Genomic DNA, 53,533 nt, shown 5'->3' with positions numbered 1-53,533 from the left:
AACCTGTCGCATCCGCGCGTGCTGCAGATGGTCATGGACAGCCTGCGCTACTGGGTGACGGAATACCGCATCGACGGCTTCCGCTTCGACCTCGGCAGCATCCTGGGGCGGGAGGGGCCGGGCTTCGATCCGGGCAGCGGCTTCTTCGACGCGGTGCGGCAGGACCCGGTGCTGAGCCGGGTGAAGCTGATCAGCGAGCCCTGGGACATCGGCCCGGGCGGCTACCAGCTCGGCAACCACCCGCCCGGCTTCGCCGAATGGAACGACCGCTTCCGCGACGGCATCCGCCGCTTCTGGCGCGGCGACGACGGGATGCGCAGCGACCTCGCGGCGCGGCTGACCGGCTCGGCCGAGCTCTTCGACCGCCGCCGCCGCCGGCCCTGGGCCAGCGTGAACTACGCCGCCTCGCATGACGGCTTCACCCTCCTCGACACCGTCTCCTACGAGCAGCGGCACAACGAGGCCAATGGCGAGGACAACCGCGACGGCCATGGCGACAACCACAGCCGCAACTGGGGCGTGGAGGGCGAGACGGCGGATCCCGAGATCATCGCCACCCGCCTGGCCGTGCTGCGTGCCATGCTGGTCACCGTCTTCGCCTCGGCCGGCACGCCCATGCTGCTGGCGGGCGACGAGATGCTGCGCAGCCAGGGCGGCAACAACAACGCCTACAACCAGGACAACCATACGAGCTGGGTGGATTGGGACCTCGCGGCGACGCCGCCCGCCCGCGCCCTGCAGCGCTTCGTCGCGCGGCTCATCGCCTTGCGCAAGCGCCTGCCGCCGCTTCGCCCGCCCATCTTCCTGCACGGCGTGACGGAACTCCGGCCCGGCCTGAACGACATTGCCTGGTTCGACCAGCATGGAAAAGCCATGACCCCCGAGGCCTGGAACGATCCCGCGGCCCGCACCCTGGCGCTGCGCCGCGCCACCGCGGCGGAGAATGGCGGCGTGGACGTCACGCTGCTGCTGCTGAATGCCGATGCGGCGGGGCATGCCTTCGCGCTGCCGAAGCCGCCGCTGGCCTGGACGCTGGTGCTGGACAGCGTGCATCCGGACGGGCCGGAGAGGCCCGTGCATGACGAGGCGGTGCCGGTCGGCCCGCATGGCGCGGTGCTGCTGGCGGCGAGGCTGTCATGAGCCGCTTCGCGCAGGAGACGCGCTGGGGCGCCACGCTGCTGGAGGCCGCCGGCGACATCCCCCGCACCCGCTTCCGCCTCTGGGCGCCGGATGAACCGCAGGTGATGCTGGAGGTGGAGCAGCACGCGCCGCAGGAGATGAACGCGCTGGGCGATGGCTGGCACGAGGTGGTGGCGCCGGTCGGCGCCGGCGCGCAGTACCGCTTCCGCGTCTCGCCGGATCTCGCCGTGCCCGACCCGGCCTCCCGCCTGCAGGCGGGCGATGTGCACGATCCCTCCGTCGTGGTCGATCCGCGCGCCTATCGCTGGCAGCAGGCGGGCTGGCAGGGCCGGCCCTGGCACGAGGTGGTGCTGTACGAACTCCATGCCGGCGCCATGGGCGGCTTCGCGGGCGTGCAGGCGGCGCTGCCGCGCCTGAAGGAACTCGGCGTCACCGCCATCGAGCTGATGCCGATCAACGATTTCCCCGGCCGGCGGAACTGGGGCTATGACGGCGTGCTGCCCTATGCGCCTGACACCGCCCTCGGCACGCCGGAGGCGCTGAAGGCGCTGGTCGATGCCGCGCACGGCCTCGGGCTGATGGTCTTCCTCGACGTGGTCTACAACCATTTCGGCCCGGACGGCGCCTATCTGCACGCCTATGCCAGGCCCTTCTTCGACGAGGGCATCCACACCCCCTGGGGCGCCGCCATCGACTTCAGGAAGGAGCCCGTGCGGAGCTTCTTCGAGGACAATGCCCTGTTCTGGCTGAACGAGTACCGCTTCGACGGCCTGCGCTTCGACGCCGTGCACGCGATCGCCGAGACCGACTGGCTGGACGTGCTGGCCGCCCGCATCCGCCACGAGATCCCCGATCGCCACGTCCACCTGGTGCTGGAGAACGAGCGCAACGGCGCGCATCACCTGGCGCCCTCCGGCCAGTTCGATGCCCAGTGGAACGACGACGGCCACAACATCCTGCACCCGCTGCTGACCGGCGAGCACGAGGGCTACTACGAGGATTTTTGCGAGTCCGGCGCCGAGAAGCTGGCGAAGGTTCTCTCGGAAGGCTTCCTCTTCCAGGGCCAGCGGTCCGAACACCTCGGCGCGCCGCGCGGCGAGCCCTCCGCCCATCTCCCGCCGACCGCCTTCGTGCTCTTCCTGCAGAACCACGACCAGGTCGGCAACCGCGCCTTCGGCGAGCGGCTGGCGGCACTCGCCGACCCGGCCTCGCTCGCGGCGGCGACCGCACTGCTGCTGCTCGCGCCGCAGATCCCCATGCTCTTCATGGGGGAGGAATGGGGCGCCTCCGCCCCCTTCCTCTTCTTCACCGACCACAATGCCGAACTCGCGCCGCTGGTCACCGCCGGCCGGCGCAAGGAGTTCCAGAAATTCGCCGCCTTCCAGGACCCGGCGAAGCGCGAGCGCATCCCGGACCCGAATGCCGAAGGCACCTTCCTGGACTCGGTGCCCGACCCGGCGGAGGCGCAGCGCCCGCCGCATGACGCGGTGCTCGCCCTGCACAAGCGGCTGATCGCGCTGCGGCTGCAGCACATCGTCCCGCGCCTGCCCGGCGCCAGCGCCATCGGCGCCGAACCGGTCGGGGAGAAGGCCGTGCTCGCCCGCTGGCGCCTCGGCGACGGCAGCCTGCTGACCATCGCCACCAATCTCGGCGAGGCTCCGGCCGCCTGCGCCGCGAAGGGCCAGCCGCTCTTCGAGGGCATGGCAGGGGCGGCCGCGGCGCTCGGCACCGGCACCCTGCCCCCGCGTTGCACGGTCGCCCTGCTCGACCCGCCGCGGCAGGATGGCGGGGCATGACCGGGGGATCCGCATGACCACCGATTCCGAACTGCGCGCCATGGCGGAGGCGGCCGGCATCGCCACCACCTGGCGCGACGTGCATGGCGAGGAGAAGACCGTCTCGCCGGAGACCCTGCGGGCCGTCCTCGCCGCCCAGGGCCTGCCGGAGGATGCGGCGGAGGCGCAGGCGACGCTGGCCGCCCTGGCCGAACGCCTGCCGCCGCTGATCACCATGACCGTCGGGCCGGACGGCGTGCAGATCCCCGGCGCCGCGGTCGGCCACCGCTTCCGGCTGGAGATCGAGGGCGGCGACCGGATCGAGGGCCATCTGGAGCGCGGCTGGGGCGGCGAGGCGCGGCTGCCCGCCATCTCCACCCCCGGCTACCACCGCCTGCACCTCGACGATGCGCATTGCATCGTCGCCGCCGCCCCGCCGCGCTGCGTGACGCTGGAGGATCTGGGCGCGGCCGCACATGGCGGCCGTCTGCCCTGGGCGCTGGCGGCGCAGATCTATTCGCTGCGCTCGCCACGCGACATGGGCATCGGCGATTTCGGCGGTGTCGCGGCGCTGGCCCATGCCGCCGGCCGCCGCGGCTGCGCCGCCATCGCGGTCAGCCCGGTGCATGCCATGTTCTCGGCCGATCTCGGGAAGTACGGGCCCTATTCGCCCTCTTCCCGCATCTTCCTCAATGTCCTGCATGCCGATCCGGCGGCCGCGCTCGGCGACCGGATCCCGGAGGATGCGGGCCCGGCCGACGAACTGATCGACTGGCCCGCCGCGGCGCGCCGCAAGCTCGCGCGCCTCAGGCGGCTCTACGAGCAGGCCGCCGACCACCCGGACTTCGTCGAGTATCGCAACGAGGCCGGCGCGGCGCTCGAGGCGCATGCGCGCTTCGAGGCGCTGCACGCGCATCTGCTCGCGCGCGACCCGGCGCTCTGGCACTGGCGCGACTGGCCGGCCGAGTGCCACGCGCCGGACAGTCCGGGCGTGATGCGCTTCGCCCGCGACAACCCGGCCGAGGTCGCCTTCCACGCCTTCTGCCAGTGGCTCGCCGATGCCTCCCGCGGCGCGGCGCAGCGGGCGGCGCGCGATGCGGGCATGCCCATCGGCCTCATCGCCGACCTCGCCGTCGGCACGGATGGCGGCGGCAGCCATGCCTGGTCGCACCAGCGCGCCATCCTGCCGGACGTCTCGGTCGGCGCGCCGCCCGACGTCTTCTCGCCGCTCGGGCAGGACTGGGGCCTGACCGCCTTCTCGCCGGTCGAGATGAAGGCCGGCGGCTTCGGCGCCTATCTCGAACTGGTGCGCGCCGCCTTCCGCCATGCCGGCGGCGTGCGCGTCGACCACGCCATGGGGCTGCAGCGCCTCTGGGTCGTGCCGCGTGGCGCCGGCCCGGCGGAGGGTGCCTATCTCCGCTACCCCATCGACGACTTGGTGCGGCTGCTTGCGCTCGAATCGCATCGCCACCGCGCCGTCGTCATCGGCGAGGACCTCGGCACCCTACCGGACGGCTTCCACCACCGCATGGAGCAGGCCGGCATCCTCGGCATGAAGGTGCTGTGGTTCGAGCAGGGGCAGGACGGGCGCTTCCACAGCCCGTCGCACTGGGCGCGCAACGCGACGGCGATGACCACCACCCACGACCTGCCGACGGTGGTCGGCTGGTGGCAGGGCCGCGACATCGCCTGGCGGGAGGAGCTCGGCCTCTTCCCCGATGCAGAGACGGTGACGCGTGAGACCGAGCGCCGCGCGCAGGACCGCGCGGCGCTCTGGACCGCCTTCCTCGAGAGCGGCGCGGCGACCGGCGACCGGCCGAAGACGGCGGAGGCGCCGGCGGTGGTGGATGCCGCCCTCGCCCATGTCGGCGGCGCCGATTGCGCGCTGGCCATCCTGCCGCTCGAGGATGCGCTGGCCCTGCCGGAACAGCCCAACCTGCCCGGCACGGTGGACCAGCATCCGAACTGGCGGCGGCGCCTCGCGGGCGAGGCCGGCGCGCTGCTGGACGACCCGGCGGTGTCGCGGCGGCTCGAGATCTTCGCGGGCGCGCGGCCGCGCGCCTGAGGCGCGCCGATGACCGGAGGGCCGAAGGGGTTGCCACGAAGCGGCGCTTCGTGGGGTGCCCCGGATGGCCCGGAGGTCTGAATCGGCTTGCCCAACATACAAGGCGGCGCATCGCGCGCTCTTCGCCGGGGGCGACGGCCAGCCCGTCGCGGCGGAAGGGCCGCTCACCGGGCATGTCCTCGCCTTCCTGCGCAAGCATCGCGGACGTTCTGTACTCGTCTTGGTGACACGGCTGCCCGCGACAAGCTTGCGCGATGCGCCGCTTCCGCTGCTGCCGCCGGCGGAATGGAGCGGAACCGATCTTCGCCTGCCGCCTTCATGGGAGACACGCCACTGGCAGGAGGCGCTGACCGGGGAGGGTCCGCACGCCTCCGGCGACCGCCTGTCCGTCGGACAGGTGCTCGCGCGGCTCCCGGTGGCGCTGCTGGAGGTGGGATGATGCCAGGCGGCGAACACAAGGAGCCCTGCCCGCAGGAAGCGGGCGAGCGGCCCGGCCCTGCCCGGACAAGACGGAACCGCGCATGAGCCGGATCGTCGTCGTCTCCAACCGGGTGCCGGTGCCGCAGGGCAATGCGGGACAGGCGGGCGGGCTCGCCGTCGCCCTGCTCGGCCTGATGCAGCGGCGCGGCGGCCTGTGGTTCGGCTGGAGCGGGGCCGTCGCCGAGGGGCAGGCCGGGCCGAGCATGGTCCAGCGCGGCGGCGTCGGCTATGCGACCATCGACCTGACCGAGGCGGAGCATCGCGGCTTCTACACCGGCTACAGCAACGGCGTGCTCTGGCCGATGCTGCACGGCCTGCCGCACCTGATGAGCTTCCGGCGCCAGGACCTCGACATCTACCGCCGGGTCAACCGCCGCTTCGCCGATGCGCTGGTGCCGATGCTGCGCCGGGACGACCGCATCTGGGTGCATGACTACCACCTGCTGTCGCTGCCCGGGGCGCTCCGCCAGCGCGGCGTGCTGGGGCCGACCGGCTTCTACCTGCACGTGCCCTTCCCGGCGCCGGAGGCGGCGGCCGTCGCGCCCGGCATCCGCGGCCTCGTCCAGGATGTCCTCGCCTCCGACCTGCTGGGGTTCCAGACCGCGATGGACCGCGACAACTTCGCGGCCAGCGCCATCGGCTTCGCCGGCGCGGTGCGCACCGGCGAGGACAGGCTCGAACTCGGCGGCCGCCCGGTGCGCCTCGGCGTCTTCCCCGCCGAGATCGCCGCGCCGGAATTCGCCGCGACCGCGGCCGCGCAGCAGGCGGCCGAGCCGGTGCGGCTGCTGGCGCAGTCGTTGCGCGGCCAGGCGCTGCTGCTCGGCGTCGACCGCCTGGACCCGACCAAGGGCCTGCCGGAGCGGCTGGAGGCCTTCCGCCGCGTCGCCGCCCGCCGTACCGCCCGCAGCCTGACCATGCTGCAGATCGCCGCGCCCTCGCGCGAGGATGTCGTCGCCTATCGCCGGCTGCGGCAGGAGATCGACGCCGCCGCGGGCGCCATCAACTCCGAGTTCGGCGAGCCGGACTGGCTACCGCTGCGCCTGCTGGCGCGGCCGCAGACCCGCGACATGGTGGCGGGCTTCATGCGCCTGGCCCGCGTCGGGCTGGTGACGCCGATCCGCGACGGCATGAACCTGGTAGCGAAGGAATATGTCGCGGCGCAGGACCCGGCCGATCCGGGCGTGCTCGTGCTGTCGCGCTTCGCCGGCGCCGCCGCCCAGCTCTCCTCCGCCCTGCTGGTCAACCCGCATGACGCGGAGGGGATGGCGGAGGCGATCTGCACCGCGCTCGACATGCCGCTGGCCGAGCGGCGGGCGCGCTGGCAGGACGCCTGGGCGGCGATCGCCGAGACCTCGCCGGAGCGCTGGGGCGAGACCTTCCTGCGCGCCCTGGCGCCGGAGGACCTGGAGCGTCTACCGGTCGCCGGCACGGCCTGAGCGGACCCGCCGGGTTTCGCGGCGGAACGGGACGCCGGCCGGGCAGCGGGCGCCGCCGCTGCCGAATCCGCGGGCAGGCGTCGCGCCGGCCCCTGCGCGACGGTCGCCGCGGCCCTTCCCGCCGCGCCTCGGCGGCGGCATCCTCCGGCCGCTCAGCGACGGAGGCGGAGATGGCCGATTACGACCTGGTGGTGCGCGGCGGCGAGGTGGCGACCGGCTTCGGCACGGCGCGCTGCGACATCGGCATCCGCGGCGGGCGCATCGCGGCGCTGGCCGAGAGCATCGCCGACGGCTCGCCCGTGCTGGAGGCCGGCGGGCTGCTGGTGCTGCCCGGCGGCATCGACAGCCACTGCCATATCGAGGAGCCGGCCCGCGGCGGCTATGTCGGCTCGGGCGCCGGCGCCGCCGTCACGGTGAACGAGGAGAGCTTCGCCAGTGCCAGCACCTCCGCCTTCGCGGGGGGCACGACCTCGGTCGTCTGCTTCGTCCCGCAATGGAAGGGCGAGGGCATCCTGCCGCGCCTCGCCGATTACGAGCAGCGCGCCGCCCGCGGCATGCTGGACTACAGCTTCCACCAGATCATCACCGACCCGACCGAGGAGGTGCTGGAGCGCGAGGTCCCGCAGATCGTCGCGAAGGGCATCCGCAGCTTGAAGGTCTTCCTGACCTACGAGCCGCTGCACCTCTCGGACGAGGAGTACATCAAGGTCCTGGTGACGGCGCGCCGGAACGGCTGCCTCGTCACCGTCCACTGCGAGAACTACGCCGCCATCAAGTGGCGGACCGAGGCGCTGATCGCGGCCGGCCTGACCGCGCCGAAATACCATGCCTGGTCGCGCCCCTCGATCGTGGAGCGGGAGGCGACGCACCGCGCCATCGCGCTCGCCGAACTCGTGGACCAGCCGATCCAGGTCTTCCATGTGAGCTGCGAGGAGGCGGCGGAGGAGATCGCCCGCGCCCAGGCCCGCGGCCTCAAGGTCTGGGGTGAGACCTGCCCGCAATACCTGACGCTCACGGCGGACGACATGGACCGCCCGGGCTTCGACGGCGCCGCCTTCATGTGCTCGCCGAGCCCGCGCACGACGGCGGAGCACGCCAAGGTCTGGGAGATGATCCGCCGCGGCACGCTCGACATCGTCACCTCGGACCATTGCGGCTTCTCCATGGCCGGCGAGCAGGGCAAGGCGGCGAGCGGCCGCGACGCGCCCTTCCGCGACATCCCGAACGGCATCCCGGGCCTCGCCGCGCGGCTGCCGATCCTGTTCTCGGAGGGCGTCTCGAAGGGCCGCATCAGCCTCGACCATTTCGTGCGGCTGACCGCGACCAACCCGGCGCGGCTCATGGGCCTCGCGCCGCGGAAGGGCATGATCGCAGTCGGCGCCGATGCCGACCTCGCGCTCTGGGACCCGCGGAAGAAGGTCACCCTCACCAATGCGCTGATGCAGCACGCCATCGACTACACGCCCTATGAGGGGCTGGAGGTGACGGGCTGGCCGGTGGCGACGGTCCGGCGCGGCGCGGTTGTCATGCGCGACGGCGTGGTGCAGGCGGAGCCGGGGACGGGGCAGTTCCTGCCGCGCGGGCCCTACGACATGGTCCGGCCGCGCGGCGTGCTGGCCAACGGCTTCGACGCGGCGTCCGCACCGGGCTGAGCGCCGGCACCGCAATCCCCCGGCGCCCTCGGGCGGAACCCGGCGCCGGGGCGCGGCATTGAAGCGCATCATGCTGCGCCCCCGTTCCATCCCCATCCTCGCCATGCTGGCGCTGCTCGGCGCCTGCGGCGACTCGCGGACGCCCCAGGCCTTCGACCAGCGGATGACCGCCTATGTCGGCAGGCCGGAAGCCGAGCTCGTCGCCGGTCTCGGCGTGCCGAGCCGGACCTACGACGCCGATGGCCGCCGCCTGCTGCAATGGGACTTCCTGCAGCCGGGCGCCGGCCCGGCGGTCTATCCCAGCATCGGCCTCGGCTTCGGCGGCTTCAGCTTCGGCCGCGGCGGGGGCAGCGGCTTCGGGCTCGGCACCGGGGTCGGCGTGCCGCTCGGCGGCGCGGCGCCGCCGCAGGGCTGCTCCGTCGTGTTCGAGACGCGCGGCGGCACGGTGCAGGGCTACAACCGCAACGGGCCGGGCTGCATCGCCTGATCAGCGCGCCGCCCGGCGGCGCCCGCCGAAGGGCGCAGCCAGCAACGCGATGACCAGCCGCGCCAGGAAGGCGCCGAGCAGGATCCCCAGCACCAGCCAGAGGATGCCCGCCCGGTCGAAGGCGATCTGCGGCACATGGGTATCGAGGGCCAGGCGCAGCACCGCCCGCTTGTCGCCGAGCGGATCCTCCGACAGGTCCAGCAGGGCCGTCACCGGCCGCAGCGCCGGCATCGCCGCCTCGATCCGCTCATGCGCCGCGCGCAGCGCCCGCGCCTTGCCGATCGAGCCCTCGAGCCCCTCGGCATTGGCGGGCTCGCGCTGGCGCAGCAGGTCCAGCAGCGCCTCGTCGCCCTCGCCGACGGCGCCGTAGTGGCGGCGGGCGGAGGCGGTCCGCTGGCCGATATCGCTGCGCAGCGCCTCGGCCGCCTGCAGCAGCCCGGCGGAATAGCCATGCATGATGGCAGGCACCTGCATCAGCGCGACACCGAGCAGCAGCGGCAGCGCCACGCGCAGCGCATCCGCGAAACCCCGCCCGAGGAAGCCGAGCATCCCGCCACCCCGCCCTGCCGCGGCGCCGAGCCTAGCATCCGCCCGGCCCTTCACGCATCCTCGGCGCCGGGGAGGAACACGCATGACGCCGCGGCGGATCGCAACGGAGGTGCTGGTGGTCGGCGCGGGGCCGGTCGGCATGACGCTGGCCATGGACCTCGCCTGGCGCGGCGTGGCGGTGACCATCCTCGAGCAGCGCCGGCGCGGCGAGCCGCCGAGCCCGAAATGCAACCACGTCTCCGCCCACAGCATGGAGATCTTCCGCCGCCTCGGCGTGGCGCGGGCGCTGCGCGACGCCGGCCTGCCGCCGGACTACCCGAACGACGTCGCCTACCGGACCACGACGACGGGGATCGAGCTGGCGCGCATCCCCATCCCCTGCCGGCGGGACCGCTTCACCGCGACCGGCGGCCCCGACACCGGCTGGCCGACGCCGGAGCCGCCGCATCGCATCAACCAGATCTACCTGGAGCCGATCCTCTTCGACCACCTCGCCGGCCTGCCGAGCGTGACCATCCTGGACCGCACCCGCTTCCTCGGCTTCGCGCAGGAGGAAGGCCGGGTGCTGGCGCGGGCCGAGGCGCTGGACGACGCCGCGCCCATCGAGATCGACTGCGCCTACCTCATCGGCTGCGACGGCGGCCGCAGCGGCATCCGCCGCGACATCGGCGCGGTGTTCCAAGGCGATGCCGTGGTGCAGCGCGTGCAGTCCAGCTTCATCCGCGCGCCGGACCTGATCCCCCGCATGCAGGCGCCGCCGGCCTGGGGCACCTTCTCGCTGAACCCGCGGCGCTGCGGCAATGTCTACGCCATCGACGGGCGGGAGCTCTGGCTGGTCCACAACTACCTCCAGCCCGGCGAGCAGGAGTTCGAGGCGGTGGACCGCGACGCCTGCCTGCGCGCCATCCTCGGCGTCGGGCCGGAGTTCGAGTACAGCCTGCTGAACAGGGAGGACTGGATCGGCCGCCGCCTGGTCGCCGACCGCTTCCGCGACCGGCGCGTCTTCCTCTGCGGCGATGCCGCGCATATCTGGGTGCCGATGGCCGGCTACGGCATGAATGCCGGCATCGCCGATGCGGCGAACCTCGCCTGGCTGCTGGCGGGCGTGCTGCGGGGCTGGGCCGCGCCCGCGATCCTCGAGGCCTATGAGGCCGAGCGGCTGCCGATCACCGAGCAGGTCTCGCATTTCGCCATGAACCACTCCAATGCCGTGGCGCGGCAGCGCGGCGCGGTGCCGGCGGAGATCGAGGATCCCGGCCCCGCCGGCGAAGCGGCGCGGGCACGGGTCGGGCGCGCGGCCTATGACCTCAACGTCGCGCAGTACTGCTGCAGCGGGCTGAATTTCGGCAGTTTCTACGACCACTCCCCGATCATCGCCTACGATGGGGAGGCGCCGCCGCCCTACGGCATGGACCACTTCACCCCCAGCATCGTGCCCGGCTGCCGCACGCCCTACCTCGTGCTGCGCGACGGCCGGCCGCTCTACGATGCCATGGGGCCGGGCTTCACGCTGCTGCGGCGCGACGCGGCGGTGGACCCGACGCCGCTGCTGCAGGCGGCCGCGCGGCGCGGCGTGCCGATGGCGCTGCTGGACCTCGAGGCCGAGGCGGCGCCCGCGCTCTACCCGCAGGCCCTCGTGCTGTCCCGCCCGGACCAGCATGTCGCCTGGCGCGGCGATGCGGTGCCGGCCGATCCGCTGGCGCTGGTGGACCGCATCCGGGGCGCGGCATGAGGACGCCGCGCCGCGCGCTGCTGCTGGCGCCGCTCGCCACGCCTGCGCTCGCGCAAGGCGACTGGCCGCAGCGCCCGATCCGCATCGTCGTGCCCTTCCCGCCCGGCGGCGCCACCGACCTGCTGGGGCGGCTGGTCGCCGACGGCCTCTCTACCCGCCTCCGCCAGCCCGTGCAGGTGGAGAACCTGGCGGGCGGCGGCACCGTGGTCGGCGCCCGCGCCGTCGCCTCGGCCGCGCCGGACGGCACCACGCTGCTGCTCGCCACCAGCACCACGCTGGCCGTCGCGCCGGCGCTGCACCGCGCCCTGCCCTACGACCCCGTCCGGGATTTCGCGCCCATCGCCCTGCTGGCGACCGTGCCCTTCCTGCTGGTGGTGCGCGCGGATGGCCCGCCCGACCTCGCCGCGCTGCTGGCGGAGGCGCGGGCGCGGCCCGGCGCGCTGGCCTATGGCTCGGCCGGGCCGGGCACGCCGCACCACCTCGGGATGGAGATGCTGGCCGGCATGGCCGGGCTGCGGCTCAACCACGTGCCCTATCGCGGCAGCGCCGCGGCGCTGACCGACCTGCTGGGCGGCCGGATCACCGCCATGGTGGTGGACCTCGCCCCCGCCCTGCCGCAGCTTCGCGCCGGCGCGCTACGGCCGCTGGCCGTGACCACGGCGGCCCGGCTGCCGGACCTGGCCGATGTCCCGACCATCGCCGAGGCCGGGCTCGCCGGCTACGAGATGGGCGCCTGGCAGGGATTGCTGGCACCTTCCGGCACGCCGGGCGCCGTGGTTGCGCGCCTGGCGGCGGAGGTCCTGGCCGCGCTCGGCACGCCGGAGGGCACGCGGCGGCTGGCTTCGATCGGCCTCGCGCCCATGCTGCGCGGGCCGGAGGAATTCGCCGCCTTCCTGCCGGCCGAGATCGCGCGCTGGGCGCCGATCGTCCAGGCCTCCGGCGCGCGGGCCGAATAGGGTCAACCGTCCTCCACCACCGGCCGCCCCGTCACGAAGCGCCAGTGATGCCAGAGCAGCCGCGCCGCCAGCGACCGCCAGGGCGCCCAGGCCAGGGCGATCTCCGCCAGCGGCTTCGGCCCCGGCCGCGCCTCCAGCCCCAGCATATGCGCCGCGCTCGCCGCCAGGGCGAGGTCGCCACTTGGAAAAATGTCGGGCCGCTGCTCGGCGAAGAGCAGGTGGATCTCCGCCGTCCAGCGCCCCAGCCCCTTCACCGCGGCGATATGCGCGACCGCCGCCTCGTCCCCCATCCGCTCCAGCGCGGCGAAGTCCAGCCGCCCGTCCAGGCAGGCGGCGGCGAGGCTCCGCGCATGCGCCGCCTTCGGCCGCGACAGGCCGGCGACGCCGCAGAGCGTCGCGTCGTCCATCGCCAGCAGCCCCGCCGGCTCCAGCGCCCCCGGCAGGGCCGAGAGCCGCTTCCAGATCGCCGAGGCCGCCTGGTTGCTGATCTGCTGGCCGCAGATGGCGCGCAGCAGGCCGGGGAAGCCCTTCTGCCGCACCCGCCAGGCCAATGGCCCGGCCGCCGGCTCGATCGCCGCCAGGCGCGGATCGGCCGCGACCAGCGCGGCGATGCCGGCGCGGGCCCAGGGGGGTGCCTTGGGGAAAGGGGGTGGCGGCGGGGTGGCTGGGATCGTGGGGACCATCCCCGCCGCCATAGAGCAGTTCGGCGGCCGGCGGACATGCCCGGGGGCATGGATCCGCCTGCCGACGACTGTTGTCGCATCGCGGCGCCGGGAGGGGGATGAGAGGCGGCGCCGCCTGCCTGCCAAAGCTGCGCCCCGGATGTTGCCGCGCAAAGCCCTGGACCATGCCGAAGTGCAACAGCCTGCAACGGCCGCGGCTGCGGCAACACCCCGCAACAACCACCCGCGCAATTCTCCCACGGAACGCGCTATGTAACAGCCGCCATGGAGCCGCAACCCCATATCCTGGTCGTCGATGACGACCGCGAGATCCGCGACCTGCTCTCGAAATTCCTCGAGCGCCAGGGCATGCGCGTCTCCGCCGCCCGCGATGCCAAGGAAGCGCGGAAGCTCTGGCCGCTCGGCCGCTACCACCTGGTGGTGCTGGACCTCATGCTGCCGGGCGAGAGCGGCCTCGACTTCGCCAAGTGGCTCCGCGGCCAGGGCGAGGTGCCCATCGTCATGCTCACGGCAATGAGCGAGGAGACGGACCGGATCGTCGGACTGGAGCTCGGCGCCGACGACTACCTGGGGAAGCCCTTCAACCCGCGCGAGCTGCTGGCCCGCATCCGCGCCGTGCTGCGCCGGGCGAACGGGGAGCCGGGCGCGGTGAAGGAGCCGCCGGCCAAGGCCATCCGCTTCGCCGGCTGGACGCTGGAGCCCGCCCGCCGCCGCTTGCTGAACCCCGACGGCGCCGAGGTGCCGCTGACGGGCGGCGAGTACGAGCTGCTGCAGGTGCTGGTGGAGCGCCCGAACCGCGTGCTGACCCGCGACATGCTGATGGACCTGCTGCGCGGCCGCCAGGCCGGGCCCTTCGACCGGGCGATCGACGTCGCCGTCTCCCGCCTCCGCCGCAAGCTGGAGGATGACGGGCGCAACCCGAGCCTGATCAAGACCGTCCGCGGCGGCGGTTACGTGCTCGCCGCGACGGTCGAGAAGGGGTGAACCGGCTCGCCCCCCCGGCGGCCGCCGCGCCGCCGCCGCGCAGCCGCTGGCCCCTCTGGCCGCAGAGCCTCGCCGGCCGCACCGCGCTGGTCCTGCTGCTGGCGCTGGCGGTGGTGCAGGCGGCGGGGCTGACCATCCATGCCCTCGACCGCGTGGACCTGCAGCGCTTCGCCCAGGCGCGGGAGATCTCCCAGCGCGCCATCAGCGCCTGGCGGACGGTGATGATCGCCCCGCCCGAGCGCCGCGCGCAGATGCTGGCCGAGCTCGAGCTGCCGCAGGGGCTGCACGTCACGTTGGACGAGGTCCCGCTGGCGCGGCCTGAATATCCGCCCATGCCGCTGCCGATCGCGAGGCTGCTGCGGCTCGACCTCTTCGCCGGCGGGCCGCCGCGCGTCCGGCCGCGGGAGATCCTCACCGCCTGGATCCCCGGCGGCCCGACCTTCGTCGCCAGCCTGCGCCTGCCGAGCGGCGAGTGGCTGAACCTGCGCATCAGCCTGCCGCCGCCGCGGCCCTGGCATTCCGAGACCTTCCTGATCGCCTTCGGCGCCATGACGCTGGCGGCGGGGCTGCTCATCCTCTGGGCGGTGCGGCGGCTGACGCGGCCGGTGCGGGCGCTGGCCGAGGCGGCCGAGCGGCTGGGTCGCGACGTCAATGCCCCGCCTTTGCCGGAGCTGGGGCCGAGCGAGGTCGCCACCGCCGCGCATGCCTTCAACACCATGGCCGAGCGCATCCGCCGCTTCGTCGGCGACCGCACGCAGATGCTGGCCGCCATCGGCCATGACCTGCGCACGCCCATCACCCGGCTGCGGCTCCGCGCCGAGTTCATGGACGACGACGAGCAGCGGCGGAAGATGCTGGCCGATCTCGACGAGATGGAGGCGATGGTGGCGGCGACCCTCGCCTTCGCGCGCGACGAGAGCGCGGCGGAGCCGACGGCGGCCGTCGACATCGCCGCGCTCTGCCGCACCGTGCTGGACGAGGCGGCGGATGCGCATCCCGATGTCGCCGAGGCCATCGCCTATGCCGGGCCGGAGCGGCTGGTGGCGCCGGTGCGGCCGGTGGCGCTGAAGCGGGCCATCGCCAACCTGGTCGGCAATGCGCTGACCTATGGCTCGGCGGCGCGGCTCACCCTTTCGCCCGCCGAGGGGCCGGGCCGGCCGGTGCGGCTGACCATCGAGGATGACGGGCCGGGCATCCCGGCGGGGGAGCTGGAGGCGGTGTTCCAGCCCTTCCGCCGGCTGGAGGGCAGCCGGAACCGGGAGACCGGCGGCACCGGCCTCGGCCTGCCGATCGCCCGCAACATCTTCCGCGCGCATGGCGGCGACGTGGTGCTGCGCAACCGGCCGCAGGGCGGGCTGGCGGCGGTGGCGACGCTGCCGGGGTAAGAAAAGAAAGCCGGGGAGGAAATGCTTTCCTTCCCAATCTTTTTCTACGCCACCGTGCCGAGATACGCGTGCTCCAGCCGCTGGTGCACGCCCGCCTCCTTGGCCGGCGCCTCCAGCACCACCCGGCCGCGCACCATGGCGGCGACCCGGTCGGCGACGGCCAGCGCCTTGTCGATGAGCTGCTCCACCAGGATCACCGCCGTGCCGCCCTGGCGCAGCCGGTCCACCGCGCCCAGCACCCGGTCGACCAGCACGGGCGAGAGGCCGGCACTCGGCTCGTCCAGCATCAGCAGCCGCGGCTGGGTGACGAGGCCCTGCGCCACGGTCAGCATCTGCTGCTGCCCGCCGGAGAGCGCGCCCGCCATCTCCTGCCGCTTGGCCGCGATCTCCGGGAACCAGGAGAGCGCCTCCTCCGCCCGGGCCTGGCGCTGCCCGCGCGGCAGGTCGTAGCCGGCGAGCAGCAGGTTGTCGAAGACCGGGAGCTGGGTGAAGACGCGGTGGCCCTCGATCACATGCGCCATGCCGGCGCGCACGGTCCGCCGCGGCGGGGCATTGGTGATCTCCGCGCCGCCGAAGCGGACGGTGCCGGATTCCACCGTGACCAGGCCCGAGAGGGCACGCAGGAAGGTGCTCTTCCCCGCGCCGTTCGGGCCGAGCAGCGCCAGCACCTCCCCCGGCGCGACCGCGAGGCTGATGCCGTGCAGCACCCGCACCTTGCCATAGCCGGCATGGAGGTCTTGGACGCGAAGAAGCGGATCAGCCGCCGAGATAGGCACTGACGACCTCCTTGTGGCTGCGCACCTCCGCGGGGGTGCCGGCGGCCAGCTCCTTGCCCAGGTTCAGCACGGTGACGCGGTCGCAGACCGCGAAGATCAGCTCGGCATGGTGCTCGACCAGCAGCACGCCGACGCCGGCGGCGGCGACCTGCCTGACCAGCTCGCCGAGCCGCCACATCTCCTCGCCCGTCAGCCCCGCCGCCGGCTCGTCCAGCAGCAGGAAGGCGGGGTTGAGCATGAGGGCGCGGGCGATCTCGAGGAAGCGGAGCTCGCTGTGTTGCAGCCGGTCGGCCCGCACCTCGGCCAGTCCCTCCAGGCCCACCGCCCGCAGGCAGAGCAGGGCGCGGTTGCGCAGCGCCCGCTCCTCGGCCCGCGACCGCGGCAGGCTCAGCGCCGCCTCGAGGAAGCTCGCCGCCCCGCTGATGGTGCCGCCGACCATCACATTCTCCAACACCGAGCTCTCGCCGACGATGCGCGGCGTCTGGAAGGTGCGGGCAAGGCCGAGGCCGGCGCGGAGCTGCGGCTGCCCCATGGGCAGCGGCGACCCGCCCAATCGCGCCTCGCCCTGCTGCGGCACGTAGAAGCCGCAGATGACGTTCAGCGTCGTCGTCTTGCCGCTGCCGTTCGGGCCGATCAGCCCATGCACCTCGCCCGGGCGGAGCTCGAGGTCCAGCCCGTCGATGGCGCGGACGCCGCCGAAGCTGAGGTGGATGTCGCGCAGCGCGAGCGGCGCCGCCTCCCGGTGACGCGCCAGCACCTCCCGCAGCAGCTCCGGCCGCACCGCCACGCTGCGGTCGATCTCGAGCGGCTTGCGGTTCTTGAAGTCGAGCAGCGCGGCGATGCCGCCCGGCACCGCCAGCACGATGACCAGCAGCAGCACGGCGTAGAGGAAGGTGGACCAGGCGACCAGCGGTGCGGCGAATTCCGGCAGCAGCGTCAGGATGACGGTGCCGAGCAGCGGCCCGAGCACCGAGCCGCGGCCGCCGACCAGGATGGCGATGAAGAACAGCACCGAGAGGTCGAAGGTGAAGGCATCCGGCGTGATGTAGCTCTGCAGCGTGGCAAACAGCGCGCCCGCCACGCCGGCCAGCGCGCCGCTGAAGAGGAAGACGGTCACGAAGAGCCGCGGCTTGCCGATGCCGGCGGATTCGGCCGCGACCTCGGCATCCCGCATGGCGACCAGCGATCGTCCCCAACGGGACGCCCCGACATTGACCGTCATCCATGTGGAGAGGGCAGCCAAGCCGAGGCAGAGCAGGTAGAAGCCCTGCGGCGTGTCGAAGGGCGCCGGCAGCTCCGGCCCCGGCAGGCCCATGCCGCCGCCGGTCACCGGCACCCAGGCCAGCGCCACCTGGGTGACGATGGTGGCGAAGCCGAGGGTCGTCATGGCGAAGTAGAAGGTCCGCAGCCGGAGCGCCGGCAGGCCGATGATGGCGCCGCAGGCGGCGCCCATGGCGGCGGCGCAGGGCAGCGCCAGCAGCGCCGGCAGCCCCGCCTTCTCCACCAGCGCGCTGGCGGTATAGGCGCCGAGCGCGAGCAGGCTGACATAGCCGATGGCAAGCTGGCCGGCATAGCCGACCACGAGATTCAGCCCGGCGACCAGCACCCAGTAGATGGCGGCGCGGGTGGCGATGACGCCCCAGTAGCCGTCCCAGGCCGCGGCCATGGCCAGCGCGAGGGCCAGGACCAGCAGGAAGGGCAGCCAGCGCCGCAGGCCGCCGGAGGCCGCGACGGGCGCCGCCGCGGCCGGAAGGGTGGTGCTGCCCATCAGACCCGCCTCGCCTTCGGGGCGCCGAACAGGCCGCCGGGCGCGGCCAGCAGCACGATGATGAAGACCGCGAAGACCGCGACGCTGACGAAGACGCCGCCGACGAGGTAGCTCGCCGCCTGCTGGAAGACGCCGAGGGCGAGGCCGCCGATGACGGCGCCGCGGTTGTTGCCGAGCCCGCCGAGCGCGACCGGCACGAAGCCGTAGAAGTTCAGCATGGCGCCATTGGCGAAATAGGCGAGGAAGAGCTGCCCGCCGGCGAAGCCGGCGAGGCCGCCGACCACGCCCGCGATGGCGTAGCTCAGCATGCGCAGGTCGCGCTCCGGCAGGCCGAGCGCGCGGGCAGCGAAGTTGTCCTCGGCGATGGCGAGGAAGGCGCGGCCGACCAGCGTGCGCCGGTACATCCATTCGAGCCCGGCGATGGTCAGCGCGCAGGCCAGCAGCGGCAACCAGAATTTCTCGTCCGCCAGGCCGCTGCCCCAGTCCAGCAGCCGCGGGAAGGGCGCCGGCTCGGTCGAGTACTCGACGGCGACGAACTGCTGGATCATCAGCGCCGCCGCCAGGGTGGAGAGCACGTAGAGGTGCTGCTCCAGCGCGCCGAGCACCGGCCGCACCGCGACGATCTCCGTCACCAGCCCGATCACGGCGCAGCAGGCGAGCGTCAGCAGCAGGCCGATCGGCCAGGGCAGGCCGAGCTGCAGGACGAAGAAGGCGCCGAGCACGCCGCCGAGCATGCCGAGCTGCCCCGCGGTGAAGCTCATCACCCGCGAGGCCGAGAACATCACGTTGTAGGTGATGCCGATGAGCGCATAGACCGCCCCGGTCGCGAGGCCGGAGACGAGGATGGGTCCGATCATGCCCCGCGCTCAGGCGTAGCCGGGTGCGATGGTGAAGGCGCCCTCGCGGTTGGAATTGGCCAGCGACATGACCACGTCCTCGCCGGGATAGCCGTTGTGCTCGGTTGGCGAGAATGTGTAGTTGCCGAAGATGCCGGGCCAGCCGCGCAGCCCGTTCCAGTACTCGATGGTCTTCGCGTGCTCGGTCGAGCCCGTCTCCTGCACCGCGGCGGCGACCAGGCGCAGCGCGTCGTAGCCGCAGGCGACCCACCAGAGCGAGGTGTCGGAGAGCGTGATCTTGCCGGCGATGCGCTGGACGAACTCGGCGCTGCGGGGCGGCAGCTTGCCTTCGGCATCGAAGCTGCAGCTCCGGTAGCCGACCATGTAGACCTTCTCCCAGTTCTCGGGCTTGGCCAGCAGCGCCTTCACCTCGCCCGAGCCGAGGGTGGGATGGCCGACGATCGGCACGTCCCAGCCCATCTGCGCCCGCGTGTTGATGATGCGGGAGAGGTAGCCGCCGTTCACCGACCAGATCAGGATGACCTTGGCGCCGGCATTGCGCATGCGCGTCATGTCGGCGGTGACGTCGGTCTGCTGCGCCTCGATCAGGTACTTGCCGACGACATTGGCGTTCAATTGCTTCAGCAGCGCCTCGGAGGCATCGCTCGCCGCCGTGCCGTAGCCGGTGGTGTCGCCGACCACGGCGATGTCGCGGATCTTCAGCACATCGAGGCAGTAGCGGTGCGCCGCATCCGCCCATTGCCGGTTCGACGGCGCCTGGCGGAAGGCGTTCGGGTATTTCGCGGGATCGATGAGCTGGTCGACCACGCAGGGGTGCATGTTCGGCATCTTGGCCCGCGCCAGGATCGGCGTCGCGGCCAGGGATTCGCCGGAATTGCAGGGGCCCCAGGTGGTGTGGACCTTCAGGCGGTTGATCATCTCCTGCGTCGCATTGACGCATTTCGTCGGGTCGCCCTGGGTGTCGCGCGTCAGGATCTCGATCTTGCGGCCCTTCACGCCGCCGGCGCCGTTGATCTCCTCGGCGGCGAAGCGGATGCCGCGGTCGAAGCCGATGCCGGCCGAGGAGCCGGGGCCGGTGAGCGCGGCGAGCCAGCCGAAGCGGATCGGTTCCGACTGCGCGAGCGCCGGCCGGGCGAGGCCCGTGGCGGCCGCGGCCAGCATGAGGTTGCGACGGCCGAGGAGCATGAGGCGTTTCCTTCCCGGGGCGGCCCGGCGCGTCCCGCACGCCCGGCACCGTCCCATCCCGTGTCTGGCGGGGCGAAGGCACGCCATCCGTCACATGCGTTCCGGCACATGCATCCTGGCGGTCCACCCCGGCCGCGCGCTCTCCGGCGCGCTGCGCGGGCGGAGGATACGCGAGCCGCCCCCGGGCGCAAGCCGCCCGCCCCGCCCGCGGAACCGTCCCGCGCGCCGCGCGTGGAAGCATCGATGCCGGACGATGCCCCGCCCATGGCCGCGCTGATCGAGGGCCGGCTCGACCGCCTCGACCTGACGCCGGAGGAGGCGAGCCGCGCCGCCGGCCTCGCGCCCGATTTCCTCGAGCGGCTCATGGCCGGGCGGGTGCCGCCGCCGCGCGGGCAGCGGCTGGTGCGGCTGGCCGAGGTGCTGGCGACCAGCGTCTCCTACCTCGTCGGCCTCGATCCCGACACGCCGCCGCCGCAGGAGGTGCTGGAGGAGGAGCAGGGCACGCTCGGCCTGCTGGCCGGCGACGAGGAGGCGCTGCTGCGCGCCTATCGCCGGCTGGAGGTGCCGCAGAAGGCGGCTGTCGTGCTGGTGGTGCGCAGCATGGCGGGGCCGGAGCCGGCGCCGGACGAGGTGCCGGCCAAGCGCCTGGCGCGGCGGTAGCCGGCACGACGCTTGCTGGCCCCCGGCGAACCGCCGGGAGTTGCCGTGATGCTGCGCCGTACCGCCCTGATCTCCGCCGCCCTGCTGGCGGCCGGACCTGCCCATGCCCAGGGCTGGAGCCCGACCGGGCCGGTGCGCGTCGTCGTCCCTTTCCCGCCCGGCGCCGGCATCTACCTGCTGGCGCGGCTGCTGGCCGGCGCGGCGCAGCCCGGTCTCGGCCAGCCTGTCGTGGTGGAGAACCGCCCGGGCGGCGGCACGCTGGTGGCGACGGAGGCGATGCTGCGCACCCCGCCCGATGGCCAGGCGGTGCTGATGGTCGCCAACAGCTTCACCGTGAACCCCAGCCTGCACCAGCCCTCGCCCTACGACCCGCTGCGCCACTTCACGCCGCTGGCCCTGCTGACCGAGGTGCCGCATGTGCTCGTCGCGCATCCGGCGCTGGCCGGCAGCTTCGCCGAGTTCCTGGAGAAGGCGCGCCGGCCCGGCCCCGGGCTCAGCTTCGGCAGCAACGGCCAGGGCACCAGCCTGCATCTGGGCTGCGAGCACCTGAAGCTGCTGGCCGGGCTGAACGCCACGCACGTGCCCTATCGCGGCACGCCGCAGGTGATGACCGACCTCGTCGCCGGGCGGGTCGACTGGATGTACGGCAACCTGCCGGACGTGCTGCCGATGATCCGCGACGGCCGGCTGCGCGCGCTCGCCCTCGCCGCGCCGAAGCGCAGCGCCTTCCTCCCCGACCTGCCGACGTTGGGCGAGCTCGGCTTCCCCGCGGCGGTCTCGGACAGTTGGTACGGCGTGGTGATGCCGGCGGGCGGGCGGCCGGAGGTGGCGGCGCGGCACAGCGCCGCCTGGCTCGGCGCCCTGCGCCAGCCGGAGGTGACCGCGAAGCTGCGCGACCAGGGCTTCGACATCCTGGCCGAGGGGCCGGAGGGCTTCGCCGCCCGCCTCCGCCGCGACGTCGCGGTCTATGCCGAGGTGATCCGCGTCGCGCAGCTCCAGCCGGGCTGAGGGGCCGCCCTATCCGGCCCTGGCCCCGGTCGCCTGCAGGATCGGCGACCATTTCTCCGATTCCGCGCGGATGAAGCGTGCCGCCTCGGCCGGGCCGCCGGACAGCGCCTCGACGCCCGCCTCGCCGTAGCGCGCCTGCACGCCCGGCTCGGCCAGCACGGCGGCCACCGCCTCCGCCAGCCGCGCCAGGATCGGCGCCGGCGTGCCGGCAGGCGCCTGCAGCGATTGCCAGGAGGAGGCAGCATAGCCCGCGACGCCGGCCTCCCGCAGCGTCGGCAGGTCGGGCAGCAGCGTCGAGCGGTGCGCGGTGGTGACGGCGAGCGCCCGCACCCGCCCCTCCCGCGCCAGGGGCGCCAGCAGGGTCTGGCTGTCGATCATCAGGTCGGCACGGCCGGCGACGAGGTCCGTTACCGCCTGCGGCGTGCCGCGATAGGTCACCACGGTGAACTCGACGCCGGCCAGCCGCTTCAGCAGCTCCCCCGCGAGGTGGGAGGCGGCGCCGATGCCGGTGGTGGCGAAGTTGGCCTCGCCCCTGCGCGCCTTCAGCCAGGCGATGAATTGCGGCACGTCCTGCGCCGGCACGCCGGGATGCACCGCGAGGACGAAGGGCTGGTCGCCCAGCAGCGCGACGGGCGCGAAATCGGCCAGCGGGTCGAAGCCGAGATCGGGGTAGAGCGCGGCCATGACGGCATGCGCGGCGCCCGACAGCAGCAGGGTATGGCCGTCCGGTGCGGCCCGGGCGACGGCGCGGGCGCCGATGGTGGCACCGGCGCCCGGCAGGTTCTCGACGACCACGGGCTGGCCGAGCCGGCGCGACAGCGGCTCGGCCAGGATGCGGGCGACCACGTCGATGATGCCGCCGGCCGCGAAGGGCACGACGATGCGGACCGGACGCGTGGGGTATCCCTGCGCCCGCGCCAGGGCGGGCATGGCGAGGGCGGCGAGGAGGATGGGGCGGCGATGCATGGCGGGCACTCGGACCGTGTTTGCGCCATGCTGCACCGCCCGCCCACGGACGGCGAGACGGTGTTGCGACGGATGTTCAATGCCCATCCATCAGCAGGCCGGTCCATATACTCGGCACCATGCGCGGGAGCTGGATCCATGGCGACGATGAAGAAGGGCATCCTCACGGCGTCGCGCGAGTGGTGGAAGCACCTCCGCTGGACGAAGCGAGACTTCTGGAAGCGCGAAAGGCGCGCCGCCCGGCGGGACACCCAAACCCGCCGGGAAGAATGACCATGCCGCCACGCGAAGGCCGGACCCGCCCGCACGGAAGCGGGGCGGCGTCGACGCCGGCCCGGGCGCCCTACTCGATCCTGATCCCCGCCTGGCGGATCAGCGCGCCGTAGCGCTCGGCATCCTTCCGCAGCAGCGCCGCGGCCTCGGCGCTGGTCCCGCCGCCCGGGATGAAGCCGGCCTCCTTGATCCGCGGTCCCAGCACCGGGTCGCGCAGCGCCGTGTTCACCGCCGCGGCCCAGCGGTCGCGGATCGGCTCCGGCAGGCCGGGCGGGCCCATCAGCATGTACCAGACATTGGCGTCGAAGCCGGGGAAGCCGCTCTCGGCCACCGTCGGCAGGTCCGGCAGCCATTCGATCCGCTGCGGCATGGTGGTGGCCAGCGCCCGCACCGCGCCGCTGCGGATATGCGGGAGGTAGGTGGGGAAGGTATCGATGGCCAGGTCGATGCGCCCGGCCAGGATCTCGTTCACCGCCTGGCCGGTGCCGCGGAAGGGCACATGCGTCATCTCGACGCCCGCGGCGCGGGTCAGCAGCTCCGCCGCCAGGTGCTGCTGCGTGGCGACGCCGGAGGAGGAGTAGTTCAGCGCCCCCGGCCTCTCCCGCGCCAGGGCGATCAGCCCCTTCAGGTCGCGCGCCGGCGAGTTCGGCGGCACCACCGCCACCAGCGGCACGGTCGCGGCCAGCGCCACGGGCGTCTGGTCCCGGTAGATGTCGAAGGGCGGCGGATGCATCTGCGGCGGCACGACGGCGGAGGCGCTGACCGTCGTCATGAACAGCGTATGCCCGTCCGGCGCAGCGCGACTGCCGGCGAGCGCGGCGATGGTGCCGCTGGCACCCGGGCGGTTCTCCACCGCGATGGGCTGGCCGAGTTCCTGCTGCAGCGACGGGGCGAGCAGGCGGGCGATGATGTCCGTCCCGCCGCCCGGCGCGAAGCCGACCAGCAGGGTGACGGGGCGGCTCGGCGCCCATGCCCCTTGGGCGCGGGCGATGGCCGGCGCCGCGAGCGCGGCGGCCAGCAGGTGGCGGCGTTCGATCATTCCTGGCGTTCCCGGTCGTTCGTTGTTCAGCGGCCCGTCCACTGCATCGGCCGCTTGGCCAGGAAGGCCTGCACGCCCTCCCGGAAGTCGTCGCTGGTGAAGCACATGGTCACCAGGTCGTCGCCGTTCACCTGCCGCGCGGCGAGGCGCAGGCGCCGCATCGCCTCCTTCGTCGCGCGCAGGGTCAGCGGGGCATGGCCGGCGATGGTGCGGGCGAGCGCCTCGGCGCGGGCCTGCAGCGCGGCATGGTCCGGCAGCACCTCCGACAGCAGGCCGATCGCCTTGGCCTCCTCCGCCTCCACCAGCCGCGCGGTATAGACCAGGTCGATCACCCGGGCCGGCCCGATCAGCGCGGCCAGCCGGCCGTAATTCGCCATGGACAGGCAGTTGCCGAGCGTCTTGGCGATCGGGAAGCCGAAGCGCGCATTGGCCGCGCCGATGCGCATGTCGCAGACGGCGGCGATGGCCGCGCCGCCGCCCGTCGCGGCGCCGGCGACCGCCGCGATGGTCGGCTTCGGGCATTCCTCGAGCGCGACCAGGACCCGGTCGATCCGCTCCTCATAGGCCAGCGCGTCCTCCGGCGTGCGAAATTCCGTGAACTGGGAGATGTCGGTGCCGGCGGCGAAGGCCTTCTCGCCGGCGCCGGTGATGACGATGGCGCGGAGATCGCGGTCCTCCCCGGCCGAGAGGGCGATCTCCCGCAGCCGCTCGTACATCGGGAAGGTCAGCGCGTTGCGCGCCTGCGGCCGGTTCAGCGTCACGAAGCCGATGCCGTCGCGGATGTCGTAGAGCAACTCGTCCATGGAGGTCCCTTCCCTTGCGTCGGGCCCATTGGTGCCGGGGGCCGCGCCTTGTATCAAGTCATGGACCGAGATGAATCGGCCTGCCCGTCCCCTTCGCCGGGGGCAGGGTGCCAGGAGGAACCAGGATGCTGCCGCTCTCCCGCTTCACCGTGCTCGACCTCACCCGCGTCCGCTCCGGCCCCACCTGCGTGCGGCAACTGGCGGACTGGGGCGCCAATGTCATCAAGATCGAGGCGCCGGAGGAGATCGATACCGGCAGCGGCATGGGCGGCGACCGGCACGGGCCGGACTTCCAGCATGTGCACCGCAACAAGCGCGGCATCACGCTGAACCTGAAGCACCCGGACGGGCTCGCCCTGTTCAGGACGATGGTGGCGAAGGCCGATGTGGTCGTGGAGAATTACCGCCCCGACGTGAAGGACCGCCTCGGCATCGACTATGCGTCGCTGTCGGCGATCAACCCGCGCATCGTGCTCGGCTCCATCAGCGGCTTCGGCCAGACCGGGCCCTATGCGAGGCGCCCGGGCTTCGACCAGATCGCGCAGGGGATGGGCGGGCTGATGAGCGTGACCGGGCTCCCCGGCCAGGGCCCGGTGCGCGTCGGCATCCCCGTGGCCGACCTGACGGCCGGACTCTACACCGCCATCGGCATCCTGGTCGCGCTGCTCGAGCGCGATCAGACCGGCAAGGGGCGCTGGGTCCATACCTCCCTGCTGGAGGCCATGGTGGCGATGATGGACTTCCAGGCGACCCGCTGGACCATGAAGCAGGAGGTGCCGAAGCAGGCCGGCAACGACCACCCGACCACCGTGCCGACTGGCCTGTTCCGCACGAAGGACGGGCTGATGAACCTCGCCGGCGGCGGGCAGGAGATGTGGAACCGCATCGTGGCCACGCTCGGCATCGAGGCGCAGGCCAAGGACCCGGCCTTCGCCACGGACAAGAGCCGCGCGCAGAACCGCGAGAGGACCAATGCCCTGCTGCAATCGGTGCTGGAGACCGACACCTCCGAGAACTGGATCGCGAAGCTGAACAAGGCCGGCGTGCCCTCCGGCCCGGTCTATGCCATGGACCAGGTCTTCGCCGATCCGCAGGTGCGGCATCTCGGCATCGAATGGCCGGTGGAGCACCCGGCGCTCGGCACCGTGAACCTGGTGCGGGCGCCGATGAACCTCGAGGGCGTGCAGCCCCCGCGCCGGCCGACGCCCGAGCGCGGCGAGCATACGGCGGAGGTGCTGGCGGAGTTCGGCGTCTCGGCCGAGGACCTGGCGGCGCTGAAGGCGAAGGGGGCGGTCTAGCCCCGTCCCGGGCTATAAGGGGGATGGCGAGAGGAGGCGGCGATGGACGGCGATCGACCAAGCCTGCTGGAGCGGGTGCCCGAGGTTCGGCGGCACCGATTGGATGTGCATGAGTATTACCGCATGGCGGAGGCGGGCATCCTCACGCGCGAGGACCGGGTCGAACTGATCGAGGGGGAGATCGTCGACATGGTGCCGATCGGCAGCCCGCATGGCGGGACGGTGAACGCGCTGAACTACCGCCTGACCCGGCAGGTTGGCGACGCGGCAACGGTGTCGGTCCAGGGTCCTCTACGGCTGTCCGATGTCAGCGAGCCCCAGCCAGATCTCATGCTGCTCAAGCCGCGGCCGGATTTCTACCGCAGTGGCCATCCCACGGCGGCCGACGTGCTGCTGCTGGTCGAGGTGGCGCAGAGCAGCCTCGCCTATGACCGCAAGGTCAAGCTCCCCCTCTATGCCCGGCACGGCGTGCCGGAGGTCTGGATCGTGAATCTCGGAGAAGGCGTGGTCGAAGTGCACCGAACCCCGAAGGACGAGACCTACCAGGACGCGACCACCGCCGGGCGCGGCGACACGCTGGAACCCGCGCTGCTGCCAGGCCTGCGCATCGCGGTCGCGGAGGTGCTGGGCTGATGCGCATCGCCTCCGTCCGCGACGGCGTCGTGCCGATCGCCTCCGCCATCGCCAATGCCTATATCGACTTCTCCAAGATGACCGCCTCGGTCGTCGCGGTGACGGTCGAGGACGGCGCCGGCCGCAGCGCCACCGGCTACGGCTTCAACAGCAACGGCCGCTACGCCCAGCCCGGCCTGCTGAAGGAGCGCTTCATCCCGCGCCTGCTGGAGACGCCGGAGAACATCCTGGCGCATGCCGATGGCGGCCTCGAGCCCGCCGGCGCCTGGGCCAGCATGATGCGCAACGAGAAGCCGGGCGGCCATGGCGACCGCAGCGTCGCCGTCGGCGTGCTCGACATGGCGCTCTGGGACGCCGCGGCCAAGCTCGCGGGCAAGCCGTTGTGGAAGCTGCTGGCCGACCGCTACCGCGGCGGCGAGGCCGATGAGAGCGCCTGGATCTACGCCGCGGGCGGCTACTACTACCCCGGCAAGGGCCTCGACGAGCTGGTGGCCGAGATGCAGCGCTACCTCGACATGGGCTATTCCGTCGTGAAGATGAAGATCGGCGGCGCGCCCGGCACGCCGATCAAGGACGCGCTGAAGCTCGACATCGCGCGGATCGAGGCCGTCCTCAAGCTGCTCGGCGGCGACGGCTCGCGGCTCTGCGTCGACGTCAATGGCCGCTTCGGGCTGCATGCGGCGCTGGCCTATGGCGCCGCCCTCGCGCCCTATCGCCTCCGCTGGTACGAGGAGCCGCTCGACCCGCTGGACTACGCCACCCATGCGACGCTGGCCGAGCATTACAGCGCGCCGATCGCCACCGGCGAGAACCTGTTCAGCATGCAGGACTGCCGCAACCTGATCCGCCATGGCGGCCTGCGCCCGGACCGCGACATCCTGCAATTCGACCCCGCCCTCTCCTACGGCCTGGTCGAGTACATCCGCACGCTCAACATGCTGCAGGAGCACGGCTGGTCGCCGCGGCGCTGCGTGCCGCATGGCGGGCACCAGTTCGCGCTGAACATCGCGGTCGGCCTCGGCCTCGGCGGCAACGAGAGCTACCCGGAGGTCTTCGCCCCCTTCGGCGGCTTCGCCGATGCCACCCCCGTCGAGGACAGCCGGATCCGCATGCCGGACCTCCCCGGCATCGGCTTCGAAGCCAAGTCGGCCCTCTGGGCAGTCCTGAAGGACCTGTGATGCGGGCCCTGTGCGCGCGCGCACCGCGCCACGGGACCCCACAACGCATGATGGCGCCGCACCGGACCCTTCCCTCCACCGGTGCGGGATCCCTGCCATGCGACGCCTTGCCATGCTCCTCCCGCTGCTCGCCACGCCCGCCTTCGCCCAGGTGCAGGCGGTCGTGGCCGGTGCGCCCGACCCCTCCTTCCGCCTGGTCAACCGCGACCCGGCGGCGGTGCACGAGATCTATGTCTCCCCCACCGGCCGGCGCGACTGGGGCATGGACCGGCTGGGCCAGGACGTGCTGGTCCCCGGCCGCGCCGCCCGCATCAGCCTGCCGGCCGGCCAGTGCGTGAACGACATCCGCGTGGTCTTCGCCGATGGCCGCGCGGTGGAGCGCCGGCGCGTCGATACCTGCGCGGTGTCGCAGATGGCCTTCCCCTGAACGCGCCGGCGGTGGACCCTGGCGTCCCGGGCCGGTCGCGCCCGGCGCCGGAGCCGCCGCATGACCCGCATCCTCGTCCTCAACGGCAATACCACCCAGGCCATCACCGACCGCATCGCGGAGGCCGCCCGCGCCGCCGCGCCCGAGGGGGTGACGGTGGAGGGCATGACTGCCCCCTACGGCCTGCCGCTGATCGTCACCCGGGCGGACTGGCTGCTCTCCGGCCCGCCGATCCTGGCGGCGCTGGCGGCGCGGCGCGGCGGCTACGACGCCGCGGTCATCGCCGTCTTCGGCGACCCGGCGCTGGAGGCGGCGAAGCTGCTGCTGGACGTGCCGGTGGTCGGCATCTCGGAGGCCGCCTTCCATGCGGCGTCCATGCTCGGCCGGCGCTTCGGCATCGTCTCCTTCACCGCCGCGCTCCGGCCGATGTTCGAGGACTGCCTGGACCACCACGGGCTGCGCGCCCGCTGCGCCGGCTTCCGCATGGGCCCGCCCGATGCCTCCTACCCCGCGACGCTGGGCGAGGCCGAGCAGGCGACGCTGCTGGCCCTCATCCAGGCCAGCATCGAGCAGGACGGGGCGGAGGCGGTGATCCTGGCCGGCGGGCCGCTCGCCGGCCTCGCGCCGGTGCTGCAGCCCCGTGTGCCGGTGCCGCTGGTGGACGGCACGGCGGCGGCGGTGCGGCTGGCTGCGGCGCTGGCCGGACTGCCGCGGCCGGCGCGGCAGCGCGCGCCCCGCCCCCTCACGGGCTATGGGCCGGAGGTCACGTCGCTCTACGCCGCCCCGAACGTCGCACCGGCGGGCGGCTGACGGCACACCGGGCCGCGCCTCGTGTCGGGCGCACCGCTTCAGCCCGGCCGTTCCGGCCCGCGCCGGTAGCGCTGCCAGCCGAGATGCAGCGCGGCGATCCAGGCGAGGCCACCCATCGCCAGCCAGAGCCCTGCCGCGGCGAGTTCCGCGGGCGGCGCCGGCTCCCGCAGCAGCGACGAGGCCTGCACCGCGCCGAGCGCCAGGCCCGCCGCCCAGGCGACCATCAGCAGCAGCCAGAGACCCAGCGAGGCGCCGCGGCGCAGGTCGCCTCCCCGGGCCACGGCGCGCATCAGCCGAACCGCCTGGCGATCTCGCCGGGCAGCACGAAGACCGCCCAGAGCGCGACGCCGCCGAAGCCGGTGACGACGGTGATCCAGAGCAGCCAGGTGTTGAGCCGGCTGACCCCGAAACCCTCCGGCAGCCGGCGGTTGTTCAGCAGCAGGATCTGCCAGGCGCCGATCGAGCGGTAGACGAGGGCGGAGATCGCCACGCCGATCCACAGCACGAAGGGCTGCGCGACGGTGACGAGGTAGAGCCCCGCCGCGACGGCGATGGTGACCACGGTGAAGTAGTAGACGCGGTAGGGCCGCCGCGCCCGGCCGGTGACGGCGATGGCATCGCAGGTCGTGCGGCCGATATAGGTGTCGTAGAAGGGGAACTGCGCGTCGTACAGCGTGACCATGATGGCCAGCAGCATGAGCCAGCCCGCGGTCGGGCCGAGCACGCCCTGCGCGATGGTCGCCATCTGCAGCGGCACCTGCACGCCGCTCGGCACCTGCCCGGTCCGCAGGAAATCGTCGTGCAGGTAGGCGAGGCCGGCGACGGAATAGAGATAGGTCATCAGCAGCCCGCCGATGAGCGCCCACCACAGGATCAGGCTGTAGCCGCCGACCTTGACCCACTGCTGCATCTTGCGGCGCTCCTCCGGGTCGCTGGTGTCCCAGTGGAGTTCCTCGACGGTGATCGTCTCCGGCGGCTTCAGCACGCCGGTGACCTGCCCGGCATAGCGGCCCATGCCGAAGCCGGCGGCGATGACCCAGAAGCTGACCCACATCAGGCTGCCGCCGGGCTGGTTGAAGAGCGCCAGCGCATCGGTCTTCGGCAGGCTCTCCGGATAGCCCTCGCGCAGGAAGGTGAGGCCGACATAGCCCTCCAGCACCTGCCAGTAGTGCTCGGGCTTCGCCGCGATGCCGGTGATCAGCAGCACCAGCGCGATGTTGAGCACCATGATGACAAGGAAGAACTTCTCGAGGAAGGCGTAGGTCTTGTCCGAGAAGTAGAAGACGACGAGGACGAGGGCGAGGGCCAGCACCGCCCAGATGTAGTGCGGTGGCAGGCCCCAGATCGGCGGGTTGCCGATGCCGGTGAAGCGCTCGGCGGCGATGACGGCGCCGCCCATCCAGGCCGGCCAGGCCCAGGTCAGGATCGCCACGACGGCCCAGAACCAGGGCCAGAAGCCGCGCGGGCTCAGCTCGTTTGTCGCGGCGAAGAAGGAGCGGCCCGTGCAGACGCTGTACTTGATGCATTCGTAGACCAGGGCGGTCTCGAGCACCACCGAGAGCAGCATCAGCCAGTGCATGTGCAGCGTGCCGCGGGCCGAGATGTTCGGCAGCAGATAGGCCTCGCCGCCGCCGATCGAGATGCCGAAATTGATGGCCTGCGGGCCGAGTGCCGCCAGCATGCCCGCGAGCGTCAGCGGATAGGGATCGGGAACCCGGTGCAGCCCCCGCCCTTCCGCGGCGGCGGCGGTCGCATCCGGAACCGGCAGGTCGCCGGACTGTGCGGTCAGGCCCGACATGGCATCGCCCTCCCCAGGGTCGTGCCCGCCTTGCGAGAGCGCGCGAATTGCCAGTCCCGCGGTCCTCGCGGCGAGCAATCGGATGTCGTTGCCCGGACACTCTAGCCGTGGCGCGCCGCGCAGGGGTCGTCCGGAAAGGGCGGGTGCCGGGAATGTTACGGCCGGTCCCGCCGCCGCCGGCAGGCCTGTCGCGCCACACGCAGGAGAGGAATGGATCTGCCGCGCCGGTTCGATGCGGGCGTGGAAACGATGCGGCCGGGGGTTGCCAGCGCCGGCCGCATCGTTTCCACAGCCGCAGGTGGATCGGGAGACGATGATGGCGATGTCGAGCTGGCTGCGCCTCGCGGCCGGATGGGCCAGCGTGGCGGCCTTCCTGACCTTCGGGCCCGGCTGGCTGGGCGGCCTTGCCGACCCGCTGCTGGCCGGCCTGCTCTTCGCCTGGCTGCTCGGCGTCATTATCTGGCTCGCCTTCGGCGTGGTGCACGAGGCCGAGGAACTGGCGGAGATGCTGGGCGAGCCCTTCGGCACGCTGATCCTGACGCTGTCCATCGTCATCATCGAGGTGGCGCTGATCGCCGCCGTCATGCTGGGCGCGAAGGAGGCGCCGACGCTCGGCCGCGACACCATGTTCGCGGTGCTGATGATCGTGCTGAACGGCGTGGTCGGGATCGGCCTGCTGGTCGGCGGCCTCAGGCACCACGAGCAGGCCTATAGCCTGCAGGGGGCGGCGGCCTATCTCGGCGTCATCATCCCGCTCTGCGTCATCGCGCTGGTGCTGCCGAACTTCACCACCTCCACCACCAACGGCTCGCTGACCGCGGTGCAGGCGGGGTTCTTCTCGCTCTTCACCATCCTGCTCTACGGCATCTTCCTCTGGCTGCAGACCGGCCGGCACAGCGGCTATTTCGTCGACCCGGCGACGGCCGAGATCCCGAGGCTGGAAGCGCCGCCGCGCCGGCGCGGCGCGGTGCTGCCGCATGTCGGGCTGCTGCTGGCGAACATCCTGCCCATCGTCATCCTGGCCAAGAGCCTGGCGGCGGTGCTGGACTTCGGCATCGCCCGTCTGGGCGCGCCGCCGGCGCTGGGTGGCGTGCTCATCGCCATGGTTGTCTTCACGCCGGAGGGGCTCTCGGCCCTGCGGGCGGTGGCGGCCAACCAGTTGCAGCGCGCGGTCAACCTCTGCCTCGGCGCCGCGACCTCGACGCTCGGGCTGACCGTGCCGGCGGTGCTGATGATCGGGCTGCTGACGGGGCAGGAGGTGGTGCTCGGCCTCTCGCCGACCGAGATGGTGCTGCTGGTCACCACGCTGATCCTCTCGACGCTCACCTTCTCCGGCCCGCGCACGACGATGCTGGAGGGCGCGGTGCACCTGACGCTCTTTGCCGTCTACCTCGTGCTGATCTTCAGCCCATGAGGCGCGCGGGCTCGCGCGAGGCATAGACGTCGCCGCTGTTCGCCTCGGCCGGCAGGGCGGCGAGCCAGGCGGCCATGGCAGCGGCCTCCACCGGCGCGGCATGGACGAACGCCATGCTCTCGCCGAGGCAGGCATTGAAGGCGCGGTAGCCGAGCGCCGCGAGGCGGCCGAGGCAGGCCCCGGCGACCCCGCGCTGGATGGTGGTGAACTCGAAGGATAGGGTCCGCGGCGCGACGCTGAGACCGGCCAGCGCCGCCGCCTCGTAGCCCTCGACGTCGATCTTCACGAAGTCCGGCCGGCCATGCGCGGCGGCCAGCGCGTCCAGCGTGGTGACGGGCAGCGTGATCGCGGCATCCCAGCGCTGCCCCTCCCAGCCCGGCGCGCCATCGGCCGCGGCGATGAAGTCCGGGCTGGCGGTGGCGACGGTGGGATTGGCGGTGTTGAGGCGCAGCACCGCCTCGCCCGGCTCGGCGCCGACCAGCGCCGCGACGCGCGCCACGCCCGGGTCGCGGCCGAAGAGCAGCCGCAGCAGCCGGGCGAGGCGCGGCTGCGGCTCCACCGCGACGACGCGGGCGCCGAGGCGGCGGAAGCTCGCCGTGCGGTCGCCGACATGCGCGCCGATGTCGAAGGCGAGTTCCCCGGGCCCGAGGAAGCGGCGGTGGAACTCATCCAGCCGCGCGGCCCGGCCGGGCGGGTAGTAGAGGCGGAGGCTGCGCCCGATGGCGCGGGCGGTGGTCACGCCCGCGCCGTCATGCGCCTGGCGGCGTCTCGTAGCCCGCCAGCAGCCAGGAATCGGGCTCGGCCTGCGCCTCCCGGTACCAGCGATCGACCAGCGGATGGGCGCGCACCGCCGCCATGTAGGCGCGGGTCGTGGCCGAGACCTCCGGCTGCCAGGTGAGGAAGCGGCCGACGACCGGCGCATAGATGGCATCCGCCAGGCCGAAGCGCGCACCGAACAGGAAGGGGCCGCCATGCGCGGCGAGGCACTCCGCCCAGATCCGCTCGATGCGCGCGATGTCGGCCAGCGCCTCCGGGGTGCGGCCGAGGCCGGCGAAGTCGCGGCCGGCATTGAACCACATGGCCTGGCGCAGGCCGCGGAAGCCGGTCGCCATCTCGGCCGAGACGGAGCGCGCGACCGCCCGTGCCGCCCTGTCCTCCGGCCAGAGGCCGGGCGCCTGCTCGGCGCAGTACTCGGCGATGGCGAGGCTCTCCCAGACCCGGGCGCCCTTGTGCTCGAGATAGGGGACGAGGCCCGCCGGCGTCGCGGCGGCGATGGCCGGGGTGCTGCCGCCGCCCGCGTTGCGGACGAAGGGGATCAGCACCTCCTCCACGTCGAGCCCGGCCAGGTGCACGGCCAGCCAGCCGCGGAGCGACCAGGAGGAATAGCGCTTGTTGCCGATGAGCAGGCGGCCGTCAGGCATGGTCGCGGGGTTCCGGTGTCAGGCGGGCGAGCAGGGCATCGAGGGGCGCGTCCTCGTCCAGCAGCGCGTCCAGGGTGAAGGGGCAGGCATCGGGCAGGCCGGGCAGCGGCCGGCCGAGCTTCTCCGCTGCAATGCGGCGTGCCGCAAGCCAGGTGCGGTCCAGGCGCGGTTCGACCTCCCGGCGCATGGACGCCAGGTAGCGGCTGGCGGCGTTGTGGCGGAAGGCCAGGATTTCGCCGCGCCAATGCCGGACCGCGCGGGCCTCCGGCTGCATGGCGACGTAGATCAGGTGCTGCAGTAGGCGCCGCAGGTTGCTCTCCACCTTATGGACCTGCTCGCTGCCCAAGTCCTCGACCTCCTCGATCAGGTTGGGCAGGTCCAGCCCCTCGGCGAGGTTGGCATGCGTCTCCGCCAGGCGGCGCAGGGCGGCCGCCTGGTCCCGGGTCCAGGCATAGAAGTCGCGGTCGTGCAGGCTGCCATCCATGGCGGCGGGCTCCTCCGGCGGTCCTCTTAGCATGCCGGGCCGGCCGGGCGCAGCGCCGCTTGCCTCGCCACCCCGCCGGGTGTTCCTTGGCGCCAGCCGTCGGAGCCCCTTGCATGAACGAGCTGAGCGTGTCGCGTCCGAACAACCTGGACGCCTACTGGATGCCCTATTCGGACAACAGGTACTTCAAGGCCAACCCGCGCATGCTCGCCCGGGCCGAAGGCATGCACTACTACACGCCCGAGGGGAAGGAGATCCTGGACGGCACCGCCGGCCTCTGGTGCTGCAATGCCGGCCATGGCCGGCGGGAGATCAAGGAGGCGATCCAGAAGCAGGCCGCCATCCTCGACTATGCCCCCACCTTCCAGCTCGGCCACCCCATCGCCTTCGAGGCGGCATCGCGCATCGCCGAGATGACGCCGGAGGGCATGGACAAGGTCTTCTTCACCAACAGCGGCTCGGAGAGCGCCGACACCGCCCTCAAGATCGCCCTCGCCTACCACCGCGCCCGCGGCGAGAGCGGCCGGGTCCGGCTGATCGGGCGGGAGCGCGGCTATCACGGCGTCGGCTTCGGCGGCATGTCGGTGGGCGGCATCGGCGGCAACCGCAAGCAGTTCGGCGCCCTCCTGCCTTATGTGGACCACCTGCCGCATACCCATGGCCTGGCCGAGAACGTCTTCGCCCGCGGCCTGCCGGAGCACGGCGCGCACCTGGCCGATGCGCTCGAGAACCTGGTCGCGCTGCATGGCGCCGAGACCATCGCCGCGGTCATGGTCGAGCCCGTCGCAGGCAGCACCGGCGTGCTGGTGCCGCCCGTCGGCTACCTGGAGCGCCTGCGCGAGATTTGCACCAAGCACGGCATCCTGCTGATCTTCGACGAGGTCATCACCGGCTTCGGCCGCCTCGGCACCAATTTCGGCGCGGAGCGGCTGGGCGTGACGCCCGACATCATGACCATGGCCAAGGGCCTGACCAATGCCGCCGTGCCGATGGGCGCGGTCGCGGTGCGGAACGCGGTCTACGACGCCGTGGTGGACGGCGCACCCGCGGGCATCGAGCTCTTCCACGGCTATACCTATTCCGGCCATCCGCTGGCGGCCGCCGCCGCCATCGCCACGCTCGAGCTGCACCGGGCGGAGGACCTGCCGGGCCGCGCCCGCGCCATCGAGCCCTATTGGCAGGAGGCCGCGCATAGCCTGCGCGGCCTGCCGAACGTCATCGACATCCGCGACTGCGGCCTGATCGCGGGCATCGAGCTGGCGCCGCGCCCGGGCAAGCCGACCCAGCGCGCGCTCGACATCTTCCGCCGCTGCTTCGACGAGGGCGTGCTGGTGCGCGTGACCGGCGACATCGTCGCGCTCTCCCCGCCGCTGATTATCGAGAAGCCGCATGTGGACCGGCTGATCGGCACGCTCGCCGACGCCATCCGGGCCGAGGCGGCCTGACCCGCCCCCGGCGCCGCCCCCGCCCGGGGCGGCGCCGTTCGGGCGCTCCGCGCCGGCATCCGGCTTCGGCCGGCCACTGGCGCGCGGGGAACGGTCCTTCCTAGGATGGCGGCCATGCAGCTCGCCGTCATCGCCGACATCCACGGCAACCTCCTCGCCCTCCGGGCCGTGCTGGCCGACATCGCCCGCCGCGGCATCGGCCAGACGGTCGATCTCGGGGACAGCGTCTCCGGCCCGCTCTGGCCGCGGGAGAGCCTCGAGCTCCTGCAATCCGCCGGCATCCCGACGCTCCGCGGCAACCACGACCGCTGGGTGGCCGAAGGCGGCGCCGGGTCCTGGGACGCCTTCGCGCGGGCGCAGCTCGGCCCGGCGCAGGCCGCCTGGCTCGGGGCGCTGCCGCCGCAGAGGGAGCCGCTGCCGGGCCTGCTGGCCTTCCACGCCCGGCCGGAGGACGACAATGCCTACCTGCTGGAGGAGGTCGCCGATGGCCGCATGGTCCCGGCGACCGCCGAGACGGTCGCGGCGCGCCTCGGCCCGACCGAGGCCTCGCTGATCCTCTGCGCCCATAGCCACCGGGCCGGCCTGCTGCGCCTGCCGGATGGCCGCGTGGTGGTGAACCCCGGCAGCGTCGGCTGCCCCGCCTATGCCGACCCGACCCCGCCGGCGCATGTCTCGGAATCCGGCGCGCCCTTCGCCCGCTACGCGGTGCTGGAGGTCGAGGCCGGCCGGCTGCTCGGCGCGGAGTTCGTCGCGGTCGGCTACGACCATGCGGCCGCGGCGGCGCGGGCGGAGGCGCAGGGGCAGCCGGCCTGGGCGCATGCGCTCCGCACCGGCCTGATGCCGCAAGGCGCCGCGTAGGTCCGCCTCAACCCTCCGGCAATTCCTCCAGCACCAGTTCGGCGGTGATGCAGGTGGCATTGGCGCCGCGCGGCACCTCGCCCGCATGCACCTCCCCCCGCATGTCGGCCAGGGCGACGGCGAGATGCGCGCCCGCCGCCGTCACGCCGCCCGCCGTCACCAGGAACTCGGTGGCGATGTCCGGCACCGCGGGGAGACCGGCGAGTCGCGGCGAGACCAGGCTGCCGACGCCGCCGCGCAGCACGGCGCGGCGGATCCCATGGGCATGGCAGGCCGCCTCCAGCGCCGCGACCGGGTCCTCGTTCGGCCGCAGCCGCAGCACCACGGCGCGCGCCGCGCCCGCCGGCGCCGGCGGCCCCTCCGCGGCGACGGGCTGGAACAGCGTGAAACCGGTCTCCGCATCCGCCGAGACGGCGAAGCCCGCGCCGGAGAGCGCCCAGGCCCGCGCCACGACGGGCGCGGCGATGGCCGTCTCCTCCGGCAGCACATGGCCGGCGCGGCGGCCCGCCGCCTCCCGCCAGACGGCGTGGCAGTGCAGCCAGGGCGCGCCCTCGCGGGTGCCGAAGGTCACCGTCGCGCGCTCCAGCGCCGCGCCCGCCGCCGGGGCATGGGGAGCGCTGTACCAGGCGGCGTGGCGGGTATCCGGGGCATGCGCCGGCAGCACATAGGCGAAGGGGCCGAAGCCGCCGCCCTGCATCTCCAGCACGGCATGGGCGATGCCGGCCCGGCGCAGCGGCCGTGCCACCGCCTCCAGCAGGCTCGGCCCGGGCTCCAGCACCAGGTCCAGCGGCCAAGCGCGGGCCGGCAAGCCCTGCACCCGCGGCTGCGGCGCCGGGCCGGGCTGCGCCAGGTGCGGCCGTCCTTCGGGTCCGGTCATGCCGCCCCTCCCCCGTTGCGGGGCCAGGATAGGCGCCCGACCCGACCCGCGACAGGGCAGCCCCTTTGCCCCTTCGGCCCGGCCGCCCCATATTCCCGGCAACAGTCACCCGCCCCCAGCGGAGCCCAGATCCATGAGCGAGACGTCACCCGTCCCCGTCACCGTCCTGACCGGCTATCTCGGCGCCGGCAAGACCACGCTGCTGAACCGCATCCTCAGCGAGAACCACGGCAAGAAATTCGCTGTGGTGATCAACGAGTTCGGCGAGCTCGGCGTGGACAACGACCTCGTCGTCGATACCGACGAGGAAGTGTTCGAGATGAACAACGGCTGCATCTGCTGCACCGTGCGCGGCGACCTGATCCGCATCATCGGCGGGCTGATGAAGCGCCGCGGCAAGTTCGACGGCATCATCGTCGAGACGACCGGCCTCGCCGACCCCGCCCCGGTCGCCCAGACCTTCTTCGCCGACGAGGACGTCAAGCGCGCGACGAAGCTCGATGCCATCGTCACGGTGGTGGATGCGAAGAACCTGCCCGCCCGCCTCGCCGACAGCAAGGAGGCGGAGGAGCAGATCGCCTTCGCCGACATCGTGGTGCTGAACAAGATGGACCTGGTCACGCCCGAGGAGGCGGCCGAGGTCGAGCGCAGGATCCGCGCCATCAACCCTTACGCCGAGATCCGCCGCAGCACCAAGTCCGACGTGCCGATCGATGCCGTCATCGGCCGCGAGGCCTTCGACCTGAAGCGCATCCTCGAGCGCGAGCCGGAATTCCTCTCGGGCGAGGACGAGCACGAGCACGACCAGGAGGTGATGAGCGTCTCCTTCGAGGTCTCGCGCCCGGTCGACCCGGAGAAGTTCAATGCCTGGATGACCCAGCTCCTCGCCAACAAGGGCCAGGACCTGCTGCGCACCAAGGGCATCCTCTACTACGCCAATGACGACCGCCGCTTCGCCTTCCAGGCCGTCCACATGATCGCGGACGGCGACTTCATCGGCCCGGTGAAGGAAGGCGACCCGCGGAAGTCGAAGATCGTCTTCATCGGCCGCGACCTGAACCGCCCGCAGCTCCGCCGCGGCTTCGAGAGCTGCCAGGTGGAGGCATGAGCGAGACCGCCGGCGCCGATTTCCTGCTCGAGGCCCGCGGCACCAGCCGCGAGCTCGGCGCCTGGGTCGTCGGCCTCGCCTTCGGGCGGGACGGCAGCCTGGGCCTGGGCTTGGGCGACGGCACGGTCCGCCTCGCGAGCCCGCGCGAGCCGGAGGCGGAGTGGGCGACGGTCGCGGCGCATGACGGCGCCGTGCTCTCGCTCACGGCCGATGCCAAGGCAGGCTTCCTCTCGGGCGGCGATGACGGCCGGCTGGTGCAGACCGCGCCCGACGGCACGGTGACGGAAGTCGCGCAGCTCGGCGCCATGAAGTGGGTCGAGCACGTCGCCGCGCACGAGTCCGGCCTGCGCGCCGCCTCGGTCGGCAAGCAGCTCCACCTCTTCGACGCGAAGGGGGCGAAGCTCAAGACGCTGACGCATCCCTCCTCGGTCGGCGGCATCGCCTTCGACGCCAAGGGCAAGCGCGTCGCCGCCAGCCACTACAATGGCGCCTCGCTCTGGTTCGTCGCCTCCAAGGAGGACAAGCCGCGCCTGCTGGAATGGAAGGGCAGCCACGCCGCCATCGCCATCAGCCCGGACGGCACGCATGTGGTGACGGCGATGCAGGAGAATGCCCTGCATGGCTGGCGCCTCGCGGACGGGCAGCACATGCGCATGTCGGGCTATCCCTCGAAGACGCATTTCCTCTCCTTCACCGCCCGCGGCAAGTGGCTGGCGACCAGCGGCGCCGATGCCGTGGTGGTCTGGCCCTTCTTCGGCGGCGGCCCGATGGGCAAGGCGCCGACCGAGCTTGCCGGCGGCGACGGCGTGCTCTGCAGCGCGGTCGCCTGCCACCCGCAGCACGAGATCGTCGCCGCCGGCTTCGCCGATGGCCTGGTGCTGCTGGCCGAGATCGCCTCGGGCAAGGTCGTGCCCGTCGCGGCGCCGGGCCATGGCGGCATCTCGGCGCTCGCCTGGAACGCGACGGGCACCCACCTCGCCTTCGGGACGGAGCAGGGTTTCGCCGGTCTCGTCGATCTCTCGAAGCGGGGCTAGCGGATGACGGTCCCGGTCTTCGAGGGCGCCCATACCCGCATGCCCCGCCTCGGCCTCGGCACCTGGCCGATGCGCGGCGCGGAATGCCAGCGGGCCGTCGAATCCGCGCTCGGCCTCGGCTACCGCCACATCGACACCGCCGAGATGTACGGCAATGAGGAGGCGGTGGGCGCGGCCATCGCCGCCGCCGGCCTGCCGCGCGCGGACATCTACCTCACCACCAAGGTCTGGCACGACAAGCCGGACGGCGCATCCTTCCGCCGCGCCGCCGAGGCCTGCCTGAAGCGCCTCGGGCAGCCCCATGTCGACCTGCTGCTGGTGCATTGGCCGAGCCCGCGGCTCGACCTGCCCTCCGTCCTCGCCGCCATGGCGCGGCTGCGGAAGGAAGGGCTGGCGCGGGCCGTCGGCGTCGCCAATTTCCCCCGCGGCCTGCTCGCCCGGGCGGTGGAGGCGGACATCGTCCCCATCGCCGCGCTGCAGGTGGAGCACCACGTCTATCTCTCGCAGCAGCGGCTGCTGGACTATTGCGGCCCGCGCGGGATCGCGCTGACCAGCTACACGCCGGTCGCCAAGGGCATGGTCGCCGAGGACCCGGTGATCTGCCGCATCGCCGCCCGGCACGGCGCGACGCCGGGCCAGGTGGCGCTCGCCTGGCTGCTGGCCATGCCGGGGGTCGCGGCGATCCCGAAGGCCGCCGGTGCGGCGCGGCAGGCGGAGAACCTCGCCGCCGCGGATCTCGTGCTCGATGCCGCCGACCTCGCGGCGCTGGCGGCGCTGCCCAAGGGGCGGCGGCTGGTCGATCCGGCGCATGGGCCGGACTGGGACGCCTGAACTGGGACGCCTGACGCGCCCCGACGACCGCGGGGCCGGATCGGCCCGTCAACCCGCGAGGAGGGCTATCCCCGCAGCCTCGGCCCGATGGCCAGCAGGCCGCGGCCGACGTGCAGCACCGGGACCGGCCCGGCCGGGCAGGTATAGAAGGCGTGCATGGCCGCCGCCGGCGGCTCCTCCGCCGTCTTTCTCGCCGGCAGCGTCGCCTGCGCCTCCGCGGCGGCGGCGCATCCCGCCTTCAGCGCCAGGAACAACTCGCCCGGCGGGGCCGCCCGCCCCTCCGGCACGGCGAGGAGGACACCCGCGATCACGAGACCGATGGCGACGGAGCGCCGCCAGGGCGTCCCGCTTGCGCGAAGCTTTTCCATGATTTACCGGATATCCTTCCCGGATCGCCTGAACGCGATTCGGCTACCCTGCCAACGCGGGGCTGGGCCATGATGTTCCCCGTGGAAGATTCCCGGGAACCGCGGGAACCACCATGCAACCGGAGCGGCCTTCGCCGCCTTACCCGGCATTCCATGGGGGATGACATTCCGATGGCACGACCACCGGCCGACGATGATGACGACGTCGATCTCGGCATCAGCCTCGAGACGGTCGCGACCGTGGTGGACCACGTCCGCGCCATCCAGGCGACGGAGGAGACGGACGACGCCCAGCTCTCCGAGGACGAGAACTCCGAGGCCGCGCTGCTGCAGGAGAACCCGGACGACCTGACCGAGGCCTCGCTGCGCGAGTTCATCGACGAGCTGAACCAGGACGAGCAGGCCGCCCTCATCGCCCTCGCCTGGGTCGGCCGCGGCGACTACGGGCCGGAGGAATGGGAGGAGGCCCTCCGCCTCGCCATCGAGCGCAACGAGGGCGGCGATGCGGGCTCCTACCTCCTCGGCATGGACATGGTCGGCGACCTGCTCGCCGAAGGGGTGGCCGCCTTCGGCCTCTCGATCGAGGATGTCGAGCGCTGAGGGCCTGCCGGGCCCTCATCTGCCTGCTGCCGCTTCTCGCTCTCGGCTGCACCGCGCGCCAGGCCTGGCTGGCCGATCATGCGCGGCACAGCCTGCCGGGCCTCTCGGCCGATGACCTCCGCCTCTGCGCCGGCGTGCCGGACCGCACCGCCCGGGTGACGGAGGGGGGACCGGCGCGGGAGTACTGGACCTATATCCGCAACATCCCGACCTCGTCCGGCGTGACGATCAACGTGCCGGTGGTGGGCGGGGGCGTCAGCCTCTCCGGCGCCGGCGACTGCCGCGCGACCTTCGAGCTGGTGGACGGGCGCGTCACCCGCATCGGCTATAGCGGAGCGCCGGACCTGGGCCCGGCGGCGGATGCCGCCTGCGCGCCTGTCGTGGTGGGCTGCCTGAACCAGGGCGGCGCGCAGGCCGCGACCGGCTGACGATTTTCCTATAAGGGGATTCTTGCCGCGACGCAACGGGAATCGGCGCGTCCCTATCCCAGCCGCGGCCCGTCCAGCCCGGCGACCTCGCGGATCAGCTTGCGCTTGACCGCATTGCCGAAGCTCTGGAAGTCCTCGGCCGCGACGACGAAGGCGCCGGGACCCCCGATCACGTTCTCGCGGTAGTAGTCGTCCAGCGGGATCGGCGGCATCCGCCCGAAGGTCGGCCGGTCGTTGACGATCGGCAGGCCGTTGATCGTCACCCCCTCCCCCACCAGCCGGTCGCGCGCCTGCTCCACCGGGCCGCCGCTGTTGTTCACCCCGTCGCCCGAGACGTCGATCACCCGGCGCGTCGCATCGAAGGGCGCCTGCTGCAGCACCGTCCGGGAGAAATCCAGCCCGCCCGAGATCGAGGTCCAGGAGAGCGAGGCGCGCGGCGCCTCCGCCAGCTTCTCCGACCAGGCATGCGCCTCCGCGGCGCCGGAGATCCGCATCCAGGGCAGCACCAGCCGCTGGTACTCGGCGCCGGCCCATTCGACATAGGCGAGACCGATGGCGCCGATCATGCCGCCGCGGATCGCCTCGATCACCTGCGGGTCGGAGACGGCGGCGCGGTAGCCCTCCCGCTGCAGCCGCGCCTCGTCATCGTCGATCGAGCGGCTGACATCGACCGCCAGCACCAGCAGCACATCGACCGGATCGCCCTGGTCCGCCCGCGCCGTGCGCGGCCCCAGACCAGGGGCGAGGGCAGCCGCACCGGCCGCCAACAGGGAGCGCCGGTGCATGCCCGCAGCCTCCGTCCATGACGTGTCGGAGACATGGAAGCGCGCCGGGCCACCCGGGTTCAACAACTTCCGGACAGTTGAGCGGACGACCGCCCCGTTCCCACCAGGCCGGAAGGTCCGGGGCGCCGCCACCGCCCTACAGCGCCCCGAGCACCGCCGCCGCGACCCGCGCCACATCCCCCTCCGTCAGGTAGGGGTGCATGGGCAGCGACAGGCAGCGCTGGCAGATATCCTCGCTGACCGGCAGCGGCGGCGCGCCGGCCTCGATCCCGGCGGCATGCGCGGCGCGGTAGGCCGGCTGGTGGTGCAGCGGCTTCGGGTAATAGACCGCGCTCGGCACCCCGGCCGCCTGCATCGCCGCCTGCACCCGCGGCCGCGCCGCGGCATCGGGCAGCAGGATGGTGTAGATGCCCCAGGCGCTCTCGGCGCCCGGCCCCACCTGCGGCGTGGCGACGCGGCCGCCGAGCGCCGCCTGGTACCAGGCGGCGGCCTGGCGGCGGGCGCGCAGCTCGCCCTCGAGCAGCGGCATCTTGGCGAGCAGGATGGCGGCCTGAATGGAATCGAGCCGCCCGTTCATGCCGGTGCGCAGCACCTCGTAGCGGCTCCTGCCCTCGCCATGAGTGCGGAGCGAGCCGTAGAGCTCGGCGCGCTCGGGGTCGTTGGTCAGGATGGCGCCGCCATCGCCGTAGCAGCCCAGCGTCTTGGTCGGGTAGAAGCTGAGCGCCGTGGCATGCGCGAAGGTGCCGAGGCGCCGCCCGTGCAGCGCGCCGCCGAAGGCCTGCGCCGCGTCGTCGAGGGCGAACATGCCGTGCTTCTCGCAGAGCCCCTCGATCGCCGGCCAGTTCGCCGGCAGGCCGTAGAGGTCGACGCCGATGACCGCGCGCGGCCGCAGCCGCCCTTCCTTCTCGACCAGCGCGACGCGGCGGGCGAGGTCCTCGAGGTCGAGGTTGAAGGTGGCCGGATCGACATCCACGAAGACGGGCGTGGCGCCGAGCACCAGCGGCACCTCCGCCGTCGCGGTATAGGTGAAGGCCGGCAGGAAGACCGCGTCGCCCGGGCCGATGCCCTCCGCCATCATGGCGATCTGCAGCGCATCGGTGCCTGAGGAGACGCCGACCGCATGCGCCGCGCCGGCGAACCCGGCCAGCTTCGCCTCGATCGCATCCACCTCCGGCCCCTGGATGAAGCGGCCATGGTCGAGGATGCGGGCGATGCCGGCATCGATCTCGGCCCGGATTAGCGCCTGCTGCGCCTTCATGTCGAAGAAGGCGATGGGGCGGGGTGTGGTGGTCATGCGAAGCCTCGAATCCAGCCCATGCGGCTTAGCGCCGGGGGGCGAAGGCGTACAATCAAGGCGCGTGTCGCGGCGCAACATGGTTGGGGAAGGCTCTGCCTTCCCCAAACCCCATCCGCCAAGGGCCACGGCCTGCCAGGGACGGGGTGAGGCGGAGGGCCGGCGAGGAATTTTCCGTCATGGCCAGGAAGCGGGCGCAGCCGATGCTGGTTGCATCGGCAAGCCTGCTGACGCCGCCAGGGCGGAAAAGACCCGCAGGACCGACCCGAGACCCCGTCCCTGGCAGGCCCTGGGCCCTTGGAACCCGGGAGTTGTCCCGCGATCGGCGGGTTTCGGACAAAGGTCGCCCCCGGATCGTGGCGGAACCGGGGCATGGTCACGGCTCCGCCCAGCGGCGGTGCCAGGGCTTGCCGGCGAAGAAGCGATGCAGGCGGAGCCAGGCCTTCATCTCGCCGATCGGCAGGCGCAGGGGGCGGTCGCGGTGGGCCTCCAGCAGGCCGGCCATCACCCGCTCGACCTCGGCGAACCAGTAGGGCCGGGTCAGGTAGACCGGCAGCACCGGCATGGCGCTGAGCATCCCAAGCTTCTCCGCCATGACGGCCGCGCCCATCCCGAGGAGGCGCATGGCCCGGCGTGCCGCGCGGACGATGAAGAACTCGATGGCCCGCAGCGGCGCCGGGGCGGCGCGGTCGGCGCAGGCGCCGACCAGGCGCATCCAGAGGCCCATCCGGGCGAGGCGGCGGAAATGCCGGCCGACCGTGTCGGGCTTGCCGTAGTCCGGGGGCAGCGCGTGCCAGGGCTGGCCGGAGGCGGCGATGCGGAACATGCCGTCGATCCGCTGCCGCGCGTCCTTCAGCGGCCGGCCCTGACCCTGGACGACCACCTTCAGGTGGCGCTCGACCGCGGCCCATTCGGCATCCGTCATCGGCGCCCAGGGGCGCTTCGGGGTGAAGCGGCGATGGGAGCCGGTGGCGAGGCGGCGGCGGGCTTCGGAGGGGGTCATGCGGCGGGGCTCCCTGCGGGCGCAACGGGGCAGTGTACAGGAAAATATTCCCTTTAACAAGCGGCCCGATCCTCGCCCGGACAGCGACTTCGACCGAGGTTGCGGCGCTTCGATGCGGGCGGCCTTCGCACGGCCCCATCCCGACCTGCGACCCCGCACCGCCGCGACGGCGACGCGGCCGCACGGGGCGCGGCGTCGGCGTGCAGGGCAACGGCCTGGAGGCCGGCGTCGGCGGCTTCACCGAGAACGGCGCCGGCGTCCGCGGCCACAGCAACCATGCGGCCGGCCTCGTCGGCTCCACCGCGGCGGCCGACCAGAGCGCCGTCTTCGGCATCAACAACGCCACCGGCACCGTGCCCGACGGGCTCAACCGGCCGGCCGGAGCGGGCGCCTGGGGGCGGGTGTCCGGGGCATACCGAAGTCGACAGGGGCAGCGGGGTCGTGGGCTCGGTCGAGCCCGGCCTGGCCCATGCCGCGGGCATCACCGGCATCGGCCCGATCGCCACCAGGCTGACCACCGGCACTCCGAGCCCAGGGTGCAGCGCCCTGGAGACCTCCGGCGACCGGCCGCCCCGGCCTCAGTCCCTGGCCGGCAGGGACGGATCCTGCGCCGCGTCCGGCAGCGCCGGCGGCGCCGGCCAGCTCCAGGCCGGCAGCGTCGCCAGCGGCACCCGCGCCGCCGTCAGCACCCGGTCCTCGAGCGCCAGCGGCACCTCGAGCTGCGGCGGCCCGCCCTCGGCGGGCGCGCGGCTCAGCAGCCGCAGCACCGTCCGCCCCGTCGCCGCGGCCTGCCGGGTCAGCAGCCCGGCCGAGGCGGCGGCGCCCAGCGCCTCCCCCGCGCCGGTCACCCGCAAGGTGCCCGCGCCCATGGGCTGCAGCGCCTCGTCCAGCGTCAGGGTCGCCGTCGCCGTGCCGGCGACCGGCCCCCAGCGCAGCTCCAGCCCGCGCAGCTCCAGCGTGCCGCCGCCGTCGCGCCAGGCCTCCGCCTTGGCCGCTGGGCCGCGGCCGGGCGGCACCGGCCCGGTCAGCGCCAGGTCCAGCACCGCCGTCTCCACCGCCCGGCCGAGCGCCGCGGCCGCCGGCCCCGCGACGGGCGGCAGCAGCACCCCCTCGGCCGAGAGCCGGAGCGAGACCGCCGGCTCGCCCTCGATCGCGCTCATCCGCGTCTCGATCCCGGCCTGGGCGCTGCGCGCCTCCACCGCGCCGCCGGGCGTGCCGAGGCGCAGCCGCTCCGCCTCGAGCCGCGCCTCGCTCGGCAGCACCCCGCGCTCGAGCGGCATGGTGGCGGTCAGCAGGTCGGCGGCGAAGGGCAGGTCCAGCGCGCCGAGGCGCAGCCGGTGCCGCCCCGGCATCTCCACCGTCAGCCGGTCGAGCCGCGGCGGCGCGAGGCGCAGCACCAGCGCCTCCGCCTGCCATTCCATGCCGCCGGGCAGGGTGCCGGCGCCGCCCGCCAGCCGGAATTGCGGCAAAGTCAGCGTCGCGGCGAAGGGCCAGCCGCCGCGCAGCGGCGGCGCATGCTCCACCCGCCAGCCCAGCGCCCGGCGCTGCGCCGCCCAGCCGGCGAAGCCGGCCTCGAGCTGGCTGCCCATCCAGCGCCAGAGCAGCGCATGCCCCGCCGCGGCCAGGGCGGCGAGCACGACGAGGCCGAGCGCGCCGCGCAGGAACAGGCGGCCGGCGGGACGGGGTGGCTTGAGGGACATTTCGCGCGGCGATATACGCCCCACCCGCGCCGGCGGCGAGACGCCGCACCAGGACCCGCATGGCCGCCCCGCTTCACGACGCCGCCACCCCGCTCGATCCCGATGGCCATCTCTACGTCTTCGGCTACGGCTCCCTGATCTGGAAGCCGGGCTTCGTCCACGCCTCCTCCCACCCCGCGCTGCTGCGCGGCTTCCACCGGCGCTTCTGCCTCTGGAGCCGCCACTACCGCGGCTCGCCGGAGGCGCCCGGCCTGGTGCTCGGCCTCGACCGCGGCGGGGCCTGCCGCGGCCTCTGCTTCCGCGTCGCGGCGAAGGATGCGCCGGCGGTGCTGGATTACCTGGACGCGCGGGAGAACCTCAGCGGCGAGGAGGTCTACGACCGCCGCCTGCTGCCGGTGCGCCTGCTCGACAGCGGCCGGGAGGTGCGGGCCGTCGCCTATGTGGTGCGGCGGGCGCATGCTCATTACTGCCGCCCCGCGGCCGAGGAAGCCGCGCGCGCCATCGCCCGCGGCATCGGGCAGGCCGGGCCGAACCGCGACTACCTGCTCAACACCCTGGCGCATCTGCGCGCCATGGGGGTGCGCGATGCCGCGCTGGACCGCATCGCCGCCCTGCTGCCGCCGCCCGAGTCCGGCTGACACCGGCCGGCGGAAGTCCCGGTCCCGGCCGGGGCTTGGGCCGCAGCGCTGCGCGGTCCGGGGGATCGGAGCGGGCGGCGGGCACGGATCCGTGCCGCAACCGGGACGGATTGTCCACAAGGAATCGCGGCCCGCTCCGGCCTCTTGCGCGGAGGTTGCGCCCGGCCGGAACGGATGCCGCCCCGGCCCGCCGACTCACGGGAATCCTCTTTATAGTTCAATAGTTTAAAGGCCAACCGGGGCTGTGGACAACCCCTGGGGCAGCTTGGGAGCAGCGCCGAAAACCCGCCCTTTGCAGCCACTTGCACCGGCTTGCTGCGGCCAGGGGCGAAGCGCTCAGGCGGCGCTTTCCACCGGCTTATCCACAGGCAACGCCACCTGGGGATGAGGCGAAACGGGTTCGATGGCCGTCTCCAGCACGCGGACCAGCGCCGCCCGCGGCGTGCCCGCCGGGATGGCCGGCCGCACCGTGATGGTGATCACGCCCGGCCGCTTGCGGAAGGCACGCCGACCCCAGCAGAGGCCGCTGTCGGTCGCCACCGGCACCACCGGCAGGCCGGTCGCCGCCGCCAGCGCCGCGACGCCCGGCTGGATCGTGCCGCGCTGCCCCGGGGCGACCCGCGTGCCCTCGGGGAAGATCACGATCTGCCGGCCTTCCGCCGCCGCCGCCTTGCCGGCCTTCACGAGGTGGCGCAGCGCGCTGGCCCCCGCCGCGCGGTCCACCGCGATCTGCCGGCTCTTCCAGCAGTACCAGCCCCAGACCGGCAGGAAGAGCAGTTCCCGCTTCAGCACATAGACCGCATCCGGCAGCAGGGCGAACCAGACGAAGGTGTCGAAGGCCGACTGGTGCTTGGCCGCGACCAGCGCCGGGCCGCTCGTCGGCAGGTTCTCCCGCCCCTCCACCCGCAGCCGGATGCCGCAGATCGCCCGCAGCAGCCAGACGATGATCCGGGCATAGAGCCGCATGGAGGGCACCAGCCAGCGTCGCGGCGCCAGCAGCAGCGGCAGGTGCAGCAGGCCCATGCCGATGGTGGTGCCCCAGAAGGCGAGGTTGAACAGCAGCGAGCGCAGCCAGGTCATCGGGGTCCATCCGCGGGCGGCGCCGCCGGGCCGGTGAACCCGGCCAGCGCCGCGAGGTACTTCACGTATTCACGCAGCAGCAGCGACCAGGTGCGCAGCCGCCCCGCCGCGCCGGCCTGGCGCAGCGGCGCCGGCTGGATCGGATGGGCATAGAGCCGCACCTCCGGCAGGGCCCGGCGGAGTTCGAGCAGCGCCCGCGGCATGTGGTAGCCCGCCGTGACGATGCGCAGCGACCCCAGCCCCTCCGCCCGCGCCCAGGCCGCGATCTCCGCCGCATTGCCCCGCGTGCTGGTCGCCTCATGCCCCAGCGCGACGCGTCCCGCCAGGGTCTCCGGCTCCATCGCCGCCAGCCGCGCGACGTCGCCGAGGCCGACCTGCGGATGGGTGCCGGAGACGAGCAGGTGCTGCGCCCGGCCCTCCCGCAGCAGCCGCAGGCCCGTCTCCACCCGCTCCGCCCCGCCGGTCAGCACCGCGATGCCGTCGGTCGGCGCCTCGGGCTCCGCCGGGCCGGCCGCGGCGAGCATCAGGAACCAGGCGAAGCCGCCGGCGAAGGCCAGCAGCGCCAGGGCCGGCAGCAGCGGCAGCCAGCGCCGCAGGCCCTGGCGGCGCGGCCGGGCGGGGGCCGCGGCGGCGGGCCCGCTCATGGCAGCCGCCGCAGCCAGCGCCGCAGCGTGACCTGCGCCGTCAGCCAGCCGATCAGCGCCGCCGCCGGCGGCAGCAGGGCCAGTTCGGCCCAGGGCAGGCCGGCCCAGGGCAGGTCCAGCAGGCCCTCCGCCGCCCGCCCGCCGGAGAGCGGCGCGGCGAGGTCGGCGAAGCCCACCAGCACCGGCGCGGCCAGCAGCGTGCCGGCCAGCGCGCCGAGGCCGACCAGCAGCGCGACGCGGCCGGCGAAGCGCCCGGCGATGTCGCCATCCGTGGCGCCGAGCGCATGCAGCAGCGCGATCGCCTCCCGCCGCGCGGCGATGCCGGCCCGGACCGCGACCGCGACCACCGCGGTCGCGATGCCCGCGACCAGGAGCAGGGCGGCGAAGGCGACCGCCTCCAGGCTGCGGGCCAGCGCCAGCAGCCGCGCCACCCAGACGCCATGCGCCTCCACCGCGGCGCCGGGGACCGCGGCGGCGATGCGCGCCGCCAGCGCGCCGGCATCCGGCGGCAGGCGGGCGAGGCGGAGCTCGATGATGGTGGGCAGCGGGATGGCCGGCGCCTCTCCCAGCCAGGGGCGCAGCAGCGCCGCGAGCCGCGCCGGGTCGGCCAGCCGCGCCTCGGCGATCTCCGGCATGGCGGCGAGCGCCGCCAGCGCCCGCTCGGCCCGGGCGCCGTGCGGGAGCTGGACGGTCAGCGCCGTCGCGGCCCCGCCCTCCCAGCGGCCGGCCAGGTCGGCGGCACCGCGGGCGCCGGCGAGGGTGAGCGCGGCCAGCAGGGCCATGGCCGCGACCAGCGCGGGCAGCAGGCGGTCGGAGAGGACCCGCCGCAGGCCGAGGGGGTCGCGGCCGCGGCTGCGCCGGACCTTCATGGGCGCGAGACGAGGGGGCGCTGCCCCCTCGACCCCCGCCGGGGCCAAGGCTTGGCCCCGGACCCCGCCCTGAGTTCAGCCATGGGCAACGAGGCGTCCTTCGGCCAGGCGCAGGGAGGGGGCGGGATAGTCGCCGAGCAGCGACTCGGCATGCGTCGCCACCACCACGGTCGTGCCGAGGCGATGCATCTCCTGCAGCAGGGACAGCACCCGGCGGGCCTGGGGGACGTCGAGGTTGCCGGTCGGCTCGTCGGCGACCAGCAGGGCGGGACGCATCACCACGGCCCGGGCGATCGCCACGCGCTGCTGCTCCCCGCCCGAGAGCGCGGCGGGCATGGCATCGGCCTTCGCCACCAGCCCGACCCAGCGCAGCATCTCCGTCACGTCGGCGCGGATCTGCGCCTCCGCCCGGCCGGCCACCCGCAGCGGCAGGGCCAGGTTGTCGAAGACCGGCAGGTGCGGCAGCAGGCGGAAATCCTGGTAGACCACGCCGATCCGCCGCCGGAGCGCCGGCAACGCCGCCCGCCGGGCGCGGGAGAGGGCGACGCCCAGCACCTCCACCTCCCCCCGGCTCGGCCGCACGGCGATCTGCATCAGCCGCAGCAGGGAGGACTTGCCCGCGCCCGAAGGGCCCAGCAGCCAGTGGAAGGAGCCGGGCTCCAGCGTGAAGGTCAGGTCGTGCAGCACCTCCGGCCCCGTCCCGGCATAGCGCAGCCCGACCCCGGAGAAACGCACCATGGCGCGGACAATGCCGGGGCCGGGAGGCAGCGCCAAGGGGCACGAGGTGCCTTGCGGCCGGCGCGCCGGCCCCGCACATTGCGGCTGCGATGCGGATTTCCTGCCCGGCCTGCGAGGCCACCTACGAGGTGCCGGACCGGCTGATCGGGACCGGGCGGACCTTGCGCTGCAAGGCCTGCCGGCACGCATGGCATGTCGGCCCGGCCACGCCCGCCGCCGCGCCGGAACCCGCCCCGGCGCCGCCCGCCCCGCCCCCGGCACAGCGCACGGACCTGCCGCCGCCGGTCGCCACCCGCCCCCGCCCGCCGCAGCCGATCGAGCCGCCGCTGCCGCGCACCGAGTCGCCGCCGCCCCGCGCGGGCGCCGCCCTGGCGGCGGCCTGGATCGGCTCGATCCTCGCCGTCGCCGGCATGGTCGCGGCGCTCTGGGTGTTCCGGGCGGAGGTGGTCGCTGCCTGGCCGCCGGCGGCGCGGCTCTTCGCCCTGCTGGACCAGGCGCCGGCGCCGTAGGGGCGGCGAAGGCTCAGGCGCGGGCCAGCCTGCCGCCGCGGTCCATCAACTGCTCCACGATCAGGTCCTGCACCAGCGGCAGCCGCGCGCCGAGGCCGAGCACCGCGCCGCGGGCGAGCCGCGCCGGCAGGCGGTCGTCGGTGAAGAGCCCGACCACGGCATTGGTCCCGGCATAGAGCGGCCAGGCGGCGCGGCGGTGCTCCGCCTGGTAGCGGGCCAGCAGCGCCGGCGCCCCGATGTCGCCGCCGCGCGCCGCCGCAGCGCGGATCCCGGAGGCCAGCGCCGCGGCGCCGCGCAGGCCGAGGTTGAAGCCATGCGCCGTCACCGGATGCATCCCGACCGCGGCATCGCCCACCAGGGCGAAGCGGGGACCGGTGAAGCGCGCCGCCCAGGTCGCGACCAGCGGATAGACGTGGCGGGTGCCGGCCAGCCGCATGGCGCCGAGCCGCCCGCCATAGCGGCGCGTCACCTCGGCGGCGAAATCGGCCTCCTCCAGCGCCATCAGCCGGGCCGTCTCGCGCTCCGGCAGGGTGAGCACGGCGGAGGAGAGATCGCCGTTCAGCGGCAGCATGGCGATGGTCTGGCCATGGCCGAACCACTCCGTGGCGACCGCCCCGTGCGGCAGGTCATGCGCCATGCGGCAGACCAGCATGGCCCGGCCGAAGTCGCGCATGGCCGCCGGGATGCCCATGCGGCGGCGGAGCTCGGAGAAGCGGGTATCGGCGGCGACCGCCAGCCGGGCCGCGACCGCGGTGCCCTCGGCCAGGCGGAGCGTCGCGCCCGCCGACCCGGTCTCGGCACCGCTGACCGCCTGGCCGGCCAGCAGGGTGATCTCCGGCCGCTCTGCCGCGGCCTCGAAGAGCGCGCGGCGGATCAGGTGGTTGGGCACCAGCCAGCCCAGCGCCTCCGCCCGCCGCCCCGTGGTGTCGAAGCGCAGCGCCCGGCGCGGGGCGGGGCCGTCCATCACCCGCGCCTCCCGCAGCGGGGCGATCTCGGCCGCCGGGATGCGGTCCCAGGCGCCGAAACGCTGCAGCAACCGGCGGGAGAGATGGGTCAGGGCGATCTCCCGCCCGTCATGGGCCGGCTCCGCCAGGGCCTCGCGCCGCTGCCGCTCGATGAGGCCGACCGAGAGGCCGCTGCCCGCGAGCGAGAGGGCGAAGGCGAGCCCGGCCGGACCGGCCCCCGCCACGGCGACGTCGAACTGCATGGGACTCCCTTCTGCTGCCGGCCGATCGGCGCCTACCCCTGGCCGCCCCGGCGCGCTATGAGCCGGCGCAAACGCGCTGGGACATCGGACGTGACCAAGATCGTGCCGCCCAATTCCTTCCGGCTCGGCCCCGATGGCCGGGGCCGCTTCGGCCAGTTCGGCGGCCGCTTCGTCGCCGAGACGCTGATGCCGCTGATCCTCGAGGTCGAGAAGGCCTATGAGGCGGCGAAGCGCGACCCGCAATTCGACGCGGAATGGCGCCGGCTGCTGACGCATTACGTCGGCCGGCCCAGCCCGCTCTGGTACGCCGAGCGGCTGACCGAGCACCTGCGCAAGGACGCCGCCCCGGGCAAGGGCGCGAAGGTCTATTTCAAGCGCGACGAGCTGAACCACACCGGCGCGCACAAGATCAACGCCGTGCTCGGCCAGATCCTGCTGGCCAAGCGCATGGGCAAGACGCGGATCATCGCCGAGACCGGCGCCGGCCAGCACGGCGTGGCGACGGCCACCGCCTGCGCGCTCTTCGACCTGCCCTGCACGGTCTTCATGGGCGCGACGGATGTCGAGCGGCAGCAGCCCAACGTGTTCCGGATGAAGCTGCTCGGCGCCGAGGTGCGGCCGGTGACCAGCGGCAGCGCGACGCTGAAGGACGCGATGAACGAGGCGCTGCGCTATTGGGTGGCGAATGTCGAGGACACCTACTACTGCATCGGCACGGTGGCGGGCCCGCACCCCTATCCGCAGATGGTCCGCGACTTCCAGAGCGTGATCGGCACGGAAGCCAAGGCGCAGATGCAGGAGGCCGAGGGGCGGCTGCCGGATGCGCTGGTCGCGGCGATCGGCGGCGGCTCCAACGCCATGGGGCTCTTCTTCCCCTTCCTCGACGACCCCGAGGTGGCGATGTTCGGCGTCGAGGCTGCCGGCCGCGGCCTGCACACCGAGGAGCATGCCGCGAGCCTCGAGAAGGGCCGCCCCGGCGTGCTGCACGGCAACCGCATGTACCTGCTGCAGGATGCCGACGGCCAGGTCCAGGAGGCGCATTCGATCAGCGCCGGGCTCGACTATCCCGGCGTCGGGCCGGAGCATTCCTGGCTGCACGAGCTCGGCCGCGTGCAATATGTCGGCGCGACGGATGACGAGGCGCTCGCCGCCTTCCAGCTCTGCTCGAAGCTCGAGGGCATCATCCCGGCGCTCGAGCCCGCGCATGCGCTGGCGCATGTGATCAGGCAGGCGCCGCTGATGGAGCGCGAGCAGATCCTGCTGATGAACCTATGCGGCCGCGGCGACAAGGACATCTTCACCGTCGCCCGCCATCTGGGAGTCGAGATGTGAGCCGGATCGCGGAGCGCTTCGCCGCGCTGAAGGCCGAGGGCCGCGGCGCGCTCGTCACCTACC

Annotated in this window: 56 protein-coding genes (2 of these 56 cut by a window edge); 31 read left to right on the top strand and 25 right to left on the bottom strand. The window is 73.5% G+C overall.

The features are described from left to right. The 7 genes from glgX to Q7A36_RS11590 all read left to right on the top strand — a co-directional run. Positions 1–1,140: the 3' portion of a glycogen debranching protein GlgX gene (gene glgX / locus Q7A36_RS11620; RefSeq protein WP_305103858.1), read on the top strand. It extends 960 nt beyond the left edge of the window; 1,140 of the gene's 2,100 nt are visible here — the last part of the coding sequence; the start codon falls outside the window, past its left edge; the stop codon is at positions 1,138–1,140. Continuing rightward, a complete protein-coding gene (treZ, locus tag Q7A36_RS11615) occupies positions 1,137–2,936 on the top strand; it encodes a malto-oligosyltrehalose trehalohydrolase (RefSeq protein ID WP_305103857.1) in 1,800 nt (599 codons plus the stop codon). Before glgX ends, treZ begins: the two co-directional genes overlap by 4 nt. A 13-nt stretch (positions 2,937–2,949) precedes the next feature. Then, positions 2,950–4,980, top strand: coding sequence for a 4-alpha-glucanotransferase (malQ, locus tag Q7A36_RS11610; protein WP_305103856.1), 2,031 nt, complete (start codon positions 2,950–2,952; stop codon positions 4,978–4,980). Between the two features lie 55 nt (positions 4,981–5,035). Continuing rightward, a complete protein-coding gene (locus Q7A36_RS11605; protein WP_305103855.1) occupies positions 5,036–5,419 on the top strand; it encodes a hypothetical protein in 384 nt (127 codons plus the stop codon). Positions 5,420–5,501: 82 nt separating this feature from the next. Beyond that, positions 5,502–6,896, top strand: coding sequence for an alpha,alpha-trehalose-phosphate synthase (UDP-forming) (locus Q7A36_RS11600; RefSeq protein ID WP_305103854.1), 1,395 nt, complete (start codon positions 5,502–5,504; stop codon positions 6,894–6,896). 170 nt (positions 6,897–7,066) lie between these two features. Next, entirely contained in the window at positions 7,067–8,548 is a 1,482-nt protein-coding gene (gene hydA, locus Q7A36_RS11595) for a dihydropyrimidinase (protein WP_305103853.1), read from the top strand. A 70-nt stretch (positions 8,549–8,618) separates the two neighbouring features. Beyond that, positions 8,619–9,035 carry a hypothetical protein gene (locus Q7A36_RS11590; protein WP_305103852.1) on the top strand — a complete coding sequence of 139 codons (417 nt, stop codon included), beginning with the start codon at positions 8,619–8,621 and terminating at the stop codon, positions 9,033–9,035. Here Q7A36_RS11590 and Q7A36_RS11585 read toward each other — a convergent pair whose 3' ends face one another. After that, positions 9,036–9,584 carry a DUF2937 family protein gene (locus Q7A36_RS11585; protein ID WP_305103851.1) on the bottom strand — a complete coding sequence of 183 codons (549 nt, stop codon included), beginning with the start codon at positions 9,582–9,584 and terminating at the stop codon, positions 9,036–9,038. Positions 9,585–9,666: 82 nt separating this feature from the next. Here Q7A36_RS11585 and Q7A36_RS11580 point away from each other — a divergent pair, with 82 nt between their 5' ends. Both Q7A36_RS11580 and Q7A36_RS11575 read left to right on the top strand, forming a co-directional pair. Further along, on the top strand, positions 9,667–11,316 hold the full coding sequence (locus tag Q7A36_RS11580) for an FAD-dependent oxidoreductase (protein ID WP_305103850.1): 1,650 nt from the start codon (positions 9,667–9,669) through the stop codon (positions 11,314–11,316). Further along, positions 11,313–12,272 carry a Bug family tripartite tricarboxylate transporter substrate binding protein gene (locus tag Q7A36_RS11575; protein ID WP_305103849.1) on the top strand — a complete coding sequence of 320 codons (960 nt, stop codon included), beginning with the start codon at positions 11,313–11,315 and terminating at the stop codon, positions 12,270–12,272. Before Q7A36_RS11580 ends, Q7A36_RS11575 begins: the two co-directional genes overlap by 4 nt. A 2-nt stretch (positions 12,273–12,274) precedes the next feature. Here the strand turns inward: Q7A36_RS11575 and Q7A36_RS11570 are convergent, their stop codons facing one another. Further along, positions 12,275–12,955: a DNA-3-methyladenine glycosylase family protein gene (locus Q7A36_RS11570; protein ID WP_305103848.1), complete on the bottom strand. Its 681-nt coding sequence runs from the start codon at positions 12,953–12,955 to the stop codon at positions 12,275–12,277. Between the two features lie 264 nt (positions 12,956–13,219). Between Q7A36_RS11570 and Q7A36_RS11565 the strand changes: the two genes are divergently transcribed. Beyond that, entirely contained in the window at positions 13,220–13,939 is a 720-nt protein-coding gene (locus Q7A36_RS11565) for a response regulator (RefSeq protein WP_305103847.1), read from the top strand. Beyond that, positions 13,936–15,324 carry an ATP-binding protein gene (locus tag Q7A36_RS11560; RefSeq protein WP_305103846.1) on the top strand — a complete coding sequence of 463 codons (1,389 nt, stop codon included), beginning with the start codon at positions 13,936–13,938 and terminating at the stop codon, positions 15,322–15,324. The genes Q7A36_RS11565 and Q7A36_RS11560 overlap by 4 nt, the downstream gene beginning before the upstream one ends. A gap of 44 nt (positions 15,325–15,368) precedes the next feature. On the opposite strand, the gene Q7A36_RS11555 is transcribed toward Q7A36_RS11560, so the two are convergent. The 4 genes from Q7A36_RS11555 to Q7A36_RS11540 are packed head-to-tail and all read right to left on the bottom strand — an operon-like array spanning position 15,369 to position 19,910. Beyond that, on the bottom strand, positions 15,369–16,100 hold the full coding sequence (locus tag Q7A36_RS11555) for an ABC transporter ATP-binding protein (protein ID WP_305103845.1): 732 nt from the start codon (positions 16,098–16,100) through the stop codon (positions 15,369–15,371). After that, complete coding sequence (locus tag Q7A36_RS11550; RefSeq protein ID WP_305103844.1) at positions 16,081–17,868, bottom strand: branched-chain amino acid ABC transporter ATP-binding protein/permease; 1,788 nt, start codon at positions 17,866–17,868, stop codon at positions 16,081–16,083. Before Q7A36_RS11550 ends, Q7A36_RS11555 begins: the two co-directional genes overlap by 20 nt. After that, a complete protein-coding gene (locus Q7A36_RS11545; protein WP_305103843.1) occupies positions 17,868–18,725 on the bottom strand; it encodes a branched-chain amino acid ABC transporter permease in 858 nt (285 codons plus the stop codon). The genes Q7A36_RS11550 and Q7A36_RS11545 overlap by 1 nt, the downstream gene beginning before the upstream one ends. Positions 18,726–18,734: 9 nt before the next feature. Next, positions 18,735–19,910, bottom strand: coding sequence for an ABC transporter substrate-binding protein (locus Q7A36_RS11540; protein WP_305103842.1), 1,176 nt, complete (start codon positions 19,908–19,910; stop codon positions 18,735–18,737). Between the two features lie 243 nt (positions 19,911–20,153). Between Q7A36_RS11540 and Q7A36_RS11535 the strand changes: the two genes are divergently transcribed. Together Q7A36_RS11535 and Q7A36_RS11530 are read left to right on the top strand one after the other, a co-directional pair. Beyond that, positions 20,154–20,570, top strand: coding sequence for a helix-turn-helix domain-containing protein (locus tag Q7A36_RS11535; protein WP_305103841.1), 417 nt, complete (start codon positions 20,154–20,156; stop codon positions 20,568–20,570). A 48-nt stretch (positions 20,571–20,618) separates the two neighbouring features. Further along, positions 20,619–21,578 (top strand): tripartite tricarboxylate transporter substrate-binding protein, encoded by a 960-nt coding sequence (locus Q7A36_RS11530; RefSeq protein WP_305103840.1) that lies wholly within the window; start codon positions 20,619–20,621, stop codon positions 21,576–21,578. A 9-nt stretch (positions 21,579–21,587) separates the two neighbouring features. On the opposite strand, the gene Q7A36_RS11525 is transcribed toward Q7A36_RS11530, so the two are convergent. Beyond that, positions 21,588–22,544: a tripartite tricarboxylate transporter substrate binding protein gene (locus tag Q7A36_RS11525; protein ID WP_305103839.1), complete on the bottom strand. Its 957-nt coding sequence runs from the start codon at positions 22,542–22,544 to the stop codon at positions 21,588–21,590. A gap of 138 nt (positions 22,545–22,682) precedes the next feature. Here Q7A36_RS11525 and Q7A36_RS11520 point away from each other — a divergent pair, with 138 nt between their 5' ends. After that, positions 22,683–22,817 carry a hypothetical protein gene (locus Q7A36_RS11520; RefSeq protein WP_305103838.1) on the top strand — a complete coding sequence of 45 codons (135 nt, stop codon included), beginning with the start codon at positions 22,683–22,685 and terminating at the stop codon, positions 22,815–22,817. Between the two features lie 70 nt (positions 22,818–22,887). On the opposite strand, the gene Q7A36_RS11515 is transcribed toward Q7A36_RS11520, so the two are convergent. Next, positions 22,888–23,856 carry a Bug family tripartite tricarboxylate transporter substrate binding protein gene (locus tag Q7A36_RS11515; protein ID WP_305103837.1) on the bottom strand — a complete coding sequence of 323 codons (969 nt, stop codon included), beginning with the start codon at positions 23,854–23,856 and terminating at the stop codon, positions 22,888–22,890. A gap of 26 nt (positions 23,857–23,882) precedes the next feature. Next, a complete protein-coding gene (locus tag Q7A36_RS11510) occupies positions 23,883–24,659 on the bottom strand; it encodes an enoyl-CoA hydratase (RefSeq protein ID WP_305103836.1) in 777 nt (258 codons plus the stop codon). Positions 24,660–24,784: 125 nt separating this feature from the next. Between Q7A36_RS11510 and Q7A36_RS11505 the strand changes: the two genes are divergently transcribed. The 5 genes from Q7A36_RS11505 to Q7A36_RS11485 all read left to right on the top strand — a co-directional run bounded on the left by Q7A36_RS11505 (position 24,785) and on the right by Q7A36_RS11485 (position 29,005). Next, positions 24,785–25,957, top strand: coding sequence for a CaiB/BaiF CoA transferase family protein (locus Q7A36_RS11505; protein ID WP_305103835.1), 1,173 nt, complete (start codon positions 24,785–24,787; stop codon positions 25,955–25,957). Positions 25,958–25,999: 42 nt separating this feature from the next. Beyond that, on the top strand, positions 26,000–26,590 hold the full coding sequence (locus Q7A36_RS11500; RefSeq protein ID WP_305103834.1) for a Uma2 family endonuclease: 591 nt from the start codon (positions 26,000–26,002) through the stop codon (positions 26,588–26,590). Further along, positions 26,590–27,768 carry an enolase C-terminal domain-like protein gene (locus Q7A36_RS11495; protein WP_305103833.1) on the top strand — a complete coding sequence of 393 codons (1,179 nt, stop codon included), beginning with the start codon at positions 26,590–26,592 and terminating at the stop codon, positions 27,766–27,768. Before Q7A36_RS11500 ends, Q7A36_RS11495 begins: the two co-directional genes overlap by 1 nt. A 97-nt stretch (positions 27,769–27,865) precedes the next feature. After that, the gene (locus tag Q7A36_RS11490; RefSeq protein WP_305103832.1) at positions 27,866–28,195 is read left to right on the top strand and encodes a hypothetical protein; all 330 of its coding nucleotides are present in this window, start codon (positions 27,866–27,868) and stop codon (positions 28,193–28,195) included. A 60-nt stretch (positions 28,196–28,255) separates the two neighbouring features. After that, positions 28,256–29,005 carry an aspartate/glutamate racemase family protein gene (locus Q7A36_RS11485; RefSeq protein WP_305103831.1) on the top strand — a complete coding sequence of 250 codons (750 nt, stop codon included), beginning with the start codon at positions 28,256–28,258 and terminating at the stop codon, positions 29,003–29,005. Between the two features lie 38 nt (positions 29,006–29,043). On the opposite strand, the gene Q7A36_RS11480 is transcribed toward Q7A36_RS11485, so the two are convergent. Beyond that, entirely contained in the window at positions 29,044–29,295 is a 252-nt protein-coding gene (locus tag Q7A36_RS11480; RefSeq protein WP_305103830.1) for a hypothetical protein, read from the bottom strand. Next, positions 29,295–30,803 (bottom strand): Nramp family divalent metal transporter, encoded by a 1,509-nt coding sequence (locus Q7A36_RS11475; RefSeq protein ID WP_305103829.1) that lies wholly within the window; start codon positions 30,801–30,803, stop codon positions 29,295–29,297. The genes Q7A36_RS11480 and Q7A36_RS11475 overlap by 1 nt, the downstream gene beginning before the upstream one ends. A 316-nt stretch (positions 30,804–31,119) precedes the next feature. Between Q7A36_RS11475 and Q7A36_RS11470 the strand changes: the two genes are divergently transcribed. Then, positions 31,120–32,217 (top strand): calcium:proton antiporter, encoded by a 1,098-nt coding sequence (locus Q7A36_RS11470; RefSeq protein WP_305103828.1) that lies wholly within the window; start codon positions 31,120–31,122, stop codon positions 32,215–32,217. Here the strand turns inward: Q7A36_RS11470 and Q7A36_RS11465 are convergent. The 3 genes from Q7A36_RS11465 to Q7A36_RS11455 are packed head-to-tail and all read right to left on the bottom strand — an operon-like array spanning position 32,207 to position 34,122. Then, entirely contained in the window at positions 32,207–32,956 is a 750-nt protein-coding gene (locus Q7A36_RS11465; protein WP_305103827.1) for an FkbM family methyltransferase, read from the bottom strand. The two genes, Q7A36_RS11470 and Q7A36_RS11465, sit on opposite strands and share 11 nt — an antisense overlap. A gap of 10 nt (positions 32,957–32,966) precedes the next feature. Beyond that, positions 32,967–33,638, bottom strand: a complete 672-nt coding sequence (locus Q7A36_RS11460; protein ID WP_305103826.1) for a glutathione S-transferase — start codon at positions 33,636–33,638, stop codon at positions 32,967–32,969. After that, positions 33,631–34,122, bottom strand: coding sequence for a DUF29 domain-containing protein (locus tag Q7A36_RS11455; RefSeq protein ID WP_305103825.1), 492 nt, complete (start codon positions 34,120–34,122; stop codon positions 33,631–33,633). The genes Q7A36_RS11460 and Q7A36_RS11455 overlap by 8 nt, the downstream gene beginning before the upstream one ends. A 113-nt stretch (positions 34,123–34,235) precedes the next feature. Between Q7A36_RS11455 and Q7A36_RS11450 the strand changes: the two genes are divergently transcribed. Next, positions 34,236–35,567, top strand: coding sequence for an aspartate aminotransferase family protein (locus Q7A36_RS11450; RefSeq protein ID WP_305103824.1), 1,332 nt, complete (start codon positions 34,236–34,238; stop codon positions 35,565–35,567). A 114-nt stretch (positions 35,568–35,681) separates the two neighbouring features. Continuing rightward, positions 35,682–36,425, top strand: a complete 744-nt coding sequence (locus Q7A36_RS11445; protein ID WP_305103823.1) for a metallophosphoesterase family protein — start codon at positions 35,682–35,684, stop codon at positions 36,423–36,425. A gap of 7 nt (positions 36,426–36,432) precedes the next feature. Here Q7A36_RS11445 and Q7A36_RS11440 read toward each other — a convergent pair whose 3' ends face one another. Then, a complete protein-coding gene (locus tag Q7A36_RS11440) occupies positions 36,433–37,302 on the bottom strand; it encodes a PCC domain-containing protein (protein ID WP_305103822.1) in 870 nt (289 codons plus the stop codon). Between the two features lie 133 nt (positions 37,303–37,435). On the opposite strand from Q7A36_RS11440, the gene Q7A36_RS11435 reads away from it, so the two are divergent. Genes Q7A36_RS11435 through Q7A36_RS11425 form a run of 3 tightly spaced genes read left to right on the top strand, consistent with a single transcriptional unit; the run spans position 37,436 to position 40,275 of the window. Continuing rightward, positions 37,436–38,410 carry a CobW family GTP-binding protein gene (locus Q7A36_RS11435; RefSeq protein ID WP_305103821.1) on the top strand — a complete coding sequence of 325 codons (975 nt, stop codon included), beginning with the start codon at positions 37,436–37,438 and terminating at the stop codon, positions 38,408–38,410. Then, positions 38,407–39,444, top strand: coding sequence for a WD40 repeat domain-containing protein (locus Q7A36_RS11430; protein ID WP_305103820.1), 1,038 nt, complete (start codon positions 38,407–38,409; stop codon positions 39,442–39,444). Before Q7A36_RS11435 ends, Q7A36_RS11430 begins: the two co-directional genes overlap by 4 nt. Before the next feature lie 3 nt (positions 39,445–39,447). Then, positions 39,448–40,275, top strand: coding sequence for an aldo/keto reductase (locus tag Q7A36_RS11425; protein WP_305103819.1), 828 nt, complete (start codon positions 39,448–39,450; stop codon positions 40,273–40,275). A gap of 65 nt (positions 40,276–40,340) precedes the next feature. On the opposite strand, the gene Q7A36_RS11420 is transcribed toward Q7A36_RS11425, so the two are convergent. Then, on the bottom strand, positions 40,341–40,643 hold the full coding sequence (locus Q7A36_RS11420) for a hypothetical protein (RefSeq protein ID WP_305103818.1): 303 nt from the start codon (positions 40,641–40,643) through the stop codon (positions 40,341–40,343). A 171-nt stretch (positions 40,644–40,814) separates the two neighbouring features. Here Q7A36_RS11420 and Q7A36_RS11415 point away from each other — a divergent pair, with 171 nt between their 5' ends. Further along, the gene (locus Q7A36_RS11415; protein WP_305103817.1) at positions 40,815–41,243 is read left to right on the top strand and encodes a DUF3775 domain-containing protein; all 429 of its coding nucleotides are present in this window, start codon (positions 40,815–40,817) and stop codon (positions 41,241–41,243) included. 134 nt (positions 41,244–41,377) lie between these two features. Continuing rightward, positions 41,378–41,671 (top strand): hypothetical protein, encoded by a 294-nt coding sequence (locus tag Q7A36_RS11410; protein WP_305103816.1) that lies wholly within the window; start codon positions 41,378–41,380, stop codon positions 41,669–41,671. A 53-nt stretch (positions 41,672–41,724) separates the two neighbouring features. On the opposite strand, the gene Q7A36_RS11405 is transcribed toward Q7A36_RS11410, so the two are convergent. The 4 genes from Q7A36_RS11405 to Q7A36_RS11390 all read right to left on the bottom strand — a co-directional run bounded on the left by Q7A36_RS11405 (position 41,725) and on the right by Q7A36_RS11390 (position 46,453). Next, entirely contained in the window at positions 41,725–42,456 is a 732-nt protein-coding gene (locus tag Q7A36_RS11405; RefSeq protein WP_305103815.1) for a DUF1194 domain-containing protein, read from the bottom strand. Positions 42,457–42,592: 136 nt separating this feature from the next. Further along, the gene (locus tag Q7A36_RS11400) at positions 42,593–43,750 is read right to left on the bottom strand and encodes a DegT/DnrJ/EryC1/StrS family aminotransferase (protein WP_305103814.1); all 1,158 of its coding nucleotides are present in this window, start codon (positions 43,748–43,750) and stop codon (positions 42,593–42,595) included. Between the two features lie 376 nt (positions 43,751–44,126). Next, the gene (locus tag Q7A36_RS11395; RefSeq protein ID WP_305103813.1) at positions 44,127–44,753 is read right to left on the bottom strand and encodes a transposase; all 627 of its coding nucleotides are present in this window, start codon (positions 44,751–44,753) and stop codon (positions 44,127–44,129) included. 578 nt (positions 44,754–45,331) lie between these two features. Beyond that, complete coding sequence (locus Q7A36_RS11390) at positions 45,332–46,453, bottom strand: DUF2125 domain-containing protein (RefSeq protein ID WP_305103812.1); 1,122 nt, start codon at positions 46,451–46,453, stop codon at positions 45,332–45,334. Between the two features lie 59 nt (positions 46,454–46,512). Here Q7A36_RS11390 and Q7A36_RS11385 point away from each other — a divergent pair, with 59 nt between their 5' ends. Beyond that, a complete protein-coding gene (locus tag Q7A36_RS11385; protein WP_305103811.1) occupies positions 46,513–47,091 on the top strand; it encodes a gamma-glutamylcyclotransferase in 579 nt (192 codons plus the stop codon). A gap of 336 nt (positions 47,092–47,427) precedes the next feature. Here the strand turns inward: Q7A36_RS11385 and Q7A36_RS11380 are convergent, their stop codons facing one another. The 4 genes from Q7A36_RS11380 to ftsE form a co-directional block, all read right to left on the bottom strand. Then, positions 47,428–48,171, bottom strand: coding sequence for a lysophospholipid acyltransferase family protein (locus tag Q7A36_RS11380; protein WP_305103810.1), 744 nt, complete (start codon positions 48,169–48,171; stop codon positions 47,428–47,430). Then, positions 48,168–48,815 carry a YdcF family protein gene (locus Q7A36_RS11375; RefSeq protein ID WP_305103809.1) on the bottom strand — a complete coding sequence of 216 codons (648 nt, stop codon included), beginning with the start codon at positions 48,813–48,815 and terminating at the stop codon, positions 48,168–48,170. Before Q7A36_RS11375 ends, Q7A36_RS11380 begins: the two co-directional genes overlap by 4 nt. Continuing rightward, complete coding sequence (locus Q7A36_RS11370) at positions 48,812–49,684, bottom strand: cell division protein FtsX (RefSeq protein ID WP_305103808.1); 873 nt, start codon at positions 49,682–49,684, stop codon at positions 48,812–48,814. Before Q7A36_RS11370 ends, Q7A36_RS11375 begins: the two co-directional genes overlap by 4 nt. A gap of 75 nt (positions 49,685–49,759) precedes the next feature. Continuing rightward, the gene (gene ftsE, locus Q7A36_RS11365; RefSeq protein WP_305103807.1) at positions 49,760–50,422 is read right to left on the bottom strand and encodes a cell division ATP-binding protein FtsE; all 663 of its coding nucleotides are present in this window, start codon (positions 50,420–50,422) and stop codon (positions 49,760–49,762) included. An 89-nt stretch (positions 50,423–50,511) separates the two neighbouring features. Here ftsE and Q7A36_RS11360 point away from each other — a divergent pair, with 89 nt between their 5' ends. Beyond that, positions 50,512–50,931 carry a zinc-ribbon domain-containing protein gene (locus Q7A36_RS11360; RefSeq protein WP_305103806.1) on the top strand — a complete coding sequence of 140 codons (420 nt, stop codon included), beginning with the start codon at positions 50,512–50,514 and terminating at the stop codon, positions 50,929–50,931. A gap of 13 nt (positions 50,932–50,944) precedes the next feature. On the opposite strand, the gene ubiM is transcribed toward Q7A36_RS11360, so the two are convergent. Continuing rightward, positions 50,945–52,138, bottom strand: a complete 1,194-nt coding sequence (ubiM, locus tag Q7A36_RS11355; protein WP_305103805.1) for a 5-demethoxyubiquinol-8 5-hydroxylase UbiM — start codon at positions 52,136–52,138, stop codon at positions 50,945–50,947. A gap of 99 nt (positions 52,139–52,237) precedes the next feature. Here ubiM and trpB point away from each other — a divergent pair, with 99 nt between their 5' ends. Together trpB and trpA are read left to right on the top strand one after the other, a co-directional pair. Further along, positions 52,238–53,470 carry a tryptophan synthase subunit beta gene (gene trpB / locus Q7A36_RS11350; protein WP_370655662.1) on the top strand — a complete coding sequence of 411 codons (1,233 nt, stop codon included), beginning with the start codon at positions 52,238–52,240 and terminating at the stop codon, positions 53,468–53,470. Then, on the top strand, positions 53,467–53,533 hold the start of the coding sequence (gene trpA, locus Q7A36_RS11345; RefSeq protein WP_305103803.1) for a tryptophan synthase subunit alpha. Its footprint extends 752 nt past the window's final position; the window shows 67 of its 819 coding nt (coding positions 1–67); it begins with the start codon at positions 53,467–53,469; the stop codon falls past the right edge of the window. Before trpB ends, trpA begins: the two co-directional genes overlap by 4 nt.

This window comes from Paracraurococcus lichenis (assembly GCF_030657435.1).
Classification (GTDB): domain Bacteria; phylum Pseudomonadota; class Alphaproteobacteria; order Acetobacterales; family Acetobacteraceae; genus Paracraurococcus; species Paracraurococcus lichenis.
The sequence above is the reverse complement of the archived record's forward strand: the minus strand, read 5'-3'. Positions and strand labels throughout refer to the sequence as shown.

What these genes read in the sequence shown, in the direction of transcription:
- treZ (WP_305103857.1), top strand. Translation starts at nt 1,137, where the DNA reads ATGAGCCGCTTCGCGCAGGAGACGCGCTGGGGCGCCACGCTGCTGGAG.
- malQ (WP_305103856.1), top strand. Translation starts at nt 2,950, where the DNA reads ATGACCACCGATTCCGAACTGCGCGCCATGGCGGAGGCGGCCGGCATC.
- Q7A36_RS11600 (WP_305103854.1), top strand. Translation starts at nt 5,502, where the DNA reads ATGAGCCGGATCGTCGTCGTCTCCAACCGGGTGCCGGTGCCGCAGGGC.
- hydA (WP_305103853.1), top strand. Translation starts at nt 7,067, where the DNA reads ATGGCCGATTACGACCTGGTGGTGCGCGGCGGCGAGGTGGCGACCGGC.
- Q7A36_RS11590 (WP_305103852.1), top strand. Translation starts at nt 8,619, where the DNA reads ATGCTGCGCCCCCGTTCCATCCCCATCCTCGCCATGCTGGCGCTGCTC.
- Q7A36_RS11585 (WP_305103851.1), bottom strand. Translation starts at nt 9,584, where the DNA reads ATGCTCGGCTTCCTCGGGCGGGGTTTCGCGGATGCGCTGCGCGTGGCG.
- Q7A36_RS11580 (WP_305103850.1), top strand. Translation starts at nt 9,667, where the DNA reads ATGACGCCGCGGCGGATCGCAACGGAGGTGCTGGTGGTCGGCGCGGGG.
- Q7A36_RS11575 (WP_305103849.1), top strand. Translation starts at nt 11,313, where the DNA reads ATGAGGACGCCGCGCCGCGCGCTGCTGCTGGCGCCGCTCGCCACGCCT.
- Q7A36_RS11570 (WP_305103848.1), bottom strand. Translation starts at nt 12,955, where the DNA reads ATGGTCCCCACGATCCCAGCCACCCCGCCGCCACCCCCTTTCCCCAAG.
- Q7A36_RS11565 (WP_305103847.1), top strand. Translation starts at nt 13,220, where the DNA reads ATGGAGCCGCAACCCCATATCCTGGTCGTCGATGACGACCGCGAGATC.
- Q7A36_RS11550 (WP_305103844.1), bottom strand. Translation starts at nt 17,868, where the DNA reads ATGGGCAGCACCACCCTTCCGGCCGCGGCGGCGCCCGTCGCGGCCTCC.
- Q7A36_RS11545 (WP_305103843.1), bottom strand. Translation starts at nt 18,725, where the DNA reads ATGATCGGACCCATCCTCGTCTCCGGCCTCGCGACCGGGGCGGTCTAT.
- Q7A36_RS11540 (WP_305103842.1), bottom strand. Translation starts at nt 19,910, where the DNA reads ATGCTCCTCGGCCGTCGCAACCTCATGCTGGCCGCGGCCGCCACGGGC.
- Q7A36_RS11535 (WP_305103841.1), top strand. Translation starts at nt 20,154, where the DNA reads ATGCCGGACGATGCCCCGCCCATGGCCGCGCTGATCGAGGGCCGGCTC.
- Q7A36_RS11530 (WP_305103840.1), top strand. Translation starts at nt 20,619, where the DNA reads ATGCTGCGCCGTACCGCCCTGATCTCCGCCGCCCTGCTGGCGGCCGGA.
- Q7A36_RS11525 (WP_305103839.1), bottom strand. Translation starts at nt 22,544, where the DNA reads ATGCATCGCCGCCCCATCCTCCTCGCCGCCCTCGCCATGCCCGCCCTG.
- Q7A36_RS11520 (WP_305103838.1), top strand. Translation starts at nt 22,683, where the DNA reads ATGGCGACGATGAAGAAGGGCATCCTCACGGCGTCGCGCGAGTGGTGG.
- Q7A36_RS11515 (WP_305103837.1), bottom strand. Translation starts at nt 23,856, where the DNA reads ATGATCGAACGCCGCCACCTGCTGGCCGCCGCGCTCGCGGCGCCGGCC.
- Q7A36_RS11510 (WP_305103836.1), bottom strand. Translation starts at nt 24,659, where the DNA reads ATGGACGAGTTGCTCTACGACATCCGCGACGGCATCGGCTTCGTGACG.
- Q7A36_RS11505 (WP_305103835.1), top strand. Translation starts at nt 24,785, where the DNA reads ATGCTGCCGCTCTCCCGCTTCACCGTGCTCGACCTCACCCGCGTCCGC.
- Q7A36_RS11500 (WP_305103834.1), top strand. Translation starts at nt 26,000, where the DNA reads ATGGACGGCGATCGACCAAGCCTGCTGGAGCGGGTGCCCGAGGTTCGG.
- Q7A36_RS11495 (WP_305103833.1), top strand. Translation starts at nt 26,590, where the DNA reads ATGCGCATCGCCTCCGTCCGCGACGGCGTCGTGCCGATCGCCTCCGCC.
- Q7A36_RS11490 (WP_305103832.1), top strand. Translation starts at nt 27,866, where the DNA reads ATGCGACGCCTTGCCATGCTCCTCCCGCTGCTCGCCACGCCCGCCTTC.
- Q7A36_RS11485 (WP_305103831.1), top strand. Translation starts at nt 28,256, where the DNA reads ATGACCCGCATCCTCGTCCTCAACGGCAATACCACCCAGGCCATCACC.
- Q7A36_RS11480 (WP_305103830.1), bottom strand. Translation starts at nt 29,295, where the DNA reads ATGCGCGCCGTGGCCCGGGGAGGCGACCTGCGCCGCGGCGCCTCGCTG.
- Q7A36_RS11475 (WP_305103829.1), bottom strand. Translation starts at nt 30,803, where the DNA reads ATGTCGGGCCTGACCGCACAGTCCGGCGACCTGCCGGTTCCGGATGCG.
- Q7A36_RS11470 (WP_305103828.1), top strand. Translation starts at nt 31,120, where the DNA reads ATGGCGATGTCGAGCTGGCTGCGCCTCGCGGCCGGATGGGCCAGCGTG.
- Q7A36_RS11460 (WP_305103826.1), bottom strand. Translation starts at nt 33,638, where the DNA reads ATGCCTGACGGCCGCCTGCTCATCGGCAACAAGCGCTATTCCTCCTGG.
- Q7A36_RS11455 (WP_305103825.1), bottom strand. Translation starts at nt 34,122, where the DNA reads ATGGATGGCAGCCTGCACGACCGCGACTTCTATGCCTGGACCCGGGAC.
- Q7A36_RS11450 (WP_305103824.1), top strand. Translation starts at nt 34,236, where the DNA reads ATGAACGAGCTGAGCGTGTCGCGTCCGAACAACCTGGACGCCTACTGG.
- Q7A36_RS11445 (WP_305103823.1), top strand. Translation starts at nt 35,682, where the DNA reads ATGCAGCTCGCCGTCATCGCCGACATCCACGGCAACCTCCTCGCCCTC.
- Q7A36_RS11440 (WP_305103822.1), bottom strand. Translation starts at nt 37,302, where the DNA reads ATGACCGGACCCGAAGGACGGCCGCACCTGGCGCAGCCCGGCCCGGCG.
- Q7A36_RS11435 (WP_305103821.1), top strand. Translation starts at nt 37,436, where the DNA reads ATGAGCGAGACGTCACCCGTCCCCGTCACCGTCCTGACCGGCTATCTC.
- Q7A36_RS11430 (WP_305103820.1), top strand. Translation starts at nt 38,407, where the DNA reads ATGAGCGAGACCGCCGGCGCCGATTTCCTGCTCGAGGCCCGCGGCACC.
- Q7A36_RS11425 (WP_305103819.1), top strand. Translation starts at nt 39,448, where the DNA reads ATGACGGTCCCGGTCTTCGAGGGCGCCCATACCCGCATGCCCCGCCTC.
- Q7A36_RS11420 (WP_305103818.1), bottom strand. Translation starts at nt 40,643, where the DNA reads ATGGAAAAGCTTCGCGCAAGCGGGACGCCCTGGCGGCGCTCCGTCGCC.
- Q7A36_RS11415 (WP_305103817.1), top strand. Translation starts at nt 40,815, where the DNA reads ATGGCACGACCACCGGCCGACGATGATGACGACGTCGATCTCGGCATC.
- Q7A36_RS11405 (WP_305103815.1), bottom strand. Translation starts at nt 42,456, where the DNA reads ATGCACCGGCGCTCCCTGTTGGCGGCCGGTGCGGCTGCCCTCGCCCCT.
- Q7A36_RS11400 (WP_305103814.1), bottom strand. Translation starts at nt 43,750, where the DNA reads ATGACCACCACACCCCGCCCCATCGCCTTCTTCGACATGAAGGCGCAG.
- Q7A36_RS11395 (WP_305103813.1), bottom strand. Translation starts at nt 44,753, where the DNA reads ATGACCCCCTCCGAAGCCCGCCGCCGCCTCGCCACCGGCTCCCATCGC.
- Q7A36_RS11390 (WP_305103812.1), bottom strand. Translation starts at nt 46,453, where the DNA reads ATGTCCCTCAAGCCACCCCGTCCCGCCGGCCGCCTGTTCCTGCGCGGC.
- Q7A36_RS11385 (WP_305103811.1), top strand. Translation starts at nt 46,513, where the DNA reads ATGGCCGCCCCGCTTCACGACGCCGCCACCCCGCTCGATCCCGATGGC.
- Q7A36_RS11380 (WP_305103810.1), bottom strand. Translation starts at nt 48,171, where the DNA reads ATGACCTGGCTGCGCTCGCTGCTGTTCAACCTCGCCTTCTGGGGCACC.
- Q7A36_RS11375 (WP_305103809.1), bottom strand. Translation starts at nt 48,815, where the DNA reads ATGAGCGGGCCCGCCGCCGCGGCCCCCGCCCGGCCGCGCCGCCAGGGC.
- Q7A36_RS11370 (WP_305103808.1), bottom strand. Translation starts at nt 49,684, where the DNA reads ATGAAGGTCCGGCGCAGCCGCGGCCGCGACCCCCTCGGCCTGCGGCGG.
- ftsE (WP_305103807.1), bottom strand. Translation starts at nt 50,422, where the DNA reads ATGGTGCGTTTCTCCGGGGTCGGGCTGCGCTATGCCGGGACGGGGCCG.
- Q7A36_RS11360 (WP_305103806.1), top strand. Translation starts at nt 50,512, where the DNA reads ATGCGGATTTCCTGCCCGGCCTGCGAGGCCACCTACGAGGTGCCGGAC.
- ubiM (WP_305103805.1), bottom strand. Translation starts at nt 52,138, where the DNA reads ATGCAGTTCGACGTCGCCGTGGCGGGGGCCGGTCCGGCCGGGCTCGCC.